We start from the raw sequence: 51,782 nt of genomic DNA, 5'->3' as shown, positions 1-51,782 counted from the left end.
TGTAAGTCCGCTCTCAAGCGCTTGGTACTTCGCCGCGATGACTTCCTCCAGGTCCATGCCTACATTGATGGGCACGATCTCGGGCACCCGCAAACTGAAACTTTATTCCTGCGCGGCCCCTAAGCCCGGTCGGCGTCCTTGCCGTAGCGCACCTTCAGAATCTCACGCGCTGCGTTCGTCACGGTGGGGATCGAGGCGGACGCGAAGTTCACCAACGCGACCTGGTCATCCAGCGCCCAGTCGGCGGTGAAGGGGTCGGCACTATGTCCGGAGTCACTGCCCACGTCCGCGAAGCCCTTGGAGAGCGCCTCCGCACTGGGAGGAGTCATCATGCCGTTGAAACCGCCGCCCCCGTTGTAGTGCAGCTTGCCATTCCACTGAGAAGGCAAGCGCACCTCAAAGTTCAGCTTCGGCGGGATCCTCGCAATCACATTGCAGTACTCGGGCACAGGGCTCGCAGCGGCGACGATGCTCGCGGCGCTGATCGTCGCGCCTCCGATCGTCTTGCCCGCCAGGTTGGAGCATGACTGCGCGGCGGATGGCTCGGGCTCGGGCGCAGGAGAACCGGTGTCGTCGTCTCCACTGCATGCTACCAGGAGGCACACAAGCCCAAGAGTCCAGCCGGCGCGTGCCGCGCGTACGATCGCTTTCAATATTTCCTCCGGATGTCGTTTTGGCCGTGCACGTTCCGCCGCTCCGCGACAGAGCGTAAAGCCAGAACAGCGCGCACCCAGTGGCCCTGTCGGCGAGCACACAGTATCGCCTCATCCCGCCTTCCTCAGACCGGGCGGGCTTCCAGCACGCTCACCGGCAGGTACGTCCGGACCTGGCGCGTCATCCGGAAGCCCTCCGCTGCCAGCAGCGCGCCATACTCCTCGGCCGTGCGGTCCCGTCCTTCGGCGTGCAGCATGAGCATGTGCAGATCCACCATCTTCCCCAGGAACGGCAGGTTCCCCTCGGGGATGATCATGTCCACGATGAGCAGCCTTCCGTGGGCAGGCACGGCGGCGCGACAGGCACGCAGGATGGTGCGGGCCCGCTCGTCATCCCAGCTATGCAGGATGTTCTTGAGCATGTAGGTATCTCCACCCGTAGGCACCTGGGTGAAGAAGTCCCCCGCAGCCACCTCGATGCGTGAGCTCAGGCCCCGGCGTTCGATGAAGCTCCGCGCCGAGTCGACCACCGAGGGCAAGTCGTACACCTGGCCCTTCAACTCGGGGTTCACCTCGAGGATCTCAGCCAGGAGCATCCCCTGCCCTCCCCCCACATCCACCACCTTCTGGGCTCCGCTGAAGTCGTAGCAGGCCGCGACGGCCTTGGCGGCCAGCTCCGAGGCCGAGGCCATGGCGTTGTTGAAGACCTCGTTGGCCTCCTGGTTCTTCGGCAGGAACTCGTACAGCCCGGCACCGTGGACGTGGCGAAACGCGGACGTGCCTTCCCGGACGCCCTCGTACAGCTCGCCCCAGGGGCGCCAGATCCACCCATCACCGAAGTAGAGGATCGTGTCCCTCAGCGAGCCGGGCACATCCTTGCGGAGCGTCGATGCCGACGGCGTCAGCGCGAAGCGGCGGCCCTCCTGCTCGACGAAGATGCCCGTGGAGGCCAGCGCCCGCAACACGCGGTAGAGGGGGCCGGGAGCGGCGCCCACGGCCTTGGCGATCTCGTCCACGGACTTCGGGCCGCCCGCCAGTACGTCGGCGACCGACAACTTCGCGGCGACGTACAGGGACTGGGTGATCCAGGCTCCGGTAATCCGCTGCATCACATCGAGCGGGGCAGGTGTCAGCCGCCTGCGCAGCAATTCCAGCCGGGTGAGCAAGACGTCGGCCACCCGAGCCGCGCGGGTCATGAGGCGGCCCTTCAAGGTCCGTGATGCCACAAATTCCTCCGGTGAGTTCGGTGTGTCGAATCGCGCGGTCTGCCCGCGCCGTCTGCGCTCCGGGTTCTACCCCACAGCCCGCTGGAGGGCCTCGTCCTGGAGTTGCCCGATGAGAGCCTGCTCCGCCCCACACAGGGAAGCACAGACGCGCAGGTAGAAGTCGATCGTCTGGATGAAGTGCTCGCGCCGGGCCAGCGCCTCCTGGGAGAAGCACAGGACCGAATAGGTCGCCCGGTCGGGGAAGAGGGAGTAGTGCACGAGAACCTTGGGCCGGTAGACGTTGCCGCGCTTCTCGGCGGGCTGGGGCTCTGGCGTGAAGAAGGGCGGCGCCTTGTCGAACCGGCAGGACTGGATGACCGCAGCCCGAGAGCCCGGCACGGGCGGCAGGTGGGACGAGGCGACATCAATGGGGCTGATCGTCAGCATCCTCGGGACCGGAAGCCGGGCCAGCCCCGCCCCAAGCCATCTCACGGGAGCCGCCTCCCGGACACTCCGGGGCACCAGGGTGTTCCACAGAATGGCGGCGATGTTGGACGGCAGGAACGTGAAGGTCCGCAGCCACCCCAGGAGCCGGTTGGGAGTCAGGAAGCCGTGCTTGACCAGGCGCGTGAGCTGATTGTGGGACTTCGCCGCTTCGCTCAGCAGGCCGGCCAGCTCCGCGTCAGCGTGCAGGCGCGCGTGGGGCACCTCGGAGGACACATCCAGCGCGACCAGCCGCTCCACCAGCGCCTTCATCTCCCGAGTCCCAGAGAACTCCATGACACCGCTGACGATGCCCTGGAAGCTGCCCAGGTACGCTGCCTCGGTAACGAGGGGGAAGTGACCGAACACCTTCGTGTACGCGGCGTGGAGGCAGAGCTGGAAGAGAGAGTCCGCGTAAAGCCTGGGGCCGCCCGATCGAGCAAAGGCGTCGCGCCCCACCTGCGACAGGCCTACGTGAGGATCCCTCGTCATCCAGTCCGCGTGCTTCTCCCGGTACGAGCGGAGCACCTCTCGCTCCGATTCCTGGAGCGCTGGGTGGGGCACGCGCAGGAGGTTCGCGGCTGCGGGTTGGGCCTCCGCCAGCAGCCTGGAGAACTGCTGCCTCTGGGCCTCCTGCCCGACGTAGGAAACGGTCTTGAGGATCGACGAGCCGAGCACGTAGTTGCGCAGCCGGCCGATGGCCGTCGCCTTGCCGTTGCCGTAGATCAGGAACTGGAGGCCCTTGTCGTGCCAGCAGCTCTCCGGGTACGCGAAGTGCTCCGTCGCGAGCGCGTTGACGCTCTCGGGTGTGGCCTCGGGGATCAGCGACACGATGAAGAGCGCTCCATTGAGGACGCGGAAGTAGTCCCCGTGCGCATGGCGGAGCGCGCCCTGCCGCCGATCGTACACATGGGTGCAGAGGCTCAGGCCCTGATCCCGAGCGTCCGTTCGCTTCCGATGGTCCTCCACGATGCCGAGCAGGCGCTCCAGCAGGACCTTCCGGTCCGCCTCGGTGAGCTCCTGATCCGTGACGTCGATCCGGTAGGCATCCCCGCCGATGAGAACAGCGATGTAGCTGTCCGGCGCGAGGTCCATGTTCTCCGAGATGCGGGAGATGTCTGGCCGCAGGGACAGCTCGTGGAGCCCCGAGCACCGGTTGAAGAGGAAGAAGGTCTCGTCGAGCGTGCACCGCAGGCCCCGCGTCAGGTTGACGATGTTGCCGGCCTTCAGGTTCCTCCAGAAGGTGAGCCCTCCGATGATGAGGCTCGCGGCGCGGGTCTCCAGGGTGGGGTTCGTGTCGTCATCCTCCAGGACCACCAGGGGATTGGTGAGCAGAGGAGCGCCGCCGAACGCATCGGTCGTCACGCGGTCGTACAGCTTCCGGGGGATGAACGACTGCTCCGCGATGTTGTTCAGGTACCCGTGCCAGAGCAGGTGCCGGATAGGGGTGATGGCGATGAGGAAGGCCCACGTCAGCGCGTTCACGAGGGCCCGCAGCACCGCGTTGTCCACCGCCAGGGCGAGGATCTGCCGGTAGGCCAGGTGGAGAGGGGGCCCGACATAAAGGGGGTAGCGCTTGGGTTCCTCGTGAGAAGTCCCGTTCTTGAAACATGTCTCCTTGCTCTCTCTCCGGTCCTTCACATCGAGCGTGTCCAGGTCCGGCGTGGAGAAATAGAGGAAGAGGGCCCACACCAGGTACGCCAGCCCCCCGAGGAGCAGGACCGCGGTAAGGAGGCTCATGGGGCAACGGCTCTAGGGAGCACCGCGCCCATGGACTGGGCGCGCCGGGAGACGTGGCTGAAGTGAACGTGGCGCTGCCCCATGATGGGGATTGTAGCATGGTACACGAGACACTTCCGGGAGCGGCGGGCGACGCATCCACGCCCAGCAACAAGGCCTCTCCCCCAGGCAGAGGCCTACTCGGCTCAAGCCGCTCGGCCCATCTTCTCGGCAATCACCTCGCGCATGCTCGTCGGCGCACGCCCGAGCAACTTCCGCAGCGTGGGATCCACGGCCGCGAACTCGCCGTTCCGGCTCGCGCGGTAGAGGCCCAGCGAGACAGCGACCGCGTACGCGGGCATTCCGGATGCCGTGAGCTTCGCGCGCATCTCGTCCTCCGACACGATGCTTCGACGGAGCGGACGTCCGAGGACGCTCGACACGCTGTCGCACAGCTCTCCAAAGTCGAGCGCCTGCGCGGCCGTGAGGGGCGGCGTCGGCCCGTTGTACTGCCCCTCGTTCGCCAGAATCACCGCGGCCGCCTCCGCAAGTTCGGCGTGCGTGGTCCAGGAGATCTTTCCGTCCGGGGGCGCCTCGAAGACTCCCGTCTGCAGGCCCTTCCCCAGCAGGAGCATCGCGCTCGCAGCGTAGAAACCGTTGCGCAGCGCGGTCCACGCCAGACCGGACTCGCCCAGCATCTGCTCCGTCGCCGCATGGTGGAGCATCGGAGGAAATTCCGACGAATGGCTCGCAGCCATGTGGCTCGTGTAGACGATGCGCCGCGCCCCCGCGGACCGCGCGGCGTCAATGGCGGAGCGATGCTGGGCCAGGGTATCGCCGCCAGTCGCAGCCGCATTTGACGAGATCATCAGGACCTGGGACGCGCCCTCGAAGGCGTGTGCCAGGCTCTTCGGATCCGCGAAATCGCCCCTGCGCACTCGGACGCCACGTGCCGCCAGATCCTGGGCCTTCTGCACATCGCGGACACTCACGGCGACCCGATCCACAGGGACGCGGGTAACAAGCTTCTCCACGATGAGACGGCCGAGCTGCCCTGTTGCTCCGGTCACGACGATCATTGAATGCCCCTCTGGATAACGACGGAAACACCCCTTCGTTACCAACGATAACACCCTCACATTATCGCCGCTATCAATTCGCTGTTAGCGACGTTTCGAGGGCCGCATGCTACCTTCCGCGCCATGGAGGACCGCGAGAAGTCCGCCGCTGAAGACGCCGAGGGCCCCGATGTGCGTGCGCGAATCATTGCGGCCGCCGCGGAGCTCATCTCCTCCGGAGGCCCCGATGCCGCAACCACACGGGCTGTGGCCGCCGCTGCCGGTGTGCAGGCCCCGACCATCTACCGGCTCTTCGGCGACAAGCGAGGCCTCCTTGCGGCCGTCATCGAGCACGTGCTGGGCAGCTACGTGTCGAAGAAGTCCGCGCGCGCGCCGCATCCCGACGCGCTCCAGGACTTTCGCGATGGCTGGGACATGCACGTGGCGTTTGGCCTGAGCCACCCCGGGCTGTTCGCGATCATGAGCAGCGATCCGCACCCGGCCTCGCCGTCTTCGGCCATCAGCGACGGGACGGATGTGCTGCGGCGGCGCATCCGGAACATCGCGCTCGCGGGCCGGCTGCGGGTCAGTGAAGAACGGGCGCTCGGCCTCGTGACAGCGATGGGCACCGGGGCCGTGCTCACCCTGCTGCGCCAGCCCGAAGGGCAGCGCGACCTCGGACTCGCCGACGCAGCGCGCGAGGCGGTCCTGGCCGCGATCACGAGCGAGGCGGCGACACCGGCGAACACGGACGTCCGCGCCGCAGCTGCGGCACTGCGAGCCTCCATGGACCGGCTCACGGTGCTCACGAAAGGCGAGAGCTTGCTGTTGAGCGAGCTGCTCGATCGCATCGCAGACTCAGGGTGACGGAGAGGCCGGTCAGTCCCAGGGAAAAGTCAGACCCGCATGGTCTAACAGCATGGAACTCGCGGCTTCCAAGAGAAGCCCGAGTGCCGCAGCAATCCTTCCCTGCCGCTCTTCAACGACAAGGTCCCCATGCCTCTACACGCTTTCCTTTATCGGACGGCCCTCGTGGCCATTGTGTTGTTGTCGCTCCCTGGCACTGCCTGGGCTCAAGCCGCCCTGAGCGGGCAAGTGAAGTTCGCCGATGGCAGCCTCGCCGCGGGCGTCACCGTTTATGCCAGGTTGCCATCGAGCACCCTCGCGTACCGGACCACCACGGATGCAGCCGGTATGTACTCGCTGCAGTTCATCCCCGGCACCTACAGCATCGGCGTCGAGTTGAACTCCCCCCACTTCTCTGGCGCGCAGAGCCTGGTGTCCCTCCAGTCCTTCAGCACCCCGACCACACTCAACCTGACGACGAATGACATCGTGCTCAACGGCCGAGTCGTCAACAGCAGCGGCCAGCCGGTGGCCAACGTGCACCTGTGGGGCGAGTCGCTGAATGGCAACTACGACGGGGACAGTGCGCTGTCTCCCGTCTCTGGAGCCGACGGCCGCTTCCAGGTGCGCATGTTTCCTGGCTACTACACCTCCATGCTGTTGGAGCCTCCCACGGGTGGCCCCTACGTCGCCACGCCCCTGCCGAGTCGGACGCTCTCAGCCAACACCCCGCAGGACTTCGTCTTGGGCAATCCCATCAGCCTCTCCGGGCAGGTGAAGTTCTCGGATGGCAGCATCGCGGCGGGAGCGACCGTTTATGTCAGAAACTCCACGAGCACCGTCACGTATCAAGCCACCACGAATGCAGCCGGCATGTACTCGCTGCAACTCAGCCCTGGCACCTACAACATCATCGCCGGGTTCAGCTCACCCGGCTTCACTGGCATGACGCTCCTGTTCTCCTCGAGCACCTTCAGCACCAACTCCACACTCGACCTGACGATCAATGACATCCAGCTCAATGGCCGGGTCGTCAACAGCAGCGGCCAGTCGGTGGCCAACGTGAACCTGCGAGGGATGGCGAATCGCAGCAGCGGCTTGAGTGCGCTGTCTCCCGTGTCTGGAGCCGACGGCCGCTTCCAGGTCCGCATGGTCCCAGAAACCTACACCTCGATGAGTCTGGTGCCTCCTCAGGGAAGCCCCTCCGTCGTCACGCCGCTGCCCAATCAGACGTTTTCGGGTAACACCACGCAGGACTTCGTCCTGGGCCAGGTCATCAGCCTCTCGGGGCAAGTGAAGTTCGCCGATGGAAGCATCGCGGCGGGAGTGAATGTCTATGTCAAGGGCTCCTCGGGGAGCATCCCCACGTATCAGGCCACCACGGATGCATCTGGTATGTACTCGCTGCAGCTCAGCCCTGGCACCTATGGCGTCGGCGTCGAGTTCGCCCTCCCCGGCTTCACGGGCTCGGAGACCCTGGTGTCCTCCCGGGCCTTCAGCACTTCGACCACACTCAACCTGACGACGAATGACATCGTGCTCAACGGCCGAGTCGTCAACAGCAGCGGCCAGCCGGTGGCCAACGTGCGCCTGTTGGGCTCGGCGTATCGCGGAATCAGCTGGAATGACCTGACGCCCCTGTCAGGCTCCGACGGCCGCTTCCAGGTGCGCATGATCTCGGGCTTCTACGATTCGGTGCGGCTCGATCCGGGGACCAACTCCGCGTACCTGATGACGCCGCTGCCGAACCAGACGTTCTCCGCGTCCGTCAGCCAGGAGTTTGTCATGGGCGACCGCAACGAGTGCCTGGTGAACAACGGCGGGTGCAGCGAGAACGCCACCTGCACGAACCTCCCCGGCTCGCGCACGTGCGCCTGCAACTCCGGCTACACGGGTGATGGCCTCACCTGCGTGGAGCGTGGCATCATCCTCAATGAGATCCTCGCCAACGAGCCCGGCTCGGCCACCGCCGGAGAGTTCGTCGAGTTGGTCAACGCGGGCAGCACGGCCACGGATATCAGCGGATGGACGCTCTGGGATGCCACGGCGGCGCGCCACACGTTTGCTTCCGGCACCGTGCTGGCTCCGGGCAAGGCCGTGGTGGTGTTCGGTGCGGCCTCCGGGATTCCGCCGTGCTCGTCGTGCTCGCTCACCGTGGCCGCCAGCACCGGAGGCCTCAGCCTGGGCAACACCGGCGACACGGTCACCCTGAAGACCGCCGCGGGCATCGTCATCGACACCTTCACCTATTCCAGCGGGTTGGCCTCGGCTGATGGAGTGTCGATGAACCGCAGCCCGGATGCCACCGCGGAGGGTAGCTTCGTGCTGCACAACGCGATCTCGCCTCTCGCGGCCTCGGCCGGCACGCGCGCGAACGGATCCGCTTTCTAAGGACCTGGCTTCACCGTCCGGCTCGGCCCGCGGCGAGGAGCCCCCTCCTCCCGCGGGCCGTCACGCTCATTGGGGGAGCGCGGGCGGGGCGGAGAGCTGGCAGTTCATCGCCAGCTTCAGCACCACCTCCTCGACCGTCACCACCTGCTGCTCCACCGCACCCGGCGGCGCGCAGGCCTCGAGTTGCAGCGGACGATCGCCCTGAGCCGTGCTGGCAAAGGCGCGGGCCTGCTCCACCCAGCGCTTCATCAGCTCGGCGCGATACGCCTCCGGATCCTTCAGCCTGACCACGGGCGCGGAGATGCTGACCTCCAGCCCTGTCTTCTCCGCGGCGAGCAGCGTCTGCTCACCGACCTGGAGGAGCGCCGCCATCAGCTCGGAACGCCCCCAGTAGTCCAGGGCCTCTGGCAACGTCACGATCAGTTCGCCCTGCACCGTGGCCCGCCAGCCGGGCTTGCCGTCCACGGACGCAACCCCAGGCACGAAGCCGCGCAGTTTCACCGCCAGCTCCGCCTTCGTGGTGTCCGTGGCGGAGCGCGTGTACTGCTCCACTGCGGCCTTGAGCGCGGGCAGCAGTGTCTCCCTCGCGACGGCCTCCTTGCCGAAGGAGAAGGCGACGACCATCTGGTCCGGCCGTACCACCTTGTCGGAGCTCGCGGGCGTCGCCGGGATACCGGGGGCCCAATCGGCCTTCCTGCTGTAGCTCGAAGCATAGGAGGCGCCTGGGCCTCCATTACCGCAAGAGGTCCACAGCAGCGACAGCACGACGCACAGATGAGTGACCCGACGGCACATGGCCATGGCAAGAAGCTCCAGGAGGGCAAAGGGACCGCAATCACTCGACGATCGCAGACTCCACCGAGGACACAAGCTTGCCGGAGTTGCTTTCGTGGACCTTGTTACGAGCAGACGTCTCAGCCGGATGCAGTCACCCTCAGTGACGGCGATCAAGCAGGGCGAAACCTACAGAGTCGAAAGAGCGCGCCGGGCAGCTCGGGCAACTTCTTGCCGACGGGCAAACCTCCGCGGGCAACTTCTTGCCGGGAACCGAGGCCTTTCGCGGAGGACACAGAGCGAGCTGCGAGAGGCGAGCGGCTGGCACGAGGGCTGCTCTCGCTGGGGCCCTCCGCTATCCCAGAGAGTGTGCCATGTCGCCCCGCGACCCCGCAGCCCGCCTTCCCCACAGGCTTTCGTTGCTCTCCGTGCTGATTCTCGCCTGCCAGCCTCCAGGCGAACTCCCCCAGGGCAATGAGGTGCTGACCGTGGGTTCGCACCAGGAGGCGTTGGTGGGCAATCCGTCTACCTTCTGGCCTACGAGCCCCTCGGGCTCCACGGACGTTCCTGTGTGCTGGCTCGTTCCGGGCTTGACCACTGAGAAGGAGTGGGTGCGAACGGCCATCACGGCTCAGTGGGATGCACTCAGCAGCGTTCGCTTCACAGGCTGGGGAACCTGCGACAGCACCACGCCAGCCTCCGCCATCCGCATCGACGTGGCCGATCAGTCCCCCTACTCCCGTAGAGGCATGAGCAGCTCGAACCCAAGCATGTTGCTCAACCTCACCTTTGCCCACTGGAGCGAGAACTGCAACGACGGTATCGATGATGCGTTCTTTCCGGGCGATGATCTGAACTACTGCATCCGCGCCGAAGCGCTGAAGATGTTCGGCTACGCGCTGGGCTTCACCGACGGTTACAGTGACGCGTGTCCGGACCAGGAGGACGTCCCCGAGAACAGCAGGACCTGCCAGGAATTTACTGAGTTCGATTTCGACTCGGTCCTGTACCCCTACTACCGCGACGGCGTCTGGTCCGACACCCTGAGTCCGCTCGATGTGCAGGGCTTGCGGCGTGCCTACGGCGTGGCTCCCTTCGAGTTCCGGTCCGCTGGGTCCCTGTCTTCTTCCGCATGCATCAGCGTCGATGAGCCCGGCGATACTGATACCTGGAGCGACAACTATTTCTGCTCTGCTGGGTACCAAGGCATCCGCTGGTCCTACGGGGGGCCCATTGCCGGCCAGCGCTGCACGCAGATCCTCGAGCCTTCGGATATCGTCTACTGGAACGACAACTACCTGTGCGTGCCCCCCACCAGCCCCATCGAGTTCACCTGGTCGTTCGCCGGCCCCATCGCTGGTCAGCGTTGCACGCCATGGTTGGAGACAAGTGATCCCCATGGCTGGGATGACAACTATCTGTGCTTCACCCAGCGGCTCGTGTTTTCCAACTCGGGCAAGGTCGCGGGCTACCATTGCACCCAGATCCTCGAGCCGAACGATCCGGACACCTGGAACGACAACTGGCTGTGCTCCGAGAACGACGAAGGGCTGCGCTTCAGCAGCGCGGGAGCCATCCCCGGCCTGAAGTGCACGCTCGTCAACGAGTCTGTGGATACCCATGGCTGGAACAACAACTACGTCTGCGTTCCGGGCAACAGCTCGCTCAACTTCCAGTGGTCCTCCGCAGGCCCCATTCCCGGCAAGCGATGTGTTCCGTGGATGGAGCCCGCGGATCCTCAGAGCTGGAGCGACAACTACCTCTGCTACTGAGCTCTGACGCAAGAGGGCTATGCCGAGCGATACCGCTCCAGCCAATGAGCGTATGGAGCTGGCAACGTCCACGCCGCCTTGTCCACCCCGAGCTTGCGCGCGGCGGTGTAGGGCCAATGCGGATTCTCCAGCAACGGCCGGCCGAGCATCACGAGATCGAGCTTGCCGTCGCGAATGAGGCCGTTCGCCTGCTCCGGCTCGCTGATGTACCAGCTCGTGGAGGTCGGCAGCCCCGTCTCCCCCCGCAGACGCCCCGCGACCGGCGCCATGAAGGCGGGCCCCCAGGGAATCTTCGCGTTCAACGTCGAGAAGCCAAGGCTGACGTCGAGGTGATCGAGCCCCTCCCCCTTGAATCGCCGGACCAGCTCGATCGACTCCGACAAGGTCTCCTCGTCACGGCCGTCGAACTCGATCACGCCCAGGCGCGCTGCCAGCGGCCGATCCTCCGGCCACACCTTGCGCACGGCGGCCAACGTCTCCATGAGGAACCGGCTCCTGTTCTCGAAGCTGCCACCGTACTCGTCCTGGCGGTGGTTTGAGTGACCCGAGAGGAACTCCTGCGCCAGGTAGCCGTGCGCGAAGTGCAGCAGCAGCCATTGGAAGCCGACATCCCTCGCGCGCACGGCCGCCGCGACGAAATCTCGCCGGACCCGGTCGATGTCTGCCTTCGTCATCGCGCGAGGCACCTTGCCCAACCCCCCGCCCACGGCGACCGCTGAAGGAGCGATCGTCTCCCAGCCACGCGAATCCCCTTCGGCAATATGATCATCGCCCTCCCACGGCCGGTTGGCGCTCGCCTTGCGGCCTGCATGCCCGATTTGGATGCCGGGAACCGCACCTGCCACCTTGATCGAGCGGACGATGGGCGCAAAGGCCTCCGCTTGCGCGTCGTTCCACAGGCCCGTGCAGCCGGGCGTGATGCGCCCTTCTGGCGAGACGCCGGTCGCCTCGACCATGACCAGGCCCGAGCCGCCGCGCGCCAAGCCCGCGAGGTGGACCCGGTGCCACTCGGTAACAAAGCCCTCCTCGGCCATGTACTGGCACATCGGCGAGACGACAACGCGGTTGCGGAGGGTAACGCCCTTGAGCGTGAAGGGATCGAACAGGGTCGGCATGGCAGAAGCTCCAGGATGACGGCCGGCATGACTGGCGCCGACCATGATTCCATTGTTCGATTGGTCTCGAACTATAGCAAGATGAAAGTGTGCTACGCTGAGGACCATGAGGGCCTTCAAGAACCCTGCGATCGAGGACATCTCCCTCGAGCACATCTTTCATGCCTTGAGCGACCCTGTACGCCTGGAGATCGTCCGGCAACTCGCGCAGCTCGGCGAGGCCAGTTGCAATGCCGTCGACTGCGGGCGGCCGAAGTCGAGCATGTCGCACCACTTCCGCATCCTGCGGGATGCCGGGCTCGTCCGGACCCGGAGCGAAGGCGTCCAGCACATGAACTCCCTGCGTCGCGATGAGCTCGACCGGCGCTTCCCTGGGCTGATGAAGGCGGTCCTCGCCGCTCTCCGGGCGAACCCATGAGCGAGGGACTGGTGCTTTGGCGCGTGGAGGGCCGATCCAGGCTCGGCGCTTCGAATCGTTCGAGGGGTGTCCTGGTCATCGAACCCACCTCATGGGCTCACCGGACGGAGCAGGCCCAGCAGGCCTGGATGAAGAGCATCGCCGAAGAAGCCGAGCTGGACACGGTGCTCTTCGTCGCGAAGAACGGGGACAGCTTCCAACTATGGGCGGTCGAAAAAGCGGGCATTCGACCCGCGACGCCCGAGGACGGCGAGGCCGCCGAGTGCGTGCTGCGAAAGTTGGCGCTGCTCGCACCCGGAGCGCGGGCACCGTTCGGGCTCCCGGAATCCCCTCGCACTGCCCGGGGCCGCTCCGCCCTGCAAGCGGTAGACACGAAGGAGCGCATCCTGACTCCGCCCGAGTTGGAGGAGCGGCTTCAGAAGAGCAATGCCGGCACCATGAGCGACCTGGTCAGGCAGCTCGCCTCCCCTCTCGGGGTGATCCCGTTTGTTGGCGCCGGCATGTCTGTCCCGTTCAAGTTCGCGGCATGGAGGGACTTCCTGCTGGACGCCGCCCCGTCGACTGCCCTGCGCAAGCGCGTCGAGAAGCTGCTCGATGGCGGAGACTACGAGGGCGCGGCCGAGGCCCTGAAGCGAACCAACGAGGACGCATTCCAGCGGCGCATCGACAGCGAGTTCTGCCGGACCCTCGATCGCAACCAGTTGGAGGCAAGCGCACTGTCGTCACTCCCGCTCCTCACCATGGGCCCGGTGATCACCACCAACTTCGACCACGTGTTGGAGCAGGTGTTCACAGCCGCAGGCCGGGACTTCGAGAAGATCATCCTGGGATCGAGTCCCGACCCTGTCGTCGCCGCCATCCAGCGGAATGATCATGTGCTCTTCAAGATCCACGGCGATTGCTCGGACTCCAAGACCCGGACCTTCACGCTGGGCGAATACGAGACGAGCTACGGCGCTCCTCCCGGGAAGAAGCGCCGAGCGAGCCTGCGAAGCCTGCTGGAGCTGCTCTTCTCGAACCGTCCCCTGCTGATCCTCGGTGCCAGCCTGGAGACGGATCGCACGATGGAGATCCTCGAGACCCTTTACCGTCGCCACGCGGCGCTCCGGCACTATGCCGTCCTCGGTGCGTACTACCGGCGGCGCAAGCTCGAGAAGCGGCAGGAGCAACTCGCATCGCTTGGGATCACGCCGCTGTGGTACGCGCCCAAGGCGTTCGGACGGATCGGCGAAATCCTCCGGGAGATGGTGGAGCGGGTCTCTACCGAGGAGCTTGGCATCCTCCCAACGAGAGCAGCGCCCCCTGCCCTATCACCCACGGTTCCCAGCAAGGTCCGCTCGGTGGGTGTGAAACCAGCGAAACCGAAGAAGGCGCCGGATCCCCATATCCAGGATGTCGCCACGGCGATCCGCGACGGGAGTGTCATCTTCTTCCTGGGCTCCGCCGTGAACCTCGACAACCTGCCCACCGGCTCGCAGTTCTATGAAAAGCTGACGCAACGGTTGCCAGTCCCGGCCTTCCCTCGACACCGCTCAGATGGCGCTCAGCTGCTCGAGGATACGCAAGGACGTGAGGCCCTCACGCGCGCGGTCCGGAGCATCCTCGGCGAGTACAATCCAAGACCCACCGCCATCCACCAGTTCATCGCCGGGCTGCCGGAGACACTGCGTGCGCGGAACGTGAAGAACACCCGGCAGGTCATCTTCACCACCAACTATGACACCGTGCTCGAATCAACGTTCGATGAGTGCGGCGAGCCGTACCACCTGCTCATGTATCAGAGCGGCGAGCGCCCCGAGGGCCGCTTCATCCACCGCGACCCGAAGGGTCACCTCCGGGCCCTCGTGAAGCCTGAGAACATCCGAGAGCTGGAGCCTACGGGAGCCTCCATCATCGTGAAGCTCGATGGGAGCGTGGAGCCTCTGGGAAGCGTGCCTGCGGGTATCAACGTCACGATGAAGGACTTCGTGGTGTTGGCGGAGCGGATACCGGAGATTCTGCCGACCGTCCTCCGTCGGGAGATTGCGCGGAGATCCTTTCTCTTCCTGGGACATGGATTGAACGAGCTGCACGTGGAGAAGCTCGTCCGGTATGCCTGCGAGCTGCGAAAGTCGGGGTCGTGGGCGGTCCTGAAGCTCAGGGGTGACCGCGCGGCGGTGAAGGCGCTAAGAGAGTACTGGCGGCCGTGTCACCTCGAACTGAGGAACGCCGAGCTCGAAAGCTACGTCGCGGCGCTCAAGCGGGCGGTGCACGCTTGATGTGAACGGCCCCCTGTATTCGTCGGCCACTTCTGACGCCGTCAGAAGTAGCCCACGGGCCTGTCGCGCCCCCTCCTGTAATCTCAATGAGTTGCAGAGACGAGGCATGGGGCGCAGAGATGAGCGGATGTAGCCTATAGTGCGCTTCCTGCCTCTCGTGTTCCTGCGTGACGCCGAGGGTCAGGAGCCCCAACCCTGGCGCTCCAACAACTTCGCAACGCGGGTGCGAACCTCGTCCCGAATCTCGCGCACCCGCTCCACCGGTTTGCCCTTGGGATCCTCCAACGGCCAATCCTCCCGCTCGAGGCCCGGCACGTAAGGGCAGGCGTCACCACAGCCCATGGTGATCAGCCGGTGAGCCCCCTGCGCCATCTCGTCCGTCAATCGCTGAGGCTTCGCTCCCGCGAGCTCGATCCCCGCCTCGGCCATCGCGGCTTGCACTTCAGGGTGGACCCTCTCACCGGGCTGCGTCCCAGCCGACACCGCCCGCGCCTTCCGGGGGTCGGCCATCGCGTTGAAGAAAGCAGCCGCCATCTGTGAGCGCCCCGCGTTGTGCACGCAGGCGAAGATCACCGTCTTCATGAGAGCTCCTGGGAGGTGTTCCCCAATCCTGCCCCATGTCGCGGGCAAACACCCCTTCTGCTCACACGCACTGTCCGGCGCTCGCGTACGCCTCGTGCAACGGACGCCGCCAAGCAGTCGCCCCACTGGGGAATCAAGTCTATGGTGCGCCGTTCTTTTTCAACCCCCTGGACGGTTGGAGCCGCTGTGAACCTCAAGAAACCGCAAGTGCTGTTGCTGTCCCTCGCCCTCGCCACGCCGCTCACGGCGTGCACGAAGAACGACAAGTCCGCGCCGACCGCCGACGCCGAGCTCGCAAAGCCAGCGCCCGAGAGCGCCACGCCCGCTGCCAGCGCCTCGCCCGCCCCCAGCGCCGCGCCCGCCCCGCTGAAGCTCGACGAGAGCACCCTGCCGGGAGTCAACCGCTTCCAGCTCAGCGATCTGGACGCCACCAAGAACGCGTGCGCCGACTTCGTCGGCTACGTCAACAGCAAGTGGCTCGCCGCGAACAAGATCCCCGGTGACCGCACCTCGTGGGGCGCCTTCGAGATGCTCGACGAGCGCTCCAAGGCCGTGCAGAAGCAGCTGGCCCAGCAGGCCGCCGCCATGCCCAACGCGCAGGGTGTGGAGAAGATCGTCGGCGATCTCTATGCCACCGGCATGGACGAGGCCCGGATCAACGCCCAAGGCCTCTCGCCGCTGAAGCCCCAGTTGGACGCCATTGCCAGGCTCCAGAACAAGGATCAGATCGCCGACTACGTGCGCACCGAGACGGCCAAGGGCCAGAGCATCCTGTTCGGCTTCGGCGCCGAGGCGGACTTCAAGGACTCCCGGATGGAGCTCGGCTACGTGATGCAGGGCGGCCTGGGCCTGCCGGATCGCTCCTACTATTTCGACGCGGACAAGAAGGACAAGCTGGTCGCCTACGAGCAGCACATCGCCAAGGTGCTGGAGCTGTCCGGCATCCCCGCCGCCACCACCTCCCAGCAGGCCAAGGACGTGATCGCGTTCGAGACGCGCCTGGCCAAGGTCTCCAAGTCGCACGAGGAGCTGTCTCGCGACGTTGCCCTCTTCTACAACCCCGTCAGCCTGGCCGACGCCGACAAGCTGACGCCGAACTTCTCCTGGACGAAGTTCTTCGACTCGCAGGGCATCACGCAGCCGCGGATCTTCTCGCTGGCCATCCCCGCCTTCCACCAGGAGATCAGCAAGATGCTGGCGGAGGTGCCGGCCGCGCAGTGGCAGAGCTACCTGCGCTTCCACGCCGTGGATGGCGCCTCGCCGTTCCTCTCGGACGTGTTCGTCCAGGAGAACTTCCGCTTCTACGATCAGACCCTGCGCGGCCAGAAGGAGCTCAAGGAGCGCAGCAAGCGCGTGCTCGACACCGTCGAGGACGAGGTGGGCGAGGCGCTGGGCCAGATGTACGTCAAGGTTGCCTTCCCGCCCGAGTCCAAGGCGCGCATGGAGGCCCTCGTCAAAAACATGCGCGAGGCGCTGAAGGCGCGCATCGAGAAGCTGCCCTGGATGGGCCCCGAAACGAAGAAGAAGGCCCTGGAGAAGTGGTCCAGCTTCATGCCGAAGATCGGCTACCCGGACAAGTGGCGCGACTGGAGCGGCCTGCAGACCCACCGCGACAGCTACCTGGCCAACGTCCAGGCCGCCATGGAGTTCAACTACAAGTGGAGCATCGGGAAGATCGGCAAGCCCGTCGATCGCACCGAGTGGGGCATGCCGCCGCAGAAGGTCAACGCCTACTACAACCCGCTGCAGAACGAGATCGTCTTCCCGGCAGCCATCCTCCAGCCGCCGTTCTTCGATCCGAACGCGGATGATGCCTTCAACTACGGCGGCATCGGCGCGGTGATCGGCCACGAGATGACGCACGGCTACGACGACCAGGGCGCGCGCTTCGGAGCCACCGGCAACTTCGAGCAGTGGTGGACGGACGCCGATGCCAAGGCCTTCAAGGCGCTGACCACCAAGCTGGTCAACCAGTTCAACGCCTACGAGGCCGCGCCGGGCGCCAAGGTCAACGGCAACCTCACCCTGGGCGAGAACATCGCCGACCTGGGCGGCCTGGCCACGGCCTATGACGCGATGAAGAAGGCCACCGAGGGCCAGCCCGATCCGAAGATCGATGGCCTGACGCGGGACCAGCGCTTCTTCCTCAACTGGGCCACCGTGTGGCGCCGCAACTTCACGCCCGAGGAACTGAAGGTCCGTCTGGCCACGGACTCGCACGCGCCGGCCCCCTTCCGCGCCATTGGCGCTCCGTCGAACCTGCCCACCTTCGCCGCGGCGTTCTCGTGCAAGCCGGGCCAGCCCATGGTTCGCCAGGGAGCTCAGCAGGTCATCATCTGGTAGAGCCCTCGTAACGCAGAGCGTCACACCTTGCGGCTCAGCCGGCGTCTGGAGACAGGCGTCGTCTGAGCCGCAGTCGTATGCGGGGGACCTGCCGGGTCTGTGTATTTCCCGACATCCCCTCGGGGAGTTCGATTGCGCTGTATAGCTGTCGACTCCGAGAGGTACTGTGCGCGTCGCTCAGCTGGAGGCGGTGCATTCCGGCTCGAACTCCCCGGATCGACCCCCTCTCGACACCCAGGAGACTCCACCATGTCGAAGCTGAAACAACGACGGCGTGTCGCCGAGATCATCCGAACGGTGGGGGCCTGGTTCGTAGCCCTCCTCGTCTTCTTCCCGATCCTCTGGATGGTGCTCACCAGCTTCAAGACAGAGCTGGGCGCGTTCTCCATGCCCCCCGAGTTCCTCTTCGTTCCCACGCTGGAGAACTACGAGGAGATCTTCGAGCGGACCCACTACCTGCACTACGCCTGGAACTCGCTGGTCACCAGCGGCGGAGCCACGCTGCTGGGCATGCTGCTGGCGGTGCCCGCGGCCTACAGCTTCGCCTTCCACCCCAGCAACCGCACCCGCAGCACCCTGACGTGGATGCTCTCCACCAAGATGCTGCCCAGCGTGGGCGTGCTGGTGCCCATCTACCTGCTGGCTCGCGATCTCGGGCTGCTGGACTCGCGCATCATGCTCGTCGTCGTGTTCGCGCTCATCAACCTGCCCATCATGGTGTGGATGATCTACACGTACTTCCGCGACATCCCGAAGGACATCCTCGAGGCGGCGCGCATGGACGGAGCCACCACCTCGCAGGAGATGATCCGGGTGCTGCTGCCGGTGAGCCGCGGCGGACTGGCCTCCACGGCGCTGCTCTCCCTCATCCTCAGCTGGAACGAGGCGTTCTGGTCCCTGAACCTCACCACCACCAACGCCGCGCCCCTCAGCGCGCTGGTGGCCTCGTTCTCCAGCCCCGAGGGCCTGTTCTGGGCCAAGTTGTCCGCAGTCTCCACGCTCGCCTGCGCGCCGATCCTGGTGCTGGGCTGGCTCTCTCAGAAGCAGCTCGTTCGCGGTCTGACCTTCGGCGCGGTCAAGTAACCGGAGACCTTCCACTCATGGCACGTCTGGACATCCAATCCCTCACCAAGTCGTTCGGAGACACCCGCGTCATCAAGGGCGTGGATCTCCGCATCGAAGACCGGGAGTTCTGCGTCTTCCTGGGCCCCTCCGGCTGTGGCAAGTCCACGCTGTTGCGCCTGATCGCCGGACTGGAGGACGCCACCTCGGGCGAGATCACGCTCGATGGCCAGCCCATCACGGATCTGCCTCCGGCCAAGCGCAACCTGGCGATGGTGTTCCAGTCCTACGCCCTCTATCCGCACATGACGGTGCGGCAGAACATGTCCTTCGCCCTGGACCTGGCCAAGACGGATCCGAAGCTCGTCGAGGACAAGGTCCAGCGCGCCGCGCGCACCCTGGAGCTGGAGCCGCTGTTGGACCGCAAGCCGTCGGCGCTCTCGGGCGGCCAGCGTCAGCGCGTGGCCATCGGCCGCGCCATCGTCCGCGAGCCGCGCATCTTCCTGTTCGACGAGCCGCTGTCCAACCTGGACGCGTCGCTGCGCGTGCAGATGCGGCTGGAGATCGCCCGGCTGCATCAGGCCCTCCAGGCGACGATGATCTACGTCACCCACGACCAGGTCGAGGCGATGACGCTGGCCGACAAGGTCGTCATCTTCAACTCGGGGAACATCGAGCAGGCCGGCCCGCCGCAAGAGCTCTACCACCGCCCCGCAAACCGGTTCGTCGCGGGCTTCCTCGGGATGCCCCAGATGGCCTTCCTGGATGCCTCCGTGAAGAACGGAGCCCTGGTGCTGGCGAACGGCGCTTCCCTCGCCCCGCCCCCGGGAGTGACCAAGCTCGAAGAGGGCGGCAAGCTGACCGTCGGCGTGCGTCCCGAGCAGCTCTCGCTGGCCACGCCCGGACAGGGCACCCTGGAAGGCAAGGTGGAAGTCATCGAGCGGCTGGGCAGTGATGCCTATGCCTACCTGTCGGTGCCGAACGTGGGCCGCATCACCGTGCGCTGTCCCGCGGATGTGGGAAGGTTGGAGGGCACCCAGGCCGCGGCGCTCATCCCCCCCGGCGGCTTCCATGTCTTCGATGCACAAGGCGTTGCCCTCTTCCACCCCCCTCACTCCTGAACATCCCCGTCATGCATACCCTGGATCAGGCTCACCTCTCCGCGTTGCCCAAGTCGATCGTCCGCCCCGGTTATGACCGGAGCAAGCTGCGCGCGGGCATCGCGCACATCGGCGTGGGTGGCTTCCACCGCGCCCACGAGGCCATCTACCTCGACCGCATCCTCTCGCGGCCCGGCCACGAGGCCTGGGGCATCCTGGGCATCAACCTGCTGCCGCAGGACGCCGCCATGGCCGCGGCCATGAAGCGCCAGGACGGGCTCTACACCGTGAGCGAGATGGCGCCGGACGGCACCCACGTCTCGCGCGTCGTGGAGGCCATGGTCGAGTACCTCTATGCTCCCGAGCAGCCCAAGGCGGTGCTCGATCGGCTGAGCCACCCGGACATCCGCATCGTCTCGCTGACCATCACCGAGGGCGGCTACCTCATCGACGATCAGGGCCGCTTCAACCTCCAGCACCCCTCGGTGGTGGAGGACCTGGCGCACCCCCACGAGCCCAAGGGCGCGTTCGGCTACCTCATCGAGGCGCTGGACCGCCGGCGCAAGGCGGGCGTGAAGCCTTTCACGGTGATGTCCTGCGACAACCTGCGCCACAACGGCGTCCAGGCGAAGCGGGCCTGCGTGGCCTTTGCTCGCGCGAGGGATCCAGAGCTGGCCGCGTGGATCGAGCGCGAGGTGGGCTTCCCCAACGCCATGGTCGATCGCATCACCCCGGCCACGGATGACGCCACCCGCAAGAAGCTGCGCGAGCTGACGGACGTGGACGATGCCGCGCCCGTCATCTGCGAGGACTTCATCCAGTGGGTGCTGGAGGACGACTTCCGCAACGGCCGCCCCGAGTGGGAGGCCGGCGGCGTGATGATCACGAAGGACGTGTCCCCGTACGAGGACGCGAAGATCCGCCTGCTCAACGCGAGCCACACCATGCTCTCGTACCCGGCGTATCTCTCGGGCTACCGCAAGGTGGACGACGCCCTGCACGATCCGCTCTTCTCGGGCTACCTGCGCGACTTCCTCGATCGGGATGCGGGCGTGTTCCTGCGCTCGCTGCCCGGACTGGACATCGAGGAGTACAAGCCCACGTTGCTGCGGCGCTTCTCCAACCGGGCGGTGGGAGACCAGTTGGCGCGCCTGTGCATCGATGGCGGCTCGAAGATCCCAGGCTTCCTGCTGCCCACGGTGCACGCCCTGCTGGGCGCGGGCCGCTCGCTCCACCGCATCGCGTTCTTCCTCGCGGCCTATGACCGCTACCTGCGTGGCGGCAAGGACGAGAAGGGCGAGAGCTACCCCATCAACGAGCCCAACGCGCGCGCCCTGCTGGAGAAGGTCATCACGAGCAACTCGCCGATGACGCTGCTCGGCATCCCCGAGATCGTCGGCACCCAGCTGCCGGCGAATCAGACCTTCGTTGACCTGTACCTGTACCTGCGCAAGCAGCTCGATGAGAAGGGCGTGGTGGCGACGCTCCAGGCGCTCAACGCGAAGTACTCCGCCGCCTGAGGGAGCTGCCCGTCATGACGCGTCTGATCGCCTTCGGAGAAGCCCTGGTCGACATGCTGTCCAGCCGGCTGGGCGACTCCACCGCGCCGGAGACCTTCACGCCGTACGCGGGAGGGGCTCCGGCCAATGTCGCCGTGGCGTGTGCCCGGCTCGGGATGCCGAGCCTCTTCGTGGGCATGCTGGGGAAGGATCGCTTCGGGGACTTCATCCTCGGAGAGCTCTCCTCGCACGGGGTGGACGTGCGCCACGTGGAGCGAACGGACGCGGCGAAGACGGCGCTGGCCTTCGTCTCGCGCGATGCCTCGGGCGATCGCCGCTTCGACTTCTACCGTCCCCCGTCAGCCGACCTGCTCTATCGTCCCGAGCACCTTCCCGCGAACCTGTTCGACGCGCAGTCGCTGCTGCACCTGTGCTCGAACACGTTGACCGAGGAGATCATCACCGCGACCACCTTCACGGTGGCCGATCGCGCCGCCGCCGCGGGAGCGCTCATCAGCGTGGATGCCAACATCCGCGCGAACCTGTGGCCCAGCCACCGGGTGGACATCGCCCGCGTCACCGAGCTGCTGGACAAGGCACAGCTCATCAAGCTGGCCCGGGAAGAGCTGGAGCTGCTGCGCGGTGACGTCCCCGAGGAGCGCTGGCTTGCGGAGCGGCTCGCCAAGGGGGTTGTCCTGCTGGTGATCACGGACGGAGGCAATCCGGTCACCGCGGTGACCGCGCAGGGGCTGTTCCACGTCACTCCGCCCAAGGTCCAGGTGGTGGACACGACAGCGGCGGGAGATGCCTTCATCGGCGGGCTGCTCTCGGCGGTGGTGGAGGCGGGGCTCACCCGGGCCACCCTGCCCGCCTGGGTCGCGAACAGGGAGTTGCTGACGCAGGCCCTGGAGCTCGCCTGCCGCTGCGGAGCCTTCACGGTGACCCGCCCGGGCTCCTATGCCGCGCTGCCCAAGCGGGCGGACCTCGCCGCGCTGGCGGCGGATGCACGGCTCTCGACGGGCTGACGGGGCTCCGGCCGCCCGGTCAAGCCACGCCTGACGAAGACGTGGTGGCCGCCTGGGTACCCGGCCCCATCGCCAGGAGCGGCTTCTCGAGGAGATCCGCGAAGCCGCTGGGCCCTCCCACCGCCTTCAAGACCTCCTCGGGAGGGGCCTGGAATGACAACGCCCTCTCGACCCACAGCGGATTCAGCGTGACCGCGCGCTGGTACTTCATCACTCCATCTCCGTAGAGATCGACCGCCACCGCCACAATGACCTTGGGAGCCATCGCGTAGGTCACGAGACCGCCCGGCAGCACCTCCTCTGCGGCCTTGAGCCAGTCCGTGGGGCGGGATGGCCAGGAGATACCGAACCGGACCTCCGTCACGCGGTCGCCGTCCAGCGACGCATCCGTGACAGGGATTTGCTGAGCCTTCCGCTTCCCATCGATCAGCGTCGTCACCACAATGACCATGCGCGAGCACGTCAGCAGCAACGAGGGCTTGAGGGTGATCCGGTACTCATCCCCCTTGAAGTCCCCGGAGGCCTCGACGACGCAGAGGACCTTGAGGAGCTCGTCGATCTGCACGGAAGACTTGTCCTTCCACGACTGGAAAGCCTTGGCGGGCGCATTCCCCTGAATGCCGAACCGGCTGTTCTTCAGCCACAGCTCGAGCGGAGAGTCAGCCAGGTCACCGAAGAACGAGACAATCGCCGCAATGAGGGCAATGACACCTCCCACAATGGCAATCACCAGGCCCACGCCGCTCCAAGACGTGCCCGCGCCAAAGTACATCATGGACAAGCCCACCGTGACGGCGAGCCCGGCCACCGTGCCCACGCCGGAGACCACGGCGGCGTCGAAATCTCCCTTGGAATAGTAGTCCCACGTTTCCAGGGAGCCCGCGATGGTGTCGCAGACGCCGCCGATGATCCCCAGCACGGTCACCTCCACCGCCTTCCCCGCCGCCCGGACGAGACTCTTGGCTTGCAGCGCGCGTGTCACCACCGAGATCTGCTCCATCAATCCCGCCATGGCCCCCATGAGGGACAGCGTCTCCTTGGGGCCCAGTTGTTGCGATGCATCCCTGAGCGCGAAGGCAAAATTGAAGACAGCGAATGCCTTCTGCATGAGTGCATTGGCGCCCTTGAAGGCGGGTGTATCCGGGAGCCGGATGGCTTCAGGGCTCAGCACCGTCACCTGGATGGGCTTGCGTTTGATCTTGAAAATGGTCTTGTCATAAATCGTCAGGGACTGGTGCAGGTGATCCACCACGACGATCGTGATCCGCTGGACGATGAGCGTCTCGACGTAGGCCAGTGCTTTTTCCTGCTTCCACTTCACGATGACGGGAGCGAGCTCGCCCAGCAGCGTCCAGAAGAGGCCATTGGCCTCCTTCAGCACCTTGAAGACCCCTTGCAGCATGCCGATCGGATTGTTCTCTTCCGCCGCCTTGAGTTCTCGCAGGATGAAAGCCCGGCCAGCATCGCATTGGCTGAGCCCATTCGTCACATCCACGTAAACCTGGACCCGCGACGATCCTCCCAAGGCATCAAATTGCTGCTTGAACGCAGGGAGTGCGAGGAGCGCCGCCAGCTCGCGCCCCTTGGCCTCGTAGGCCAGCCGGCGCTGCTGTTCCTGCGACTCATGGTTCTTCAGGAAAGCCTTCAGGGAGACAGCGTTGACGAGAGGGCCATACTCCTCCGCGTCGACCTTGACCAACGCCTGGGTCCACTGAGCAATGCAATACCAGGCTGCCTCCTCCGGATTGGCAATCCATTCCATATACCGCTGCCGCAAGGCAATGTATTCACCATTGAGCTTGCGAGCCTTCTCGATCAAATCCTCCGTACTTCGAACCTGGGGAGCCGGCTCCACCCTGGGCTTGCCTTGCACAACCCCCGCGGCGACAGGAAGCGTCAGCACCTGCCCCACCCGGATGAGGTCCGGATTCTGGATGCCGTTGGCACTCACGAGCGCATCCAGATCGACGTTGTGGCGCTGGGCAATCGCGAACAAGGTGTCGCCCGCCCGCACCCGGTAGGTCGCTGGCTGCTGCGGAGCGCTCTGCTGGGGCGGCGCCGCCCTCGGAATCCACACCACCTGGCCAGCCCAGATGCGGTTGACGTCGCTGATGCCATTGCGACGAGCGATGGCTTCCACGCTCACGCCGTGGCGGCGAGCGATCGCGGCCAAGGTGTCGCCTGATCTGATCCGGTACTCGAGTTCGTTCATAGCGGCGCTGAGGCTGTGGCGACCTCGGTCAAGAGGGTCGCTCCTCACCCACCATGTTCGGACAAGTTCAGGAGAAAGAAAAGGCGGGCCACACCACGAGTGATGCGCGTGGAAGCTGGAGCCGCTTACACCGCCTCTGGAGGTGGGCAGACCGTGCCAAAAGATGACACACAAAAAACGTTGATAACAAGGCTCGACGTTGTGTTCTTTCGCGCGCTATTCTTGACTGACCTCAAGGGAAGACAACGTGGGCGCCCCGAGAAAACGGCGGCATGCCCAAGGACTCTGGTAGCTCCAGAGGGGGGAAACACGACATGTGTCAAATGCTTTGTGGAAACAACTCGCTGCATGACAGCGAGCCGGCGAAGGCTGGCACCTCTCGTCGCGAGCTGCTTGCGGTGGGGGCTTCAGCCCTGGGAGCCGCGGCGGTGGCTTCAGCTCCTGCGCCAGCACTGGCGGCGCCCGAGCAGGGGGACATGTCTCGGGAGAGCGGTGACAGGGACCGTGACCTGCCCGCGGAGACTGGTGCTTCGAACAGGCGCTACCTGCTGAAGGGCGGCGCCGTCCTCAGCATGGATCCGAATGTGGGAGACTTTGCCAAGGGCGATGTGCTCATCGAAGGCAAGAAGATCGTCGCCGTCGGCCCTCACCTGCACGCCTCGGATGCAACCATCATCGATGCCACCGGTATGATCGTCATGCCGGGGTTCGTTGACACCCACCACCATCAATACCAGACCGCGCTGCGCAGCTTCCTGTCGGACGGACTGCTGTCCAACGACGGGCTGCCGCACGGCGAGAAGAACTATCTCGACTATATTCACACCCGCATCACGCCGTTCTTCAGGCCGCAGGACGCCTTCATCGCCGAGCTCGTCGCGTCGCTCAGCCAGTTGGACGCGGGGGTGACGACGGTCGTCGACACGTCTCAGGTGGGCCACTCGCCAGCGCACAGCGATGCCGTCATCAAGGGACTCCAGGAAGCGGGCCGCCGCTCGGTCTTCGTGTACTCACCGGGTGTGGGTCCCCACAACATCTTCCCGAATGATCTCCAGCGCATCCGGAGCCGCTACTTCTCGTCCACCGACCAGCTCCTGACCCTGGCCATGGGCGGCGAGTTGTTCGACCCCAACTTCCGGACCTACTGGAACATTGGCCGTCAGAATGGCCTGTACATCGTGACCCACCTCGTCGGCAGCCTCAACCAGGAGACGCTCGTGGAGCAGCTCGCGAGCGAGGGCCTGCTTGGGCCGGACCTCGAGTTCATCCACGCCACCCACCTCTCGGAGGGCTCGTGGCAGGCCATCGCCTCGCACGGCGTCACCGTCTCGATGGCGGCCCCGATCGAGATGGCCATGCGGCACGGCATGCCGCCCATCCTGGCCGCGCTCGCTCATGGCGTGCAGCCCGCACTCAGCGTCGATGTCGAGTGCACGATGGCCGCGGACTTCTTCACCCAGATGCGGACCGTCTTCACGCTTCAGCGGGCGCTCGTCAACGAGCGCGCCATCAACGGGGAGACGAACCTGCCCGAGCTCCTCACCTGCCGCGATGTGATTCGCTTCGCCACGGTCGAGGGGGCCCGGGTGGCCCGGCTCTCGAACAAGATCGGCTCGCTGACGCCGGGCAAGGAGGCCGACATCATCCTGCTGCGGGCGGATGCCATCAATGTCGCCCCCCTCAACAACGTGCCGGGGGCTGTCGTGACGCTGATGGACCGCAGCAACGTGGACACGGTCATCGTCGCGGGCCGAATCCGGAAATGGCGGGGAGCCCTGGTAGACGTGAACTGGCCCCTCCTCCGAGCCACCCTCGAAGCCTCCCGGGACTACCTCCTCCAGGCAGCAGGCGTTCAGCGCGTGCTCTTCTGAGACGATGTCTCCGGGACTTGCATGAGGGCGGTCCTGGCGGTGGACTCCGCTCATGTGGAAGCTCCCGGGGTACACGATCCATCGTCCGGTCCGCGTCAACGGCTCGAACACGCTTTTCCAGGGCGTGCGCGAGGAGGATGACGCACCGGTCATCATCAAGACGCCGGTGGGCCCCGCCGTCAGCTCGCGTGAGGACGAGCGGTACCGCCGGGAGTACGGCATCCTGCAGCGGCTCCAGGGCGTGCGAGGCGTCACACGCCCCTATGGCTGCGAGCGAATCGACGATCGCCCCCTCCTGATCCTGGAAGAGGTGCAGGGGGTCGCCCTCTCGGAAGCCGTGGGCAGACCTTTCGAGGTCGACCGCTTCCTCGAGCTGGCCGTCTCCCTGGCCGCGACTCTCGCGGAGATCCACCTCCGGGGCGTCATCCACAAGGACATCAAGCCCTCCAACATCATCGTCACCCCGACGGGCGAGCCGCGCATCATCGACTTTGGCGCCGCCACCCTCCAGCGCACCGAGCATGTGGATGCAGCGCCCACGCACCTCATCGAGGGGACGCTGGCCTACATGTCTCCGGAGCAGACGGGGCGCATGAACCGGGCGGTGGACTACCGCACCGACTTCTATTCCCTGGGCGTGACGTTCTACGAGCTGCTCACAGGCGTCCGGCCCTTCCAGGGGCGAGACGCGCTCGAGTGGTTCCATGCCCACATGGCCCAGATGCCTCGGCCACCGCACGAGCTCCTCTCCAGCATCCCCCCCGTGCTGTCCGCGATCGTCATGCGGTGCATGGCCAAGGTCGCTGAGGAGCGCTACCAGAGCGCCGAGGGGCTGAGGTACGACCTGGCCGAGTGCGTGGAGGGCCTGCGCCGGGGCGTCCTGGAGTTCTTCGTGCTGGGCAAGCGGGACATCCCCAGCCGCTTCCAGCTCCCTCAGCGGCTCTACGGGCGAGATGCCCACGTCGCCACCCTGCTCCAGGGCTTCGAGCGGGTGGTGAGCGGAGGCAAGCCCGAGCTCATCCTGGTTCGCGGCTACTCCGGCATTGGCAAGTCGTCGGTGGTCAACGAGCTGCACAAGCCCGTGGTCCAGCGGCGAGGCTTCTTCCTGAGCGGCAAGTTCGATCAGCTCCAGCGGGATGTGCCCTACGCCACCCTGGCCCAGGCCATCCGGGGGCTGGTGCAGCAACTGCTGGCGGGCACCGACGAGGAGATTGCCCGGTGGCGAGAGCGTCTGAGGGAGGCCCTCGATGGCAACGGCCAGGTCATCGTGGACCTGGTCCCTCAGCTCGCGCTCGTCATGGGGACGCAGCCGGCCGTGCCGGAGCTGCCACCCGCCGAGACGCAGCACCGCTTCAACCAGGCCTTCCTCCAGTTCCTCGGAGTCTTCGCCACCGCCGAGCACCCGCTCGTCATGTTCCTGGATGACTTGCAGTGGGCGGACCTGGCCAGCCTCCGGCTCCTCCAGTACCTCCTCACCGAGGAGAGCGCGCCACCGACCCTGTGGATCGGCGCCTACCGGGACAACGAGGTCAGCCCGTCCCACCCGCTGATGATGACGCTGGGAGAGGTGCGCAAGGCGAAGACGCCGGTGACCGACCTCCAGCTCGAACCGCTGAGCATGGAGCAGGTCCGGCACCTCGTGGCGGATGCGCTCCCCGGCGCGGGGGTGGAGCTCATCCTTCCCCTCTCGGAGCAGGTCCACGCGAAGACGGGCGGCAACCCCTTCTTCCTCCTCCAGTTGATGCTGACGTTGCACCACGATGGCCTCCTCAGCCGCGCGCCCGGCGGAGGGTGGCGCTGGGATGCCGAGGGCGTCCGGGCCCAGGGGTACTCGGACAACATCGTCGACTTCATGGCTCGCAACCTGCACCAGCTGCCCGCGAGCACCCAGCACCTGCTGCCCCTGGCCGCGTGCGTGGGCAACAGCTTCTCCCTGGGGATGCTGACCCTCATCTCCAGCATGAACGCGGACGAAGTCGAGCGGGGCCTCGAGCCCGCGCTCCAAGAGGGCCTGGTGGTGTGCAGCGCTCCGGAGCAGTACCGGTTCCTGCATGATCGCATCCAGCAGGCGGCGCACGCCCTCATCCCCGAGGAAGAGCGCCAGACGATCCACCTGCGCATCGGGCGCCTGCTGCTGGAGCGCCTGTCCTCCGAGGAGGTGCGAGAGAAGCTCTTCGAGATCGTCAGCCAGCTCAACACTGGAGTGGAGCTGATCAGCAGTCCCGAGGAACGCCACCGCCTGGCACGGCTGAACGCCGATGCGGGCTGGAAGGCCCGAGCCTCGAGCGCGCACAGCTCGGCCGCTGCCTACCTCGCGATGGCCTTCGCGCTCATCCCGGGCGATCCCTGGGAGGAGGACCACTCACTGGCCTTTAAAGTCCAGCTCGATCGCGCGAGCAGCGAGCTCATGAGCGGCAACATCGGCGAGGCCCGCCGCCTGCTGGACGGGCTGCGCTCGAGAGTCCGGAGCCGGGTGGACATCGCCGCCGCCTACGGACTGATGCATGAGGTGCTCCTCATCGTCGGTGAGATCCAGACCTCCGTCACCTGCCTCCTCGAGTGCCTGGGGCTGCTGGGCATGCCGATGGATCCGCACCCCACCTGGGAGGAGGCCGCGGCGGCGCGAGAGGAGGTCCAGGCCCTGCTGGGAGGACGCCCCATCGAGAGCCTCATCGATCTGCCGCTGATGACGGACGCGGACATGAAGCCGGTGATGAGCGTGCTGGGCCGCCTCTTCCCGTCGGCCTACCTCACCGACAACAACCTGCTCGTGCTCCACGTCTGCCGGATGGTGGCCCTGAGCCTCCGCTACGGCAACACCAACGACTCCGTGATCGCGTACAGCTCGATCGGAGTGCTGCTCGGCAAGTTCTTCCACAGCTACCAGGAGGGCTATGCCTATGGGGTGCTCGCCCTCTCGCTCGTCGACCGGTACAACCTGGCCAACGAGCGGGTCCGGGTGCTCTTCAACATGGAGATGATCAGTTACTGGTGCCGGCCTCTGCCCGTCGCGCATGACTTCGCGCTGGGCGGCTTCCAGCAAGCAATCCAGACCAACAACTACCTGTTCGCCTGCTACATCGTCGGCCATCTGGTCTGGAACCGGCAGGCCATGGGGCACCCGCTGGACGACGTCTACCAGGACGCGCTCGACCGGATGGACTTCATGCGCAAGACGGGCTTCGTGGGGGTGGTGGATACCACCCTCATCGTCTTGCGCTACATGCAGACGCTGCGAGGCCTGTCGCCCACGTTCGGCACGTTGGACGGAGAGGACTTCGACGAGAAGGCCCTGGAGTCCTCGCTGTCACCGGCCCACATGAGCAGCATGGTGTGCCAGTACTGGCTCTCCAAGATGCAGGCGCGCTTCATGTGCGGTGCCTACACGGAGGCCCGTGAAGCGGGGGACAAGGCGTCGGCGTTCATCTGGTCCTTCATCGGCATCATCCCGCTGGTGGACTTCCACCTCTTCCACGCCCTGGCCCTGATCGCATGCTACGAGGGGGCCGCACCGGAGGATCAGCGGAGATACCTGGAAGCCGCCGAGGAGCACTGGCAGCAGTTCGAGGAGTGGGCCGCCAACTGCCCCGAGACGTTCCGCGCGCTCGAGCGGCTGATCGCCGCGGAGCTGGCCCGCATCCGGGGCCGCCTGGACGAAGCGCTCCCCGCGTACGAGGAAGCCCTTCGCATGGCCCGCGAGCACGGCTTCATGCAGCACGTGGCGCTCGTGGCCGAGCTGGCGGCGAACTTCTACCGCAGGCGGCAGGCCCCCTTCATCGCCGAGGCCTACGTGCGGCAGGCCCGCGAGGCGTACATGCAGTGGGGCGCCCTTGGCAAGGTCAAGCAGTTGGACGCCCTGTGGCCGTTCCTGGTGACCCCGGTTGTATCCGCGGGAACCACCAGCACCACCACTTCGGAGTCCCGGGAGCTCGACGTCCTCGCCGTGGTCAAGGCGCAGCAGGCTGTTGCCAGCGAGATCGTCCTCGAGAAGCTGGTCTCCGCGCTCATGCGCGTGGCCACCGAGAATGCGGGCGCCCAGCGCAGCGCCCTGCTGCTCCCGCGCGGCGACAAGCTCGTGCTCGCGGCCGACACGGAGGGCGCCTCGGAAGGCGCGCAGGCCCTGCCACTGGACGAGGCGGAGGCCGTGCTGCCCTGGACGATCATCTCCTACGTCCGGCGGACCCACGAGCATGTGCTCATCAGCGACGCGGCGGCACCCCACCCGTTCTCGACCGATCCCTACCTCGCGCAAAGCGGAGCCAGGTCCGTGCTGTGCCTGCCACTGCTGCGCCAGGAGGCCCTGTCGGGAGTGATGTACCTGGAGAACAAGCTCGCCTCGGGGGCGTTCACCCCGGCCCGCATCACGCTGCTGGGTCAGGTCGCCTCGCAGGCCGCCATCTCGATCGAGAACGCGCGGCTGTACGCGGAGATCCAGCGCGCCGAGGCCGCCCTGCGCTGCGCCAACGACGAGTTGGAGCGGCGGGTGGAGGAGCGCACGCGCGAGCTGAAGCAGGCCCAGGCCCAGTTGGTGGACACGGCGCGTGCGGCGGGCATGGCCGAGATCGCCTCCAACGTGCTGCATAACGTAGGCAATGTGCTCACCAGCGCTGGCATCAACCTGGAGCAGATGCGCAGCGCGCTCGCGGCCTCGCGCCTCGACCGAGCGGCTCAGCTCTCCGCCATGCTCAAGGATCACCAGGAGGATCTGGTGGGGTTCCTGACGAAGGACCCGCGCGGCCGCGTCCTGCCGAACTACCTCGTGGCCCTCTCCAAGGAACTCAGCCACGAGCAGACCCAGCTCCGCACGAACCTGGATGAAATGGGCCTGCACATCGAGCACATCCACGCCATCGTCCGGGTGCAGCAGGACTACGCCAAGACTTCCCTCCTCTTGGAGGAGTGGGATCTCGCCCAGCTCATCGAGGACAGCCTGCGCTTTCAGTTGGCAGCGCTGCGGCGGCACGGCATCTCCGTGACGCGCGAGTTCGGCTCCGTGCCCAGGCTGAGGTTGGACAAGCACAAGGTGCTGCAGATCCTCATCAACCTCATCAGCAACGCCAAGTACGCCATGGACGAGCTGCCCGAGGAGCAGCGTCACCTGTGCGTGCGGCTCACGGTCCAGGGGAACATGGCCCGGATCCAGGTGGTGGACAGCGGCAAGGGCTTCACGCCGGAGGTCCGCAAGCAGCTCTTCGCGCACGGATTCACCACCCGCAAGGAGGGCCATGGCTTCGGACTGCACTCGAGCGCGCTGGCGGCGCAGGTGATGGGGGGGCGCCTCCTGCTGGAGAGTGAGGGACCCGGAAAGGGCGCCACGGCCACGCTCGAGTTCCCGCTTCAGCAGTCCGTCTGACGAAATGGCCGCTCAGCGCCCCAGGTACGCCGCGATCTCGAACCACCCGCCTCGTGGATGTCATGCTCGTCCATGGGAGAAGGAGCTTGCCATCTTACCGGCCCGCCGGGAGGGGCCTCAGGATGGCCCGGGCGGGGGAGCCATCTCCCCCTGCGATCCGGAGCGGGAGACAGATCAATTCGTACGCCCCCTCACGCACCTGCGAGAGGTTGAGCCCCTCGATGACCCAGATGCCAGCCTGGAGCAAGGCGAGGTGTGTCTCCTCGCCATCCTCCCGGAACCCGCCCACGGACAGGTAGTCCACGCCCACGGTCCGCACGCGGCACTCCGCGAGATAGGCGGCCGCGCCCCGGGAGATGAAGACGAAGTCCTCGACGAACGTGTCGGTCTTCCAGCAGCGCTCCGAGTTGCGGGTGCGAAACAGCACCCGCTCCCCCGGCTGGAGATTCGCGCGCTCCAGCTCCGCGCGTTGGATGGACACCGGATCCTGGATCTCGACCACCCTCGCCTGCCCCAGGGTGGCCTCGAGCGGCATCTGGTCGATGCCCACTCCGCCGCGCTGGAAGTGCGCGGGCGCGTCCATATGCGTGCCGGTATGGACACCCATCGACATGGACGACACCGAGGCGACATCGCCCCGCTCCAGGTCCATGACCCGCTCGATCTTCACAGGGGGGTTGTCCGGCCAGTGCACCATGCCGGTGCGCAGGGGAACCGAGACGTCAATCCAGTCGGTGCTCATGGTGACCAAGTCCTTCCACTCGAGCCGAGGGGTTCTTGCTACCCGAAACCTACTCCGGCATCAGGTGGAAGCGTTGGCAGATGTTGTCCAACCCGCTGCCGGCGTGGGGAAAGGTCCCCTCAGACCGCGGGGGGTTGCAGTGGCAGTTCCAGGGTGAAGGTGGCTCCGCGCCCGGGTCCGTCGCTGTGGACGCGCAGGGATCCGCCGAGCTCCCCAGCGGCCAGAGCGCTGAAATGCAGGCCGAAACCGTGCCCGTCATCGCGGGTAGTGAAGCCGTGCTCGAAGATGCGCGTGAGCAACTCCGGCGGGATGCCCACGCCCTGATCCGCCACCTCGAGCCGGACACTCTCACCGAGCCCAGGCTCGACCCTCACCGTCAGGAGCCGCTTCTCGGGCTCCACTCCATTCATGGCGTTCTTGGCATTGCTGATGAGGTTGGTGAGCACCATGAGCACCTTGTGCTTGTCCGTCACCACCGACGGAATGGGCTCCAGGTGGCGCTCCACCTTCACCTCGTGGCGGGTGAGCCCGGCAGCGTTGATGCGCAGGGCGTCCTCCATCACCTCCGCCAGCACGACGGACTCGATCAGCTGCGGAGAGCGGGCATAACTCTGCTGCTGGCTGACGATGGTGCCGATGTGGTGGGTGTACTGCTCGATCTCATCGAGGTGCCCAGCCAGCTGCTCGCGCTCCTGCTCGAGGTTCCGCGCGAGCTCGTCCAGGTACGGCACCAGCTTCCGTCCGCGCTCGTCCTGAGAGAGAAAGGTCGCCAGCTCCCCCTGGTGCGTACCGAGCAGCCCCGCCACCTTCCGCACCTGCTCGATGCGCAGCGCCGCCAGCTGCTCCCTGGCTACGAGCGCTGAGGCGCTGACGCTGTTGAGCACGTTACCCACGTTGTGCAGCACGTTGGTGGCGACCTCCGCCATGCCGGCCCTGCGTGCCACATCCACCAGCTTCCGGTTCACCTCTCGGAGTTCACGGGTGCGCTCATCCACCCGCTGCTCCAGTCCCTCGTTGGCATGACGCAGGGCGTCCTCACGCTCTTGCACCTTGTCGGCCATCAACCGGAAGGCCCCCGCCAGCCGGCCCAGCTCGTCCTTGCGCTGGGTGTCCAGCGTCACCTTGAAATCCCCAGCCGCTACTCGATCGGTCGCCTCGTTGAAGGCCATCAGGGGGCGGGTGATCTGCCGCCTCAGCACCCAGTACATGATGGCCAGCTCCAGCAGCAGCGACGCCACGCCGAACCCCAGCACATAGCGAGCGGCTTGAAGAGCGGGCCGGGTCACCTCGCTCTCGGTCAGCACGGTGACGAAGTTCCACCCCGGGCCTCGCAGCCGCGAGGCGGCGAGGTACTCGCGGTGCTCGGGCAGCTCCAACACGGTCTGATTGGGCTCTCGGCGCGTCACCCGCTCGAAGATGGCCCTCAGGTGCGTGTGCTTCTCCTCGGATGCGAGCTCGCCCGCCCCCGCGCCCGCTGGAGCGGAGGACTGGAGGAGATTGTAGCTCTCGGTGGCCCCCTCCAGGTGCAGCTCCGGATGGGCGAGGAGCTGTCCGTCATCCCGGAAGAGGATGTTGTAGGCGCCGGGCAGATGCACGTTGGTGGTGCGTGCCATCAGCTCCTTGAGCAACACGTCGTGCCCCATCGTCGCGACGTGGCGCCCGCCTATGTCCAGCGGCGTGGAGACGGACACCATCCAGCTGCGGGCGACGGGATCCGGATAGGCAGCGCACCAGCGGGTCTCTCGCGCCGAGTTGTTCGCGGAGAGGCTGAGCACCATGAACTCGAGTGAGAGGGGGGTGAAGTCGGACTCGGCCTCCCTGTACCAATTCGGGCTATCGGGCCAGAAGAGGATCAAGGGCCCCTCGGGCAGGACGATGTATGTGTTCGTGAAGCGGGAGTGGAACGCGGGCCCGTACTGCGCCAGCACATCATACGAAGCGAGGATGCGGCGGCGGAGCCCGGCATCCATCTTCACGTCCCGGGGAACCACAAGGGCCGGCATCCGCGTACCGTCGAAGACTTCGGGACGATTGCGGACGGTGCCGTCTGGGTTCTGCGCGAAGAGGCTGTCGAAGCGGGCTTCCGGCTCCTGCGCATGGTACTCCGTGAGCTTGTCCGCCAGGGCCTTCTTGAGAAGGGAGTGGTTGTCCTCCGCGAGGACGAAGATGGTCTGTTCGCGCTCGAGGCGCTCCTGGACGTGGCGGTCCAGTTGCGTCAGCGCCTCCGAGCGCAGGGTGCGAACCAGATGCAGATAGCTGAACACGGTGGCAAGCGTGATGATGGCGGCGATGCGCACCCCCATGGAGATGAGCGTCGAGCGAGCCAGCGAATCTGTCTGCGGGAGGGGGGAGTGTATTGCCACGACAGGGATTGTCCCGGAAATCCACATGGCTTGGCAGGCACTCGATGTGCGCGGGAACTCAATCCGAACAGACGCTGGACTTTGATCAGGGTTTCATTGAACATGTTCATTGAACGTGTTCAACCAACGCAAGCAACAGGGTGGAACCCGAGCCACCCAGAAGGAAGCCACCAGACAGGCGGTCCTCCAGGCGGCGCGCGCGGAATTCGAGCGCGTGGGCTTCGAGGCGGCGAACCTGAGGGCCATCGCCGCACGCGCGGGGGTATCGGCTGGGACGGTGCTCCACCACTACGGAGACAAGCGAGAGCTGCTCCACGCCGCGCTGTTCGATGATCTGGAAGAGACCTTGGCGCAAGCGCTGGCCGGGCTCGGCCCGGGGCCGTTGGAGAAGCAGCTCTCTGCGCTGACCCGCGCCGTGTTCGGCTACTACCAGCGCCGTCCCCAGCTCTCACGAACCCTGCTCAAGGAGTCGCTCTTCGCCGATGAGCCATGGGCCCAGAGGTTCACCGCCCAGGTCGGTAGGGTCCACGGAGCGCTTGCGCAACTGGCTCAGGAGGCGAGCGCGCGCGGCGAGCTCCGGCCCGATGTGAGCGGTGCGCTGTTCGCCGTTGCGTACTTCTCCTTCTTCTACTTCGCCCTCATCGCATGGGTGCAGGGCGGGCATGCCTCACCGACGGAACTGGTGGATCACCTGGTCCGCCAGCACCTCGAGGGACTGCGTCCAGTTCCCAAACCGCGCAGGAGGAAGAAGTCATGAAGTCCATGTTCAAGAACGAGCAGGCGAAGGCCGTACTCCTGCAGTGGTTCGATCGCTTCCGGGAGCGAATCCCCGCACCGACCGAGAGTCGGACGGTGCGAACGCGGTGGGGAGACACCCACGTCCTCGTGGGAGGGCCGGAAGGAGCTCCTCCGGTGGTAATTCTGCACGGCGCTTTGGCCAGCTCGGCGCACGTGCTGAGGGAGCTGGCGCCGCTGCTGGAGCGCTTCCGAGTGCATGCGGTCGACGTCATCGGGCAGTCCGTGAAGAGCGCGGATGCTCAGCCCTCGGTCTCCAACAACGAGTATGGGGAGTGGCTCGCGGAGGTGATGGAGGGGCTCTCGCTTCAGCGCACCCATGTGGTGGGGGTGAGCATGGGGGGCTTCGTGGCCATCCGCCTCGCGGCGCTCGCGCCGGAGCGCATCGATCGGCTCGCCCTGCTCGTTCCGGCCGGAGTGGTCAATGGCTCGGCCTGGGAGGGGCTCACCAAGGTCGGCGTCCCGATGACGCTCTACCGCCTGTCTCCATCCCAGAAGCGACTCGATGCGGTCGTCCGGCACCTGTTCACGACCGCGGATGACGACTGGGTGCCGTACATGGGCGACGCCCTGCGCTCCTACACCATGAACATCCGGGTACCGGTGCTCGCCAGACCCGAAGAGTTCAAGGGATTGAAGGCGCCCACGCTCGTGCTGGGCGCGGACCAGGACGTGAGCTTTCCGGGACAGCGGCTCCTGGCTCGGGCACCGCAGCTCTTTCCAACGCTCGTCGACCAGGAACTCCTCGCGCAGTGCCGTCACTGCCCACCGACAACGGATGCCTTCCGGCGCTGGCTGTCGGACCGTATCAGCGGCTTCCTGCTTGAATCCGACACGCCAACCCCAGCTGCGGCGCCACGGCACTGAGCAACTCGAGGCCTGAATCTTTGGGCGCCTGCTCCGTCACCCCTTCAGAACTCGCACTCTGGAGGCCTCCAGCACCATGGGAGCCTTGACCGCAGCGGCCATCCTGCCGTCCCTGATGCTCGCCACCCTGGGAGCCACACCTCCGCGAAAGCCCGAGGGTTTCTCCAGGAATGCGCATGTCGGCTACCAGGCCCAGCGCACACCCGACGGAGGTTTCCACGTCCGGTTCCAGTTCAAGGATCCCGGCGGGCAGCTGCTGGTATTCGAGCACACCTATGACTACCAGCGCACCGTGGACATGGCCGCCCGGTTCGGTGTGCCGTCCAGCTTCTTCCAGCCCTTCTTCGAGGAGGAACGGCCCAATCGCGAGAAGCTGATGGACAACGGGCTGTTCCGCCGCACTGGCAGCGCCGTAGTGCCCGACTTGAGCGCGGTGACCACCTACTACTCGGAGTTCACCGAACCCATCGCCGGTTTCATCTACTCATACTTGCGGGAGCAGGACCTCGACACCCGCGAGAACCGCATCGCCATGGCGATGGCCTTCGTGCAGGACATCCCCTACGGCGTGCCCGACTTCGAGGACGATGGCATCAACCGCTCGGGGCTCTCGCCTCCGCCCCTCATCCTGCTGACGGGCTATGGAGACTGCGACTCGAAGGTGACGTTGTTCGCGGGGATCTTGAGTTACCTCATGGATCCTGCGGACCTCCTCTTCGTGACCCCTGCGGGAGTACCGCACGTGCTCACCGCCATTCGCGCAACGCCTGCCCCAGGACAGCGGCACATCAATTACGAGGGGCACTCCTTCGTGTTCGCGGACACCGCGGGGCCTGGCCGCCTTGCTTTCGGTGAGTTGGATCGCGAGGAGGAGAACATCCACAGCTTCTCGGTCGAACCACTCAGGTGGAAGGCCCTGCCCTACCACGAGGACGTGGACTACGGCCCCCAGGGCCAGCCTGTCTTCCAGGATCCGGGTGGCGGGGCGGTCGAGATCCGTCCCAGGGACCGAACCGTTCACCCATGAGGCGCAATGCACTCGGCCCACAAAGCACTGGTATCCGAAAAGACCGCCTCCGTGCCCGTCTCCATCAGCACCCACCCTCCCCGCTCCAGCTCGGAGTCGAGCTGACCAGGGCCCCACACCGACAGACCTGCGAAGGTCAGAGAGCCTTCCGTGGACAGCCCCTCTGGAGCTGGCCCCTCGTTCCAGAAAAGTCCTTCGAGGATCCGCCATGCGCCCGGCATGGATGTCTGGGAGCGACTCAGCGTGGAGAGAAACGCAGGCCACACCGGTCCGCCCCATCGATCCGCTCCCTCTCGGAGCGCTTCATCCCCAGGAGGCCTTGGGCGGTTGAGCACCAACCCCGTTGCTCCTTCTGGTCCCACCTTCACCAGGAGCACCACCGTCTTGGCGAAGTTCCGATCCCCACTGCCAGGACTGGCCACGAGAAGCAAACCTGCCCTGGGGTGCATCGAGCCCGAGTCCCACGCGCGAAACTGATCGAGCCATCGTGGAAAGAGGCCGAGCAGCAGCAGCGTGCCCATGATCAACAATGGGAGCAGGAGTCTTGAGGAGAGGAACTTCACTCCCAGTAGGATAATGCGATGCCCCGTGCGTCACCTCTTCATGATCACATCGCGCGGGCGTGTGGTCGCGTAAGGTGCAGGTTCCATGCACTCCACCCGCGCTACCGCTCTCTCCTGCATCGTCGTGCTCGGCCTCGTAGCTGCTTGCAACGATGATCCCCCCTCCGGTCCCATCGACACCCCCGACGCCTCTGTACCGGTGACGTGCGACAGCGGCTTCGAGCTGTGCGGTACCTCCTGTGTGAGGACCGAGAGCGACCCGAAGCACTGTGGGGGTTGCGACAAGGCCTGCGCGACCAGCGAAGCTTGTGAGAGCAGCGTCTGTGTCGCGATCTGTCAGATCGACGGCACGCAAGTCACTGCCGGCGCGGTGAACCCGGCGAATTCGTGCGAACAGTGCACACCGACGACGTCCGCGACCGCGTGGACGCAACGCGCGGACGGGACGCCGTGCAACCCGGGACAGGTCTGCTCGGCCGGCGAGTGCACCTCGAAGTGCTTCATCGACGGCGTGGTCTACGCCGCGGGTACACCGAACCCGGCGAACGTGTGCGAGACGTGCACGCCGGAGACGTCGACGACGCAGTGGACGGCACGCGCGAGCACTCCGCTGCTGGTCGGCGGCACCGACATCGCAGCGCAAGGCTGGACAACAGTCGCCCAGGCTCCAAACACGCTCACGTACGGCGCGGACTACGTTCGGCTCGCGACGTCGACGAATGGCGGCGCGAGGACGAGTGGACAGCTGCTCATCACGCGGGCGAACGCGCTCGACGCAACGAAGCCGTTCAAGCTCCGCGTGACGATGCAGGTCGAGTCGGTGAACACCCACAACCAGCTCGACAGCGGCGCGGCCATCCTGGGGAGCTTCACGCCGTCAGCCGGCAACAGCACGGATCGTTCGCAGATGATCTATCTCGACAGCGCAGCGATCGGCTGGGCGGACGACACGCAGTCCGCGGCGTTCTCGGTGACCGACGGTGCGTATCATGTCTACGAGCTTGCCGTGGACTCAGCGAAGGTGGCGACGGTAAGCATCGACGGCGTCGCGAAGCTCACGCGGAACAACTTCACTTCGAACGGCTCCATCGCCATTGGCGACCAGACGAACGACCCGAACGTCGACGGAGCGGTGCGGATCAAGTCGGTCGAGCGGGTCTGCCCGTAGAACCCCAAGCGTTTCCTCAGTCGAAAATGAAGCCGGGAAACTGCTCGCGCAGAGCCCGCTTGAGAATCTTGCCCGAGGAGTTGCGCGGGATTTCGGGGATGAACACAGCCCCCTTGGGCAGCTTGTATTGCGAAATCCTCCCCTGGCACCAGCTCAGCACCTCGCTCTCCGTGAGCGAATCATCGCGCTTCACGATCACAGCAAGAGGTGACTCGCCCCATCTCTTGCTGGGCCGGCCAATGACAGCCGTATCCCTCACCTTCGGGTGCATGCGCAGGACATTCTCGAGCTCGGCGGGATAGATGTTCTCGCCACCCGAGATGATCAGGTCCTTGAGACGATCCTGGATGTAGATGAAGCCCTCTTCATCCCTCATCGCCACGTCGCCCGTGTAGAGCCATCCATCGCGGAGGGTCTCGGCCGTGGCCTGGGGCTGGTTCCAGTACCCTGCCATCACGTGCTCGCCCCGGATGAGCACCTCGCCCGCCTCCCTGGGAGCGCACTCCGTGCCATCGTGCCGGACTACGCGCACCTCGGTGAAGAAGAACGCCTTGCCCGTGGATCCGACGCGCGCCAGGGCATTCTCCGGAGAGACCAGGCAGGCCGGACCACAGCACTCGGTCAGACCATACACCTGATGCACTTCGATCCCGAGTTCCGCGTACGCCCGGATCAGCGTCTCGGGAACGGGCGCGGCGCCGCTCATCATCCAGCGCAAGCTCGAGTGGACATGCTTCCCTGGCACATAGGCCTGCAGCATGCGGTCGAGCATCGTGGGCACGCACAGGCCCGTGGTGAGCTGCTCGCGTTGGATCACCTCCCATACTCCAGAGGGATCGAACTGGCGCACGATCACCGCCGTGATGCACCGGTGGATGCACGCGGTGACTGGAGTCAGTGCCCCGACGTGAAACAGCGGCAGCGCGACGAGATAGCGATCCCCGTGCCGCATGTCCGCCGTGGAGTTGAAGGTCAGCACGGCCCACATCGCGGCCTTGTGGCTGTGCGTCACGCCCTTGGGCAGCCCCGTAGTGCCCGAGGTGTACATGATGTAGAGCACATCCTCGTCACCCGCGAGGATCTGGGGCTCAGCGTCCGACACCTCCGCGGTCCAGGCGTCATAGTCCAAAGCCCACTCAGGCCTGGCAGCAACGCCGAGTTGCACCCAGTGCTCCACGAAGGTGCTGGCCGGACCACGCGAGTGAAGTTCGGCCAGGGTGGAGTCGAACTCGGCGCTGCTGATCAAGACGCGGGCGCCAGAGTCTCTGAGGATCAACGCCAGCTCATCCGGGATCAGGCGCCAGTTGAGCGGCACGCAGACGGCGCCGATCTTGGCGATGGCCAGGAACGTCTCGAGGAACTCCGGGCTGTTCAGCATGAGGAGGGCCACCCTGTCCCCCTTCCCCACCCCGAGCGACAGCAACCCATGGGCCACCCGGTTGCAACGGGCGTTGAGCTGGGCATAGGTGAACCGTCGCCCCGACGCCACGTCGACCGCCGCTTCGGTCCCAGGGTTGAGCTGGGCCCGCCGGGTCAGGAACAGGCCAATGTTGCTCTTCATGAGCCGACGGGCCTCGCCCGCTCCACGATCGCACGGAGATCCAGCCCCGCCGGCAGCGTCCCGTAGGCTCCACTCCAGCCCCCCTCGAGCCGCGAGGCGCAGAAGGCATCAGCCAGGGATGACGGCGCGTGCCGGACCAGCAACGCCCCTTGGAGGGCCAACACCATGCGCTCGACGAGGCGCCGGCCGCCCGTAGCCGCTCCATCCGGAGTGAGGTCCGGCTCGAGCGCGGCAACGAAACGGTCGAGGCGTGCATCCGCTCCACGAACCGCACGCAGTTCCCCCAGCAACCGCTCCACGCTGCCGGTACGCGTCTGCAACGCGCGCTGCACGTCGAGACACATGACATTCCCAGACCCCTCCCAAACAGAGTTGAGGGGCGCCTCGCGGTAGAGCCGAGGCATGATGGACTCCTCGACGTAACCCGCGCCGCCCAGCAACTCCAGCGCCTCGGCGGTGAAGCCAGGGCTGCGTTTGCAGACCCAGTACTTCACGGCGGGAGTCATCAGCCGACGATAGGCTTTCTCCTCGGGATCCTCTTGCCTGTCATAGGCCCGTGCCAGATGCAGCACGAGGGCCGTTGCTGCTTCGGACTCGATAGCCAGGTCCGCGAGCACGTTGCTCATGAGCGGCTGCTCGATGAGCAGCCGGCCAAAGGCCTGGCGGTGCGAGCAGTGGTGCAACGCCTGTACGACTGCCTGCCTCATCACGGCCGCACTGCCCAGCGCGCAGTCCAGACGGCTGTAGTTGGCCATCTCGATGATCACCGGCACCCCACGCCCCTCCTCCCCCACGAGCTGCGCGTAGGCATCGTGGAACTCTACCTCGCTGGACGCGTTGGCGCGGTTGCCGAGCTTGTCCTTGAGGCGCTGCAGGCGCAGGCCATTCACCTTCCCGTCCGGAGTAAAGCGTGGCAACAGGAAGCACGAGAGCCCTCCCGGCGCCTGCGCGGTGACGAGGAACGCATCGCACATGGGAATGGAGAAGAACCACTTGTGCCCGACGATGCGATAGGCCGCACCAGGGCCACTGCGCCCCAAGGGGACAGCACGCGTGCTGTTGGAGCGCAGGTCCGAGCCCCCCTGCTTCTCCGTCATCCCCATACTGATGAGTGCTCCCACCTTCTGGGATGCAGGCAGGAAGCGCTTGTCGTAGCGCCTGGACAGCAGCCGAGGTGTCCACTCCGCCGCGATCTCGGGCTGCGCTCGCAGCGCGGGAACAGCCGCATATGCCACCGTCGTTGGACACATCACCCCCGCTTCGATCTGCACCAGCATCATCAGCCCGGCGGCCCGTGCCACATGAGCACCGGGTTTGGGATCAGCCCAGGGGCTCGTGTGCAAGCCATGGGAGATGCTGAGCCCGAGCAGTTCGTGCCAGGCGGGGTGGTACTCCACCTCGTCGCGGCGGTTGCCGAAGCGATCGAAGGCATGGAGCACGGGCAGGTGGCGGTTGGCCAGGAAGCCCCACTCGATCACCTCGGTGCTCCCCAGCCGGGCTCCGAGCGTGGTGAGTTCCTCCCGGGCCCATGAGGCGCCTTCGCGCGCCACGGCTTCCATCAACGGCCGGTCGGTCGTGAACAGGTTGTAGTCCAACAGCGGTGGGGGCTGGTTCGTCACCTCATGAGTGTTGAAGTGAACGAACGCGGGTTCCGGAACCGTGGCCATCATGCCCTCCCCTTCATGGCTCCACTCGATGCGGAATGATCCCATGGCCGCACGATGCTGGAAAGCGGCCGGACAGCCATGGATGCGTGGCATTGGCCTACCTGCCAGCACAATCAGGCCTGGGTTGACTCTTGCAGGTAACCCCAGTTTGCTGGCGCACCACTCGACTCGAAACAGCCGAGGAGCAGCATGATGACGCTGGCGGGCTATCAGCTTCGCGAGTTCCTCCATCAAGGCCCGAAGTCGATCGTCTACCGGGCGACGCGGCTGGCCGATGGCGGAACCGTCATCCTGAAGACTTCCACCGAGGAGCGACCCGAGCCCCGCCGCGTCGCCGAACTGCGCCATGAGTACGCCATCTCCTCGCGGCTGTCCGTCCCAGGAGTGGCCCGTGCGCTGTCGCTCGTGGAATTTGGCGGCAGGCCGGCACTCGAGCTGGAGGACATCGGTGCCATCTCCTTGCGGCAGTACGTCGACCGCCAGGGCCGGCTCTCCGTCGAGCGCTGCATCGATGTAGTGCTTCAGCTCAGCCAGGCGCTCGCGGAGATCCACCGAAGCGGCGTGGTGCACAAGGACATCAAGCCGCAGAACATTGTCATCAAGCCCGACACCGGCACCGTCCAGCTCATCGACTTCTCCATCGCATCGGAGCTCTCGCGCGAGGATGCGATGCTGGCCAGTCCCCGGAATCTCGAGGGAACACTGCCCTACATGGCTCCCGAGCAGACGGGGCGCATGAACCGCGGCATCGATCACCGCGCCGACTTCTACTCACTCGGCGTGACTTTCTACGAACTGCTCAGCGGGCGCCTGCCCTTCGAGCAGCAGGTGCCCATCGAGATCGTCCACGCGCACATCGCCGTCGTGCCGCCTCCCGTCCATGAACTCGCTCCTGGCCTGCCGCGCGCGCTGTCCGCCATCGTGGCACGGTTGCTGGCGAAGAACGCCGAGGAGCGCTACCAGAGCGCCCATGGCATCATCGTCGACCTGAGGGAATGCCATCGGCAGCTGCGCGAGCGCGGGAGCATCGGTGATGACTTCGCGCCCGCGCGCCACGATCGCACCGAGTTCTTCCAGCTCCCGCAGAAGCTCTACGGCCGGGACGAGGAGCTGACCCGGCTCTCCGAGGCGTTCGAGCGGGTGCGGCAGGGGGGCTCGGAATTGCTGCTCGTCGTAGGTCAGGCGGGCGTAGGCAAGTCGGCCCTCGTGAACGAGATCCAGAAAGGAATCACCCGCCACCGAGGCTTCTTCATCGCAGGCAAGTTCGACCAGCGCAGCCGCACCACGCCCTACGAGCCTGTGGCGCACGCCTTCCGCTCGCTCGTGCAGCAGATCCTCACCGAGCCTCCCGAAGTCCTCGCCGACTGGCGTCAAACCCTGATGGGCTCGCTGGGCGGGCTCGGCCAGGTGCTCGTCGATCTCATCCCCGAGATTGGTTTCATCATCGGCCCCCAGCCCCCGGTGCTGCCGCTGCCACCGAAGGAGGCGCAGAACCGCTTCGCGCTGGCCTTCCAGAGCTTCATCCGTGTCTTCGCCACCCCCGAGCACCCGCTGGTGCTCTTCCTCGACGACTTGCAGTGGGTGGACGCCGCCTCGCTCAACCTGCTGGAGTTCCTGCTCACGGGCCCGGACAGCAAGCACATGCTCGTGGTGGGCACCTACCGCGACAACGAGGTGACCGCGGCCCACCCGCTCGTGATGGCACTGCAGTCGCTCGCCGAGGGAAGCGCCACCATCTCGGCGATCAAGGTCGCACCGCTCACGTATCCCGACGTCGAACAACTCGTCGCCGATTCCCTGGGCTGCGCACGCGAGCAGGCGGCTTCGCTCTCACAGCCCGTCTTCGACAAGACGCACGGAAACCCCTTCTTCGTCGGGCAGTTCCTGCGCTCGCTGTATGACGAGAAATTGCTCACCTTCGATGCCCAGCGCGGCACCTGGACCTGGGAAGCCCGGCGCATCATCGAGCGGCGGGTGACAGACAATGTCGTCGATTTCATGGCGAGCAAACTGAGGCGCCTCCCGTCTCGGACCCAGGGGGTGCTCCAGTTCGCCGCGTGCATCGGCCATGAGTTCGACCTCCGCACCCTCGCGGTCATCCGAGAGTCCCATGAACGAGAGGTCGCCGAGGACCTGTGGGACGCGCTGCGTGAGGGATTGGTCGTGCCCCTCGACGTGGAGTACCGCTACCTCCACCCTCAGCTGCCCTCCGAGCAGGTGCCGCTTCCCCCACCCTCCTTCGATGTCTCCTTCCGGTTCCTCCACGACCGTGTGCAACAGGCGGCCTACTCTTTCATCGAGGATACCCGGCGCAAGGAGGTCCACCTGCGGATCGGGCGGCTCATGCTCACGCGGGCAAATGGCACACAGGGCGATGACGAGCTGTTCGACATCGCCGACCACCTCAACTTCGGTGCCCAGCTGATCGAGGCGAGAGCGGAGCGCATGCAGCTCGCGCGCCTCAACCTCGCCGCGGGCCGGAGGGCCAAGAGTTCCACGGCCTACCAGGCCGCGGCCAACTATCTGCGCGCAGGCATGGAGATGCTCGGCGAGTCCTGCTGGGAACGCGAGTACGAGCTTGCCTTCGCGCTTCACCTCGATCGCGCCGAGAGCGAATACCTCTCCGGCAACTTCGCGCGAGCCGAGACGTTCCTGGACACCCTGTTGGACCGAGCCCACACGCGCAGGGAGTGGTTGCAGGTACAGACGCTGCGGATCATCCTGGCCATCACCCCCAGCCGCTTCGCTGACGCCATTGCCGCGGGCACGGCCGGCGCGGCTCGGTTCGGCATCATCATCCCGGAGTCAGACGAAGCGAGGCGTGCCGCTCTCGAACAGGAGCTGGCCGAGGTCCAGCAACTGCTTGCAAGCCGGAAGGCAGCGGATCTGCTCGACGCTCCGGTCATGACCGATCCCGAGCTCCGAGAGCTGAGCCGGTTGATGATCTACTTCAACTCCGCTGCCTGGTTCGTCAGCCCCTCACTGTTTGGACTCGTCGCCGCCAAGCAGGTAGGGCTCGCGCTGCGACATGGGCACTCGGATCTCTCGGCGCTGGGCTACTGCTTCTACGGCATGCTGCTCGCCGCCGGCCTCAGCCGCCATGGCGAGGCCTATGAGTTCGGTACGCTGGCGATCGCGCTCAACGAGCGGTTCTGCAACGCCGAGATCGACGGCAAGATCGAAGTGCTCTTCACGGCCTTCATGAACTTCTGGCGCAGGCCGCTCAAGAGCGGAGTGGGCCGCCTGCGACGCGCCTATCAAGCCACATTGGAGGTGGGAGACTTCGTCTACACCTCGTACGCGTGTGACCAGACGCTGTTCATCCACCTGGCGACCGGCGAGCCGCTGCCCGTGCTGCGCGAGGAGGTAGAGAAGTTCTTCGATGTGATGCAGCGCACGAAGAACCACGTCTCGCTCGAGATCCACAGAATCGTGAGGCAGGTGGTCGCCAACCTCGAGGGGCGCACCCGCGAGCGGCTCAGCCTCGCCGACGACACCTTCACTGAAGAGGGCTACGCGGAGCACCTCTCGGAGAAGGGCCATCACTTTCCAGCGAGCTTCTATTACACGTCCAAACTGCAGCTCGCGTACATGTACGGCGAACCGCGGCTCGCGCTCGAGCTGGCCCTCACGGCCGAAAAGCACATCCGGGGAGGAGGGCTGTTCTATACGAAGGAGCTGGTGTTCTTCACCTGCTTGACGCTCATCCAGCTCATGGCCGAAGCGGAACCCGAGCAACGTGCGAGCTACGAGGCGATGCTCTCCGAGCGCCGCAAGCGGCTCGAAACCTGGACGGACGAGTGCGCCAGCAACTTCCTGCACAAGAAACTGCTCGTCGACGCGGAGGTGTCGCGACTGAATGGCAACGAACTCCAGGCGCTGGACGCCTATGAGCGAGCCATCGACGCCGCGAGAGAGAATGACTTCCCCCACCAGGAGGCGCTGGCGAACGAGCTGTGCGCCCGTTTCCACCTGGAATGTGGCCGCCACAAACTGGCCCGCTTCTACATGCGCGAGGCCATCGAGGGCTACAGGCGCTGGGGCGCGAGCAGCAAGGTGCAGGAGCTGTTCAGGAGATACCCGGAGCTCACCTGGCAGCGAGGCCTCACCACCGAGCCCCTCGAAGTTCCCCTCCGCTCCGCGAAGCCACCCGGCTACCACACGCCCTCGAGCACGAGGGACGCGGGAGCGCTCGATCTCACCTCGCTCATGAAGGCCTCCGCCGCGATCGCGAGCGAGATCGTGATGGAACGGCTGCTGAGCCTGCTGGTCCAGATCATGGTGGAGAACGCGGGCGCCGAGCAGGGCTCGCTGCTCCTGCTGCGAGACGGAGAGTTGTTCCTCGAGGCGCAGGCACAGGCAGGTGGCCGGCGCAGTGAGCCAGGCCGCTCCGTCCGGCTGGCCGATGCCCAGAACCTGTGCGAGGCCATGGTGCGCTACGTGTGGCGCACCCAGGAGCCGGTGGTGATCGCGGACGCGCAGGCAGCCGGCCGCTTTCAGCGGGATCCCTATATCCAGCAGCGCAAGGTCCGCTCGGCGCTCTGCGCGCCCATCCGGCGCCACGGCGAGCTCACGGGCATCCTCTATCTGGAGAACAACCTCTTGCAGAGCGCGTTCACACCCGCCCGGCTGCAGGTGCTCGAGCTGCTGTCGGCACAGGCCGCGATCTCGCTCGAGAACGCACGGCTCTACGAGACGCTCGAGCAGCGCGTGAAGGAGCGCACGCGAGAGCTGCACCGCAGCAACCGGGAGCTGTCACAGATGCTCGAACGGCTGCAGGCCACGCAGCGGCAACTCGTGGTGCAGGAGAAGCTGGCCTCCCTGGGCGCGCTCACCGCGGGCATTGCCCACGAGATCAAGAACCCGCTGAACTTCGTGAACAACTTCGCCGAGGCCTCGGTCGAGCTGACCGAAGGGTTGCTCTCAATTCTCGGAAAGGAGCAGAGCCGACTCGATCCGTCCCTGGCGAGCTCTCTGGAAGAACTCGCCACTGATCTCAAGCAGAACGCCATGAAGATCGCCGGGCACGGCCATCGCGCGGACCGGATCATCAAGGCGATGCTCGAACATTCCCGCGGCGGCACGGGAGAGAAGCGCGAAGTGGACTTGAACGCGCTGATCGCCCAGTACGTACACCTGGCCTGGGAGGGGCGGCGCTTGCAGCTCGGGGACCTGCGAGCGCGGCTCGAGACGAATTACGATCCCTCGCTCCCGCTGATCCTGCTCGCGCCGCAAGAGTTCGGGCGTGTGGTCCTGAACCTCGTCAGCAATGCCCTCTACGCCATGAGAGAGCGGCGCAAGCACGCCGGTGCGGAATACGAGCCCGTGCTGCGCATCGCCACGCAGAGGGTGGGCGACAGCGTGGAAGTGCGTGTGCGCGATAACGGCACGGGCATCGCCGCCTCCATCCGGGACCGGATCTTCCTGCCCTTCTTCACCACCAAGCCGTCCGGTGACGGCACGGGGCTGGGCCTGTCCATCAGCTACGACATCATCGTGCAGGGCAACGGCGGCGAGCTGCGTTACGAGACCGAGGAGGGCAAAGGCACCGAGTTCATCGTGTCGCTCAACATGGACACCGAGGCCGCGAAGGAGCCGACCGGAGCATGAGCCACTCCGATCGGCTCCCAGGTGTGAATCACGCGGTGCGCTGCCGCTCCGGGAGCTCCAGCACCATGTGGTGCGCGCTCAGCGTGTTGGCGAGGAAGGCGTAGGCCGACGCCCACAGGTACAGGTGGAAGCGCCTGTACAGGAACTCGCCCCAGCGCGACACGATGGTCTCCCGCGCCTCTTCCAGCCTCTCAGCCCACTTGCGGCACGTGAGGTAGTAGTTGTTGCGGTCGTTCTGGAGCAGCACCACCTCGAAAGGCGTGTGGCGCAGCGCCTCCATGTAGAGCGGCAGTGCCAGCGGCGAGGTATTGCCCTCGTAGACCCAGCGCGTCACGAAGGAGGGCATGGCATGCCGCTCACCCGAGTAGGCATCGAGGTAGAGACGGCGGCCCGGCTTCAGCAACCTCTCGTATTGAGCCACCGTGCTGGGGTAATCCGGCAGGTGCTCACTCACTCCGAAGTTGACGATGGCGTCATAGCGCTCGGTCGTCTTGTACTCGAGCAGGTGCTCACGGATGGCGCGGCCCGGCAACCCCTTGGTGCGGATCAGCTCGTTCATGAACTTCTCGGACTCGGCGGAGATGGTGAGCGACGTCACCTGAATCCCCCGCGAGCCCCCGTACTCGAGGAACGAGCCCCACCCGCCACCGATGTCGAGCACTCGCCAGCCCGGCTTCATGCCCGTCACGTCCATGGCGTAACGGAACTTGCGCTCCATGGCGACCTCGAGCGGCTCCGACTCGTCCTCGAAGAAAGCGTGGGAGTAGCCCCGGATCTTCTTGTCCAGCCAGAGCAGGAAGAACTCCGGATCGATGTCGTAGTGGCTCTTGATCCATCGCTTGTCGCTGTCGACCTGGCCGCCGATCCAGGGCTCGAGGTACGTCGCCTTGAGGTAGCGCAGCGGGTGGAGGTCCGAGAGCATCCCCCTGCAGCGGAACACCGAGAGCATGTGCCCGGCGATGTCGATGTCACCGTTCATGTAGGCTTCCGCGAACGCCAGCTCATCGAAAGAGCTGATGGCCTGCAGGCCCGCCTGGGTGACGATGCGGAGGGTGAAAGACGGCTCGCCCGCGCCGATGACGTGCCTGCTGCCATCTCTCAGCTCGAGCACGAAGGGGTTCTCCGCGTTTCCCTTCACGAGGAACTGCGTGTAGCGCTCCCGGACCCTCGAGATGAGTTCTTGCGGAGGGAGCAGCGGGCCATCGCTGGCGCCAATCTTCACCCCTTCGCGAATCAACTTCCCTGCCAGATCCAACCAGTCACGGCTCATGCCAATCATGTTGCATCCCCCTGAGACAAACCAGGCATCGAAAAATCCGACCCGGTCTGCCCCAAGAACATGACATCGAGCGGGCAGGAATGCTGTGAATTACATCACAGCTCTACAGGGGTCGCCGCGAACCCTGCCGCGATCCTTGTTACATCTCGACGCATGAACGACTCCTCCGCGCCGTCACTCTCCCCAGGAGACCAGCTCATCGGGCATATCCGAGGCTTCTGGATCTCCCAGATCATCCACGCTATCGCCCGCCTGGGCGTGGCGGACCGGTTCGCCAGCGGGCCCCGCACGAGCGATGAGGTCGCGCCCGAGGTGAAGGCCCACGCCGAAGGCTTGTACCGCCTGCTGCGTGGAGCCGCCTCCGTGGGCCTCATGCAGGAGATGGCACCCCGCACGTTCGCGCTGACGCCCATGGGGCAGCTCCTTCGCTCGGACGTCCCAGGCTCCATGCGAGAGATGGCGCTCGGCTTGTGCGATCGCTCCCACTGGCTGCCCTGGGGCCAGCTCGCCGAGGCGATTCGCACCAACCACTCCACGACTCGGGCCGCGCTGGGCACCGACATCTGGGAGTACTTCGCCAGCCATCCAGAAGAGGGCACGCTCTTCGCCAAGACCATGGGCGCCCTCACCCAGCGCATTGCCAGCGAGGTGCCGCGTCTCCATGACTTCTCCGGCTACGGCCGCGTGGCCGATGTGGGTGGCAGCCAGGGCGTGCTGTTGGAGGCCGTGCTCCGCGCGCATCCTTCCTGCCAAGGCATCCTCTTTGATCTGCCGCCCGTCATCGAGGGCGCCCGCGCCCGCATCGAGTCCGTGGGGCTCGCCAACAGGATCAAACTGGTGGGGGGCAGCTTCTTCGAGCCTGTCATCCCCGCGGCCGAGGCCTATCTGGTCAAGCACATCATCCATGACTGGGATGATGCCCCCGCCACCACGATCCTCCGCCACATCCACCAGGGGGCTCCGCAAGGAGCCCGGCTCATCCTGGTGGAGCGAGTGATGTCAGACGAGGGGCTGAACTCCACCATGCCGCTGATGGATCTCAACATGCTCGTCATGGCGGATGGCCGCGAACGCACGGCCCATGAGTTCCAGGTGTTGCTCGAGGGCACAGGCTGGCAGTTCGAGCGCATCACCCCGGCCCAGTCCGGAATGGTCAGCCTCATCGAAGCCCGGCGGGGCTGAGCGCTAGAAGAGGCCGCCGAAGAAGTCCTTCACGCTGTTGGCCGCGTCCTTGACGCCGTTGCCCACGTCCTTGGCCACATCCTTGGCGGTGTCGGCGGCGTCCTTGGCCACGTCCTTCACGCCCTCGGTCGCCTGGGTGACCGTCTCCTTGACGCCCTCGGTGGCCTTGTTCACGGTCTCCTTCGCCTTGTCGACGTTCTCCTTGCCCACGATGTTTTCGACCGTCTTGGCGGCCTTGCCGAAGTCGATGGTGGTGCCGAACTCCACGCCCAGGCCCACACCCAGCGCGCCCTTCGCCTTGGCGCCGATGGTCAGCTTGCCATCCTCGAACGCCAGCTTCCCGCCGATCGCGCCGCCCACGCCGGCGATGACGCCACCGGTCACCTTGCCCTGCACGGGCCCCAGCTCACCGCGAGCCGTGGCGCTCGCCTCGGCGCCCACCAGCGCGCCCGCGCTCCCTTCCACGCCCACGTCGCCATTCTTGAAGTCGTAGGCGATCTTGCCCTTGGCGTCCGCGTTGGCGCCCACCAGCGCCTCGCCGTGCACGCCGCCGTAGATCTTCCCCTCGACCTGATCCAGGCCGAGCTCACCCAGGTCCTTGCCGAAGCCCGCATCGCCACGCACGCTCGCCAGGTTGGCCTCGGCGCCGGCCTGACCCTTCACGCCCGTGAGCGGGTTGACCATGTAAGACGCATCACCCTGAGCCTCCAGCGCGCTCGCCTCGAACTGGGCGCCCGTGCCGTCCTGGGTGAAGCCCGTGCCGGTCTGGAACTCGGCCACGTCCTGCTCCCACTCGACATAGCGGGAACTCTCGTTGCCATCCACCTGGTTCGAGTTGATGTTGGTGTCCGAGACAAACCGGTTGTCCTTCCGGTCGGCGCTGCTCTGAGCCTTCGGCCCCTTGCGATCATCCAGGAAGATGTCATCGCCCCACTGCTTGCCGGTCTGGTTCTTCGGCTGGTTCTTGTCGATGAAGTTCCCCTTGTCCGAGGTAGGGGAGCCCGCGCTGGCGGGAGGAGTGGAAGCGGCCGGAGCGGGGGCGGGGGTAGAAGGACCGATACGCATGGCAGACTCCAGAGAGGCCAAAGAGGTTTTGGAAGGGGTATCGCTGACTTGCGACTACTCCTAAGCAGAAGGTGTGCCAGCCTCCGACGAGTCCTCGAGGAGCACCGTTTCAGAGGGGAACTCCTTCGCAGAGCCCTTCTCCCCCAGTGCTCGG

33 protein-coding genes are annotated in these 51,782 nt (G+C 65.9%); 18 read left to right on the top strand and 15 right to left on the bottom strand.

All coding sequences use genetic code 11. The features are described from left to right. Positions 1-119 precede the first annotated feature (119 nt). From KY501_RS27465 to KY501_RS27450, 4 genes are all read right to left on the bottom strand, one after another. Positions 120-653, bottom strand: a complete 534-nt coding sequence (locus KY501_RS27465; protein ID WP_224366416.1) for a tannase/feruloyl esterase family alpha/beta hydrolase — start codon at positions 651-653, stop codon at positions 120-122. 125 nt (positions 654-778) lie between these two features. Continuing rightward, positions 779-1,849 carry a methyltransferase gene (locus KY501_RS27460; protein ID WP_224366415.1) on the bottom strand — a complete coding sequence of 357 codons (1,071 nt, stop codon included), beginning with the start codon at positions 1,847-1,849 and terminating at the stop codon, positions 779-781. A gap of 96 nt (positions 1,850-1,945) precedes the next feature. Beyond that, positions 1,946-4,081: a choline/carnitine O-acyltransferase gene (locus tag KY501_RS27455; protein ID WP_224366414.1), complete on the bottom strand. Its 2,136-nt coding sequence runs from the start codon at positions 4,079-4,081 to the stop codon at positions 1,946-1,948. Between the two features lie 185 nt (positions 4,082-4,266). Then, the gene (locus KY501_RS27450) at positions 4,267-5,139 is read right to left on the bottom strand and encodes an SDR family oxidoreductase (RefSeq protein ID WP_224366413.1); all 873 of its coding nucleotides are present in this window, start codon (positions 5,137-5,139) and stop codon (positions 4,267-4,269) included. A 123-nt stretch (positions 5,140-5,262) separates the two neighbouring features. On the opposite strand from KY501_RS27450, the gene KY501_RS27445 reads away from it, so the two are divergent. Together KY501_RS27445 and KY501_RS27440 are read left to right on the top strand one after the other, a co-directional pair. Beyond that, positions 5,263-5,985 (top strand): TetR family transcriptional regulator, encoded by a 723-nt coding sequence (locus KY501_RS27445; protein ID WP_224366412.1) that lies wholly within the window; start codon positions 5,263-5,265, stop codon positions 5,983-5,985. 129 nt (positions 5,986-6,114) lie between these two features. Continuing rightward, on the top strand, positions 6,115-8,355 hold the full coding sequence (locus KY501_RS27440; RefSeq protein WP_224366411.1) for a carboxypeptidase regulatory-like domain-containing protein: 2,241 nt from the start codon (positions 6,115-6,117) through the stop codon (positions 8,353-8,355). 66 nt (positions 8,356-8,421) lie between these two features. Here the strand turns inward: KY501_RS27440 and KY501_RS27435 are convergent, their stop codons facing one another. Beyond that, positions 8,422-9,156, bottom strand: coding sequence for a hypothetical protein (locus tag KY501_RS27435; protein ID WP_224366410.1), 735 nt, complete (start codon positions 9,154-9,156; stop codon positions 8,422-8,424). Positions 9,157-9,503: 347 nt separating this feature from the next. On the opposite strand from KY501_RS27435, the gene KY501_RS27430 reads away from it, so the two are divergent. Next, the gene (locus KY501_RS27430; RefSeq protein WP_224366409.1) at positions 9,504-10,901 is read left to right on the top strand and encodes a hypothetical protein; all 1,398 of its coding nucleotides are present in this window, start codon (positions 9,504-9,506) and stop codon (positions 10,899-10,901) included. Positions 10,902-10,918: 17 nt separating this feature from the next. Here the strand turns inward: KY501_RS27430 and KY501_RS27425 are convergent, their stop codons facing one another. Beyond that, positions 10,919-12,016, bottom strand: coding sequence for an NADH:flavin oxidoreductase/NADH oxidase (locus KY501_RS27425; protein ID WP_224366408.1), 1,098 nt, complete (start codon positions 12,014-12,016; stop codon positions 10,919-10,921). A gap of 106 nt (positions 12,017-12,122) precedes the next feature. Here KY501_RS27425 and KY501_RS27420 point away from each other — a divergent pair, with 106 nt between their 5' ends. Beyond that, positions 12,123-12,434 carry an ArsR/SmtB family transcription factor gene (locus KY501_RS27420; RefSeq protein WP_224366407.1) on the top strand — a complete coding sequence of 104 codons (312 nt, stop codon included), beginning with the start codon at positions 12,123-12,125 and terminating at the stop codon, positions 12,432-12,434. A 128-nt stretch (positions 12,435-12,562) separates the two neighbouring features. Then, a complete protein-coding gene (locus KY501_RS27415; RefSeq protein WP_224366406.1) occupies positions 12,563-14,692 on the top strand; it encodes an SIR2 family protein in 2,130 nt (709 codons plus the stop codon). A 180-nt stretch (positions 14,693-14,872) separates the two neighbouring features. On the opposite strand, the gene KY501_RS27410 is transcribed toward KY501_RS27415, so the two are convergent. Continuing rightward, positions 14,873-15,274, bottom strand: coding sequence for an arsenate-mycothiol transferase ArsC (locus KY501_RS27410; RefSeq protein ID WP_224366405.1), 402 nt, complete (start codon positions 15,272-15,274; stop codon positions 14,873-14,875). A gap of 186 nt (positions 15,275-15,460) precedes the next feature. Here KY501_RS27410 and KY501_RS27405 point away from each other — a divergent pair, with 186 nt between their 5' ends. The 5 genes from KY501_RS27405 to KY501_RS27385 all read left to right on the top strand — a co-directional run bounded on the left by KY501_RS27405 (position 15,461) and on the right by KY501_RS27385 (position 22,303). Next, on the top strand, positions 15,461-17,617 hold the full coding sequence (locus KY501_RS27405; protein ID WP_224366404.1) for a M13 family metallopeptidase: 2,157 nt from the start codon (positions 15,461-15,463) through the stop codon (positions 17,615-17,617). A gap of 249 nt (positions 17,618-17,866) precedes the next feature. Further along, the gene (locus KY501_RS27400; protein WP_224366403.1) at positions 17,867-18,700 is read left to right on the top strand and encodes a carbohydrate ABC transporter permease; all 834 of its coding nucleotides are present in this window, start codon (positions 17,867-17,869) and stop codon (positions 18,698-18,700) included. A gap of 17 nt (positions 18,701-18,717) precedes the next feature. After that, on the top strand, positions 18,718-19,800 hold the full coding sequence (locus KY501_RS27395; RefSeq protein WP_224366402.1) for an ABC transporter ATP-binding protein: 1,083 nt from the start codon (positions 18,718-18,720) through the stop codon (positions 19,798-19,800). Positions 19,801-19,811: 11 nt separating this feature from the next. Beyond that, complete coding sequence (locus tag KY501_RS27390) at positions 19,812-21,299, top strand: mannitol dehydrogenase family protein (protein WP_224366401.1); 1,488 nt, start codon at positions 19,812-19,814, stop codon at positions 21,297-21,299. 14 nt (positions 21,300-21,313) lie between these two features. Then, positions 21,314-22,303, top strand: coding sequence for a carbohydrate kinase family protein (locus KY501_RS27385; protein ID WP_224366400.1), 990 nt, complete (start codon positions 21,314-21,316; stop codon positions 22,301-22,303). A gap of 19 nt (positions 22,304-22,322) precedes the next feature. Here the strand turns inward: KY501_RS27385 and KY501_RS27380 are convergent, their stop codons facing one another. After that, positions 22,323-24,476, bottom strand: a complete 2,154-nt coding sequence (locus tag KY501_RS27380) for a LysM peptidoglycan-binding domain-containing protein (protein WP_444881609.1) — start codon at positions 24,474-24,476, stop codon at positions 22,323-22,325. 353 nt (positions 24,477-24,829) lie between these two features. Between KY501_RS27380 and KY501_RS27375 the strand changes: the two genes are divergently transcribed. Then, a complete protein-coding gene (locus tag KY501_RS27375; protein ID WP_224366398.1) occupies positions 24,830-26,386 on the top strand; it encodes an amidohydrolase family protein in 1,557 nt (518 codons plus the stop codon). A 52-nt stretch (positions 26,387-26,438) separates the two neighbouring features. Then, positions 26,439-31,739 carry a trifunctional serine/threonine-protein kinase/ATP-binding protein/sensor histidine kinase gene (locus KY501_RS27370; RefSeq protein WP_224366397.1) on the top strand — a complete coding sequence of 1,767 codons (5,301 nt, stop codon included), beginning with the start codon at positions 26,439-26,441 and terminating at the stop codon, positions 31,737-31,739. Between the two features lie 94 nt (positions 31,740-31,833). Here KY501_RS27370 and KY501_RS27365 read toward each other — a convergent pair whose 3' ends face one another. Both KY501_RS27365 and KY501_RS27360 read right to left on the bottom strand, forming a co-directional pair. Next, positions 31,834-32,481: a cyclase family protein gene (locus KY501_RS27365; protein WP_224366396.1), complete on the bottom strand. Its 648-nt coding sequence runs from the start codon at positions 32,479-32,481 to the stop codon at positions 31,834-31,836. A gap of 119 nt (positions 32,482-32,600) precedes the next feature. Next, complete coding sequence (locus KY501_RS27360; protein ID WP_309242998.1) at positions 32,601-34,844, bottom strand: ATP-binding protein; 2,244 nt, start codon at positions 34,842-34,844, stop codon at positions 32,601-32,603. Between the two features lie 115 nt (positions 34,845-34,959). On the opposite strand from KY501_RS27360, the gene KY501_RS27355 reads away from it, so the two are divergent. The 3 genes from KY501_RS27355 (at position 34,960) to KY501_RS27345 (ending at position 37,533) form a co-directional block, all read left to right on the top strand. Beyond that, the gene (locus KY501_RS27355; protein ID WP_224366395.1) at positions 34,960-35,601 is read left to right on the top strand and encodes a TetR/AcrR family transcriptional regulator; all 642 of its coding nucleotides are present in this window, start codon (positions 34,960-34,962) and stop codon (positions 35,599-35,601) included. Continuing rightward, positions 35,598-36,506 (top strand): alpha/beta fold hydrolase, encoded by a 909-nt coding sequence (locus KY501_RS27350; RefSeq protein ID WP_224366394.1) that lies wholly within the window; start codon positions 35,598-35,600, stop codon positions 36,504-36,506. Before KY501_RS27355 ends, KY501_RS27350 begins: the two co-directional genes overlap by 4 nt. A 76-nt stretch (positions 36,507-36,582) precedes the next feature. Beyond that, positions 36,583-37,533, top strand: a complete 951-nt coding sequence (locus tag KY501_RS27345) for a hypothetical protein (RefSeq protein WP_224366393.1) — start codon at positions 36,583-36,585, stop codon at positions 37,531-37,533. On the opposite strand, the gene KY501_RS27340 is transcribed toward KY501_RS27345, so the two are convergent. Beyond that, positions 37,524-38,054 carry a YqgE/AlgH family protein gene (locus KY501_RS27340; protein ID WP_224366392.1) on the bottom strand — a complete coding sequence of 177 codons (531 nt, stop codon included), beginning with the start codon at positions 38,052-38,054 and terminating at the stop codon, positions 37,524-37,526. The two genes, KY501_RS27345 and KY501_RS27340, sit on opposite strands and share 10 nt — an antisense overlap. Before the next feature lie 127 nt (positions 38,055-38,181). On the opposite strand from KY501_RS27340, the gene KY501_RS27335 reads away from it, so the two are divergent. Next, positions 38,182-39,264, top strand: a complete 1,083-nt coding sequence (locus KY501_RS27335; protein WP_224366391.1) for a hypothetical protein — start codon at positions 38,182-38,184, stop codon at positions 39,262-39,264. A gap of 16 nt (positions 39,265-39,280) precedes the next feature. On the opposite strand, the gene KY501_RS27330 is transcribed toward KY501_RS27335, so the two are convergent. Next, complete coding sequence (locus KY501_RS27330; protein ID WP_224366390.1) at positions 39,281-40,825, bottom strand: long-chain-fatty-acid--CoA ligase; 1,545 nt, start codon at positions 40,823-40,825, stop codon at positions 39,281-39,283. Next, a complete protein-coding gene (locus tag KY501_RS27325) occupies positions 40,822-42,537 on the bottom strand; it encodes an isovaleryl-CoA dehydrogenase (RefSeq protein WP_224366389.1) in 1,716 nt (571 codons plus the stop codon). The genes KY501_RS27330 and KY501_RS27325 overlap by 4 nt, the downstream gene beginning before the upstream one ends. Before the next feature lie 144 nt (positions 42,538-42,681). Here KY501_RS27325 and KY501_RS27320 point away from each other — a divergent pair, with 144 nt between their 5' ends. After that, on the top strand, positions 42,682-48,102 hold the full coding sequence (locus tag KY501_RS27320; protein WP_224366388.1) for a trifunctional serine/threonine-protein kinase/ATP-binding protein/sensor histidine kinase: 5,421 nt from the start codon (positions 42,682-42,684) through the stop codon (positions 48,100-48,102). A gap of 28 nt (positions 48,103-48,130) precedes the next feature. On the opposite strand, the gene KY501_RS27315 is transcribed toward KY501_RS27320, so the two are convergent. Further along, entirely contained in the window at positions 48,131-49,381 is a 1,251-nt protein-coding gene (locus KY501_RS27315) for a class I SAM-dependent methyltransferase (protein WP_224366387.1), read from the bottom strand. Positions 49,382-49,534: 153 nt separating this feature from the next. Here KY501_RS27315 and KY501_RS27310 point away from each other — a divergent pair, with 153 nt between their 5' ends. After that, positions 49,535-50,563, top strand: coding sequence for a methyltransferase (locus tag KY501_RS27310; RefSeq protein WP_224366386.1), 1,029 nt, complete (start codon positions 49,535-49,537; stop codon positions 50,561-50,563). Positions 50,564-50,566: 3 nt separating this feature from the next. Here the strand turns inward: KY501_RS27310 and KY501_RS27305 are convergent, their stop codons facing one another. Then, on the bottom strand, positions 50,567-51,628 hold the full coding sequence (locus KY501_RS27305; RefSeq protein WP_224366385.1) for a hypothetical protein: 1,062 nt from the start codon (positions 51,626-51,628) through the stop codon (positions 50,567-50,569). Between the last annotated feature and the right edge of the window lie 154 nt (positions 51,629-51,782).

It is taken from the genome of Hyalangium versicolor (assembly GCF_020103695.1).
GTDB lineage: Bacteria > Myxococcota > Myxococcia > Myxococcales > Myxococcaceae > Hyalangium > Hyalangium versicolor.
The sequence above is the reverse complement of the archived record's forward strand: the minus strand, read 5'-3'. Positions and strand labels throughout refer to the sequence as shown.

Excerpts from the sequence above, each read along its gene's own strand:
- KY501_RS27460 (WP_224366415.1), bottom strand. The coding sequence starts at position 1,849 with ATGACCCGCGCGGCTCGGGTGGCCGACGTCTTGCTCACCCGGCTGGAA.
- KY501_RS27455 (WP_224366414.1), bottom strand. The coding sequence starts at position 4,081 with ATGAGCCTCCTTACCGCGGTCCTGCTCCTCGGGGGGCTGGCGTACCTG.
- KY501_RS27450 (WP_224366413.1), bottom strand. The coding sequence starts at position 5,139 with ATGATCGTCGTGACCGGAGCAACAGGGCAGCTCGGCCGTCTCATCGTG.
- KY501_RS27445 (WP_224366412.1), top strand. The coding sequence starts at position 5,263 with ATGGAGGACCGCGAGAAGTCCGCCGCTGAAGACGCCGAGGGCCCCGAT.
- KY501_RS27440 (WP_224366411.1), top strand. The coding sequence starts at position 6,115 with ATGCCTCTACACGCTTTCCTTTATCGGACGGCCCTCGTGGCCATTGTG.
- KY501_RS27435 (WP_224366410.1), bottom strand. The coding sequence starts at position 9,156 with ATGGCCATGTGCCGTCGGGTCACTCATCTGTGCGTCGTGCTGTCGCTG.
- KY501_RS27430 (WP_224366409.1), top strand. The coding sequence starts at position 9,504 with ATGTCGCCCCGCGACCCCGCAGCCCGCCTTCCCCACAGGCTTTCGTTG.
- KY501_RS27425 (WP_224366408.1), bottom strand. The coding sequence starts at position 12,016 with ATGCCGACCCTGTTCGATCCCTTCACGCTCAAGGGCGTTACCCTCCGC.
- KY501_RS27420 (WP_224366407.1), top strand. The coding sequence starts at position 12,123 with ATGAGGGCCTTCAAGAACCCTGCGATCGAGGACATCTCCCTCGAGCAC.
- KY501_RS27415 (WP_224366406.1), top strand. The coding sequence starts at position 12,563 with ATGAAGAGCATCGCCGAAGAAGCCGAGCTGGACACGGTGCTCTTCGTC.
- KY501_RS27410 (WP_224366405.1), bottom strand. The coding sequence starts at position 15,274 with ATGAAGACGGTGATCTTCGCCTGCGTGCACAACGCGGGGCGCTCACAG.
- KY501_RS27400 (WP_224366403.1), top strand. The coding sequence starts at position 17,867 with ATGTCGAAGCTGAAACAACGACGGCGTGTCGCCGAGATCATCCGAACG.
- KY501_RS27395 (WP_224366402.1), top strand. The coding sequence starts at position 18,718 with ATGGCACGTCTGGACATCCAATCCCTCACCAAGTCGTTCGGAGACACC.
- KY501_RS27390 (WP_224366401.1), top strand. The coding sequence starts at position 19,812 with ATGCATACCCTGGATCAGGCTCACCTCTCCGCGTTGCCCAAGTCGATC.
- KY501_RS27385 (WP_224366400.1), top strand. The coding sequence starts at position 21,314 with ATGACGCGTCTGATCGCCTTCGGAGAAGCCCTGGTCGACATGCTGTCC.
- KY501_RS27375 (WP_224366398.1), top strand. The coding sequence starts at position 24,830 with ATGTGTCAAATGCTTTGTGGAAACAACTCGCTGCATGACAGCGAGCCG.
- KY501_RS27370 (WP_224366397.1), top strand. The coding sequence starts at position 26,439 with ATGTGGAAGCTCCCGGGGTACACGATCCATCGTCCGGTCCGCGTCAAC.
- KY501_RS27365 (WP_224366396.1), bottom strand. The coding sequence starts at position 32,481 with ATGAGCACCGACTGGATTGACGTCTCGGTTCCCCTGCGCACCGGCATG.
- KY501_RS27350 (WP_224366394.1), top strand. The coding sequence starts at position 35,598 with ATGAAGTCCATGTTCAAGAACGAGCAGGCGAAGGCCGTACTCCTGCAG.
- KY501_RS27345 (WP_224366393.1), top strand. The coding sequence starts at position 36,583 with ATGGGAGCCTTGACCGCAGCGGCCATCCTGCCGTCCCTGATGCTCGCC.
- KY501_RS27340 (WP_224366392.1), bottom strand. The coding sequence starts at position 38,054 with ATGGGCACGCTGCTGCTGCTCGGCCTCTTTCCACGATGGCTCGATCAG.
- KY501_RS27335 (WP_224366391.1), top strand. The coding sequence starts at position 38,182 with ATGCACTCCACCCGCGCTACCGCTCTCTCCTGCATCGTCGTGCTCGGC.
- KY501_RS27330 (WP_224366390.1), bottom strand. The coding sequence starts at position 40,825 with ATGAAGAGCAACATTGGCCTGTTCCTGACCCGGCGGGCCCAGCTCAAC.
- KY501_RS27325 (WP_224366389.1), bottom strand. The coding sequence starts at position 42,537 with ATGGGATCATTCCGCATCGAGTGGAGCCATGAAGGGGAGGGCATGATG.
- KY501_RS27320 (WP_224366388.1), top strand. The coding sequence starts at position 42,682 with ATGATGACGCTGGCGGGCTATCAGCTTCGCGAGTTCCTCCATCAAGGC.
- KY501_RS27315 (WP_224366387.1), bottom strand. The coding sequence starts at position 49,381 with ATGATTGGCATGAGCCGTGACTGGTTGGATCTGGCAGGGAAGTTGATT.
- KY501_RS27310 (WP_224366386.1), top strand. The coding sequence starts at position 49,535 with ATGAACGACTCCTCCGCGCCGTCACTCTCCCCAGGAGACCAGCTCATC.
- KY501_RS27305 (WP_224366385.1), bottom strand. The coding sequence starts at position 51,628 with ATGCGTATCGGTCCTTCTACCCCCGCCCCCGCTCCGGCCGCTTCCACT.